Origin of the sequence: Streptomyces sp. NPDC003035, assembly GCF_042888285.1 — a bacterium.
Classification (GTDB): domain Bacteria; phylum Actinomycetota; class Actinomycetes; order Streptomycetales; family Streptomycetaceae; genus Streptomyces.
Window position 1 is genome coordinate 340,126 of sequence record NZ_JBIAPJ010000003.1, and the last position, 57,530, is coordinate 397,655.

Here is a 57,530-nt window from a genome sequence, read left to right on the forward strand (position 1 = left end):
GCCGTGCGACAAGGCGGGCATCCCCGACTCGGGCGACGCCTGTTGGGCGGGGTTCAACGCATCGTTGTCGCTGGGCTCGCGCTCCGGCGCCCTGGTACGTGACGACAAGGCCGGTTCGGCGACGGCCACCACAGACGCCGCTACGGGGGTGTGGCGTCTGAAGGACGACGACGGTACGAAGATCGAGTTCGGCTCCGGTGCCGCCAACGGCGTCCGGGACGGCTCGTACGCGAAGGTCACCGACTCCTCGGGCACCACGTACTACTTCGGCGTCAACCACCTGCCCGGTGGTGACAAGACCGACCGGGCCACGAACGCCGTGTCCTCGGTGCCGGTGTACACGCCCAAGAGCGGCCAGCCGTGTTACGACGCCGCCAAGGGTGCCGGGTCCTGGTGCCAGATGTGGCAGCGCCTCTACCTCGACCACGTGGTCGACGCGCACGGGAACCTCACCACGTACTCGTGGGCTCCGGAGACCAACTGGTACAAGCGTGGCGCCGGCCAGAACAACGGCACCGGCACGATGACCCAGTACACCCGGGCCACCACCCTGGCAAGCATCGCCTACGGGCAGAAGCTCTCCGACCAGGTCGCGGCCAAGGGCACGCTCCAGCCCGCCGCCAAGGTCAACTTCACCGTCGTCGAGCGCTGCGTCGCGGCCGGCACGGCCTGCGAGCCCGCCAACCGGACCGTCGCCAACAAGGCCAACTGGCCCGACGTTCCCGTGGACAACGAGTGCAAGAGCACCGGCACGTGCGTCTATTACGCCGCCACGTACTTCTCCACCAAGCGCCTGACGGAGATCACCACCCAGATACGCCTCGGAAACGTGTGGAAGGACGTGGACCACTATCGGCTGGCCCACTCCTTCCCCGACCCGAAGGACGCGGGCAGCCAGCGCGCCCTGTGGCTGGACTCCATCCAGCGCACCGGAAGGGCCGGCACGCCGAACCTGGACCTTCCGGCGGTATCGTTCACGCCCGTCATGCTGCCGAACCGGGTGGACGGCACGAATCTGGTTCCCGCGCCACCGATCATGAACCGTGCGCGGATCCAGCAGATCCGCAACGAGACCGGCGGCGTCCTGAACGTCGACTACAACCTCGCCGACTGTTCGCGGATCAACAACGTGATGCCGGCCGCCGAGGACGACAACAAGCGGGCCTGCTACCCCGTGCGCTGGTCCCCGCCTGGTTCGGTCGCCGACTCCGACCCGGTGCTCGACTGGTTCCACCGCTACACGGTCAAGTCCCTGACCGAGAACGACATCGCCACCGACACCCCGCAGAAGATCACCGCGTATACGTACAGCTCCCCCGCCTGGCACCGTGACGACAGCGAGCTGACCGAGACCAAGGCGCGCACCTGGGGTGACTTCAGAGGCTTCGCGAAGGTGACGACCACGGTCGGTTCGGGCAACGACGGCCCCAAGTCGCAGACCGTCACCACCTACCGCCAGGGCATGGACGGTGACATCCGCAAGGACGGCACCGCCCGCTCCGCGCACCTGACGGACGCACTGGGCCGGGACGTCACGGACGTGGACTGGCTCAACGGCCAGGTGCTGCAGACCGAGGCCTTCGACCAGGCGGGCGGCGCCGCCGTCACCCAGACCGTGCACGCTTCCAGCGACGAGGTCGTCACCGCCACCCGCACGCGCACCGGCCTGCCCGCCCTGGTCGCCCGATACACCGGAACCAAGCTCACCGCCACGACCCGGGTGAAGCTGGCCGACGGTAGCTGGCGGACGAGCACCAGCAGTCAGGTCACCGACCCCGCGCGGAACAACCGGACGGTGACCTCTCTGGAGCAGGCGGACGGTGTCCCGGACGAGTGCACCCGCACCACCTACGCGACCGGACCGGACGCCCAGCGCACCGGTCTGGTGTCCGAAGTGCTGAAGGTCTCGGGCGCCGACGCCTGTACCGCGGACGCCACCGCCACGAATACGGTCTCCCGGGCCCGTACGTTCTACGACGGGCTCCCGTTCGGCCAGGCGGGCGCCACGGCCGACGCGACCAAGAGCGAGATCCTGGACCGGTACACCGCCGACGGCACCCCGGTCTTCGTCACCGCTTCCACCAGCACGTACGACGGCTACGGCCGCACCACCTCCACGACCGACCCGAACAGCAAGGACGCGCAGCACCCGAACGGCGCCACCACCAGCACCCTCTACACCGCGGCCGCCGCCGGCGAACTGCCCGGCACGGTGACCGTCTCCACGCCTGTCCCCGGCCAGCCTGCGGGCACCTGGGACACGGTCACCACCTACGACACCCGTCGGGGACTGGCCCTGAAGGTGACCGACCCCAACCAGAAGACGACGACCAGCACCTACGACGCGCTGGGCCGGCTCACCGCGGTGTGGGCGCCGGGGCGCACCTCGGAGGCCAACCCGAGCGCGAACGTGGTGTTCGGCTACCGGGTCTCCAACCAGGCGGGCGCACCCTCCACGATCACGACCGGCAAGCTGACCGTGGACGGCACCACGCCGGTCCGAACCACATCGATCCAGCTGATGGACGGCTTCGGTCACGTCCGCCAGCAGCAGTCCAACCCGGCGAACCCGACCTACACCGGTCGCCTGGTGACGGACACCCGCTTCGACTCGCACCACCGGACGATGACGACCAACGCGGCCTGGTACAACGACGCTTCGGGGCCGAAGGACGTCCTCGTCACCGCCGTGGACAGCTCCATCCCCTCGCAGACGCGTACCAGCTACGACGGCCTCGACAGGGCGACCGTCGTCTCGACGTGGTCGCTGGGCACGGAGCAGCACCGTACGACGACCGGCTATCCGGGTGCTGACCGCACCGATGTCCTGCCGCCGAAGGGCAGCGCGCCGACATCGGTGTTCACGAACGCCCTGGGCCACACCACCGAGTTGTGGCAATACTCCACGCCCGCTCCCACCGGGCAGGCCTCGGACGCGGCCGTCACCCGCCTCACCTCGACCCTCGACGGCCAGCCCCTGACCCGCAAGGACGCGGTCGGCAACGTCTGGTCGTACACCTATGACCAGCGGGGCCGCCAGGTCAGCGCAAGTGACCCGGACACGGGCACGACCACGCAGACGTACGACGGTGCTTCGCGTCTCTCCACCATCACCAACGCCAAGAACCAGACGCTCGTCTACACGTACGACCTTCTCGGGCGGAAGACCGGCGTGTACGACGGCACCGTGAGCGCCGCCAAGCAGTTGGCCGGCTGGACGTTCGACACGGCCGCCGGCGGAAACGGCAAGCCCGCCACCTCCACGCGCTACGTCGGCGGCACCGCCGGCAAGGCATACACAAGCGCCGTGACCGGCTACGACGACGGGGCCCGGATCACGGGCACGACGATAACCATGCCCGGTACGGACGCAGGGCTGACCTCCGGCACCTTCACGTACAGCGTCAGCACCACCTATGACCCACTCACCGGCAACCCCAAGGGCACGGTCCTGCCGGCGCTCGCCGGTCTGCCGCTGGACGACATCTCCTACTCGTACAACGACTACGGCCAGATGTACAAGTACGCCGGTGCCACAACCTACGACACGCAGACCGAGTACGACGCCTTCGGTCGCGTGATCCGGTCCACCGTCAACCCGTGGGCCTCCCAGGTCGTCTCCACCACGGTGTACGACCAGGCCACCGGGCGGCTCCGGGACCAGTTCATCGACAAGCAGACCTCCACGACGGGCGCGGTGCAGCAGACCGGCTACACCTACGACCAGACCGGCCGAATCACCTCGCTCACCAACATCGCGGACAACACCCCCGCGCAGACCGACCGTCAGTGCTTCGCCTACGACCACCTCGGCCGGCTGACGACGGCGTGGACGGACACCGGCGGCATCAAGAGGCCCGATCCGCTCACGCACCAGACCGCCGACCAGGGCACGTGCACGAACACCACGCCGACCAGCGGCGCCGTCGCCCCGGCGAAGACCACCGTCGGCGGACCGGCTCCCTACTGGCAGGAGTACGCCTACGACCTGACGGGCAACCGCACCAAGATGGTGCGCCACGACCCGGCGGGAGACACGACCAAGGACGCCACGACCACCCAGACGTTCGGTCTCGCCGGGCAGCAGAACGCCCCGACCTCCGCTCCCGCCACCGGCGGCGGCACGGGTGGTCCGCACGGGCTCCTGCTCTCCACGACGAAGACGGGTACGAGCACCAACAACGACAAGTTCCAGTACGACGAGAACGGCGCCACCACCTCCTACCGGGCCGGCAGGGCCGGCACGAGCAGCCTGACGTGGAACAGTGAGGGCAAGCTGGCCTCGCTGACCCTGGCCGCCCAGATCAAGGGCATCGGCGGCAAGTGCCTCGATGCGGAGGGCGGTTCGACCGGGGTCGGCAGCCCGCTGCAGATCTACACGTGCAACACAGGCGCGGGACAGAGGTACTCCACCGCGAACAGCACGCTCTCCAGCGGCAACCGGTGCGTCGAGTCCATGGGCACCGCGGCCGGATCGCCGATCACGTTCCAGGACTGCGACGGCGGCGCCGACCAGACCTGGATCGCCCGCGCCGACAGCGCTCTCCACAACCCCGCCTCCGGCCGCTGCCTCACAGTGCCGGGTGACGTCAACACCGACAGCACGAACCTGGTGCTGGGTGACTGCGGCGCCACGGTGCCCGCCGGGCAGAAGTGGACCATCCCCAACAGCACCACGACGTACCTGTACGACGCGGACGGCAAGCTGCTGATCCGCCGCAACCCCGCGACGGCCACGTTGACGCTCGGCAATGACGAGCTGACGGTGAACACGGCCACCCAGGCCCGCACCGGCACCCGCTACTACCCCATCCCCGGCGGCATGACCATCGTGCGCACCGGTGCGGGAACCGCGGCCGGGGCGTTCGCCGTCCAGATCGCCGACCACCACGGCACGAACAACCTGAGCATCGACCTGTCGACGTTGGCACCCACCCGCAGCCGTACCGACGCCTTCGGCAACGTCCGGGGCACCGCGCCCACGGCCTGGACCGGGAACAAGGGATTCGTCGGCGGCCAGAAGGACGACACGACCGGGCTCACCAGCCTCGGCGTCCGCCTGTACCAGCCGACGACGGGCCGCTTCATCAGCCCCGACCCGCTGTTGTCACCGATGGACCCGCAGCAGTGGAACGGCTACGCCTACGCGAACAACGACCCGGTCGGCAACACCGACCCCGACGGCCGCATGTGCCTGCACGGCTCGCCGGGCGGAGGTCGCGACGGCATCTGCGCCGGTGTCGAGGGCGACACCGACGGAGTGGTCGGCGACTACTCCGACAACTGCAACCGCGACTCCTGCCGCGCGGCGGCGGACGCCATGACGCAGCAGGCGCGGAAGAAGGGCACGTACAACAGGACGCCGAAGGGCCGCGAAAGCAACCCCAAGCCGGTCAGCAACTACAAATTCTCGTACTCCTACTCGTACAAGAACTACCTGGGACAGGCATCGATCCTGGGTTCGCCGGAGTCCGTCATGGCGGCGTTCAAGGCAAACCCCGGGGAGGTCTTCCCGTTCCCGGTGAAGGGTTGCGACGAATTCGTCGGCGGGGATGTCTGCACCCTGTACCCCGGGGCCAGTGCCCACGGCATCAGCCCAACCCTACTCGGAGGCCCTGGTGTGGTCCTGGTGACGACCGCGGACACCAGCTTCACCTTCGAGGTGATCGAAGAGGGATACTTCGACGACCGCGGTTCGACTATCACCTTCACGGTCGAGCAGAAGGGTGAGGACCTGTACCTGAGGCAGGACGCCATGACGACCGGAGCCAAGGCCATCCCGCGCCTGGGAGTGGCAATGGGGATGGCCAGGGAGGAATGGAGGGACCAGACGTTCAACCTCCAGAGGCTGATCATCGGCGATGATCTCATCGACCGCTTCGACCCGAGGATCATGCCCCGTGACCCCGCTCTGGAGCTTATGAATCCCCACTTCGCGAAGTACATGGACAAGGCGAGGAAGCACTGAGCCGGACAGAACGGATTCAAACCTGAACGGGGGAAGCCCCCGGCCGCATCTGAGGCCGGGGGCTTCCCCCGCCCGGCTACTGGGCGCCGCCCTGTCCACCACCCACCCCGACTCCCTCAGCCGCAGCCCCCGCGTCATCCACCTCACGGCCCCGATACACCAGTGAGGGGCAGCCAAACGAGACCGCCGCCGCGGTCGCCGTCGGTTATGTCACCGAGGCGATCGACAAGCCACCGCTCCTGGACCCCGAACGCCTCCAAAACGTGCTGAACAGTGCAACTCGGGCACCCCTCCATCGCCCTTCAAAATGGCCCGCGAACCAGCGCGATAAGCCTCGCATGGTGGCCCCGCGCACACCCGACCCCAGAACTATGGTGTCCCGCCACATACGCCCCTGACCTGCGCGTTCCTACGGTATGGCGACACGCAAACGTCCCCGTCACACGCCAGGAAGTGGTGCCGATGTCCACCCCCGCGACCGCTCCGCCAGCCCCCTCCAGCCTCAAGCGCATCGTCGCCGCCAGCCTCATCGGCACCACCATCGAGTGGTACGACTTTTTCCTCTACGGCTCCGCCGCCGCGCTCGTCTTCAACAAGCTGTTCTTTCCCGAGTCCGACCCTCTGGTCGGGACGCTGCTGTCCTTCCTGACCTACGCGGTCGGGTTCGCCGCCCGGCCGCTGGGCGCGCTCGTCTTCGGGCATTACGGTGACCGACTCGGGCGCAAGAAGCTGCTGGTCCTGAGCCTTCTGTTGATGGGTGGCGCGACCTTCGCGATCGGGTTGCTGCCCACCCACGCGACCGTCGGGTCCGCCGCTCCCCTGCTGCTCACCGCGTTGCGCCTGGTGCAGGGCTTCGCGCTCGGCGGGGAGTGGGGCGGGGCCGTGCTGCTCGTCTCCGAGCACGGGGATGCCAAGCGGCGCGGGTTCTGGGCCTCTTGGCCGCAGACGGGCGCGCCCGCCGGGCAGCTGCTCGCGACCGGTGTGCTCTCCGCGCTGACCGCGCTCCTCTCCGACTCCGCGTTCCTGTCATGGGGTTGGCGCATACCGTTCCTGCTCTCCGGTGTGCTGGTGATCGTGGGTCTGTGGATCCGGCTCTCGGTCGACGAGTCGCCCGTCTTCAAGGCCGCGCTGGCCGCCGCCGAGGAGCGCAAGGCCGCCGCCGGGCAGGTCGAGAAGATGCCGCTGATCGCCGTGCTCAAGCACCATTGGCGCGATGTGCTGATCGCGATGGGTGCCCGCATGGCGGAGAACATCTCCTACTACGTGATCACCGCGTTCATCCTCGTCTACGCGACGACCCAGGTCGGGTTGTCCAAGCAGACCGCGCTGAACGCCGTCCTCATCGCCTCCGCCGTCCACTTCGCCGTCATCCCGGCCTGGGGCGCGCTGTCGGACCGGATCGGCCGCCGCCCCGTCTACCTGATCGGCGCGGTCGGCGTCGGCGCGTGGATGTTCCCGTTCTTCATGCTGATCGACTCGGGCACCTTCGGTTCCCTGCTGCTCGCCGTGACCGTCGGCCTCATCCTTCACGGCGCGATGTACGCACCGCAGGCCGCGTTCTTCTCCGAGATGTTCGCGACCCGGATGCGCTACTCGGGTGCCTCCATCGGCGCGCAGTTCTCCTCGGTCGCCGCCGGCGCCCCCGCCCCGCTGATCGCGACCGCGCTGCTCGCCGACTACGGTTCCTCGACGCCGATCTCCCTGTACGTGATCGCCGCCGCGCTCCTCACGATCGTCGCCATCGCCTGCGCCCGCGAGACCCGCAACCGCGACCTGTCCGAGGTCGCCGAGGACGCCCCGCACGACGCGGCCCCGGTCCGCGCCGACGCCTGACCGCGCCGTTCACGGGGACCGAGTGGCCCCCTCAGCCGAACCGGCTGAGGGGGCCACTCGCTGATGTCGGTGGCTGGCTGCCCGACTTGAGGTGCTGCAGGACGCCCATGCCGACGGTGAAGCTCGCGGCGAGGCTGGTTCCGCCCGCGCCGAGAATGGCGAGCGGTCCGCCGTTCAGCGGGTGACGGCGGACGACATCGCGTGCAGGCGCAGGGCCAGCTGGATCTCGAGAGCCCGGGCGGGTGACTGCCAGTCCGGGCCCAGGAGGCGGCCGATCCGGTCGATGCGCTGGGCGACGGTATTCACATGGACGTGCAGATCGTCCTTCGTACGGGCGGGGCTCATCCCGCTCGCGAAATAGGCGTCCATCGTGCGGACGAGATCCGTGCCGCGTCGCTGGTCGTACGCGACGACCTGGCCGATCGTGCGGTCGACGAAGCCCTCGATGTCCCGCGTGTCGGCGAGCAGGAGGCCCAGGAAGCCCAGGTCCTCAGCGGCGGCGCCCTCGCCCGAGCGGTGCAACAGGCGCAGCGCGTCCATGCAGCGCCGGGCCTCCTCGTAGGCGGTGGCGACCCGACCGGGCGTGGCGAGGGGCGAGTCGACGAGGGCGGAGGCTCCCACGGTGACGGGCTCGCGCAACGCGCCGCCGAGGTGCTTGGCCGTCTGCCGGGCCAGTTCGGCCGCGTTCTCCCCCGGGCCCAGCGGCAGCAGGAGCACCGTTCCGCCGTCGCGCGCCGAGGCCAGTCCGTGCCGGGTGGCGGCGAGGTGCGAGGCGGCCGACCACAGTCGCTGGCGGTCCGCGCTCTCCCGTACCCCGCTGTCGGACTCCGCACCGGACCCGGCACGGTCGATGCGTGCGGCGAGCACGACGTGGGGCGCGTCGACATCGGTCCGCAGACGGGCGGCCCGCTCGCGGAGCAGCCGGCGGTCGCGGTCGGGGGCGTCGAGGAGGTCGTCCAGCAGTTCGCCCCGTACTCGCTGTTCGGCCTCGCCCGCCGAGCGGCGGGCGAGCAGCAGCAGGGAGGTCACGAGGGCGGCGCGCTCCAGGGTGCGCTGGTCGACGGGGTCGAGATCGGGCTGGCCGTGCAGGACGAGGGCTCCGAAGGTCTCGCCGCCTGCCGAGACCGCCGCCACCCAGCGGTCGCCCTCCCGCAGGGCGTGCCCGTCCGCGAGCCGGCCCGCGTCCCGAACGGGGTCGCGGACGGGGTCACGCGCGGCGTCGATGAACTCGACTCTTCCGCCGAGGACTTCGGAGACGGCCGCGGCGACGTCGTGGACCCCGCCGCCGTGCAGCACGAGTTCGGTGAGCCGGTCATGGACCTCCGAGGCCCGTTCGATGACGCCGCTGTGCTCGCGGATGATCTCGTTGGCCCGCTCCAGCTCGGCCAGCGCGGAGCGGGTCTCGGCGAGCAGGTTGGCGGTGTCGATGGCGACGGCGGCGTGCGCGGCGAAGGAACCGAGCAGGGCGACCTGCTCCCGCTCGAAGACCCGGGCGCGCCGGTCGGCGGCGAAGAGCACGCCGATCACCTGGCTGCCCAGGGTCAGCGGCACGCCGAGGATGGCGACGAGGCCCTCGTCGCCGACGGCGGAGTCGATGGTGCGGGTGTGCTGGAAGCGGGCGTCGTCGAAGTAGTTGTCGGTGACGTACGGGCGGGCGGTCTGGGCGACGAGTCCGCCGAGGCCCTCCCCCATGCCGAGTCGGAGCTGCTGGAAGCGTGCCGAGACCGAGCCCTCGGTGACCCGCATGTACGTGTCTCCGGCGGCGGGGTCGTTGAGGCTGAGATAGGCGACCTCGGTGCCGAGCAGGGAGCGGGCACGCTGGACGATGGCGCGGAGCACGGCGTCGAGGTCGCGCAGTCCCGCGAGGTCGTGGGCGGTCTCGAAGAGGGCGGAGAGCTCGGCCTCGCGGCGCCGCCTGCCCTCCAGCTCGGCCCGCACCCGCAGGGCGAGCTGCTTGGCCTGTTCGAGCTCGGCCAGCTCCTCGGGGCCCGCGCCGCTCGCACGGGCGAGCAGCACGGGCCGGTCGAAGCCTTCCGTGGCGGCTCCTCGTGCGAGGAGCTCCAGGTAGGAGACCTGTTCTTGGGACATGGACACAGGGATACCTGCCGTAGGGGTGATCGCACCAGCCCTGTGGAAAACCGCCGTCGGTGCGCGGACCGGCCACTGTTCGTGCGCGGACCGGCCTCTCTCAGTGCGCGATCCGCCCGCGGTCAGTGCGCGGTCCAGCCGCCGTCGAGGGCGAGGGAGGTTCCGGTGATGAAGGACGCCTGCGGCGTGCAGAGGTAGAGCACGGCCTCGGCGACCTCCTCCGGCTCGATGAGCCGCTTGAGCGCCGAGTCCTTCAGGAGGACCTCGGTCAGGACGCGGTCGGCCGGGATGGAGTGCGCCGCCGCCTGGTCGGCGATCTGGCGCTCGACCAGAGGCGTGCGGACATAGCCGGGGTTGACGCAGTTCGAGGTGACCCCGTGCGGGGCTCCTTCGAGCGCGGCGGTCTTGGAGAGTCCTTCGAGACCATGTTTGGCGGCCACATAGGCGGACTTGAACGGGGATGCGCGCAGACCGTGCACGGAGGAGAGGTTCACGATCCGGCCCCAGCCCTGCGCGTACATGTGCGGCAGGGCACCCCTGATCAGCCGGAAGGGTGCCTCCAGCATCACGGTGAGGACGGTGTGGAAGACCTCCGGCGGGAACTCCTCGATGGGCCGGACCAGTTGGAGCCCGGCGTTGTTCACGAGGATGTCGGTGCCGACGGCCGCCGCCTCGGCGGCGTCGAGATCGGTGAGGTCCAGGAGCTGCGGCTCGACCGCGCCGGCGAGACCACCGGCCTCCTCGGTGAGCGCCTCAAGACCCTCGGCCGCCCGGTCCACAGCTCTGACGCGGGCCCCCGCGGCGGCGAGGCGGAGCGCGCAGGCCCGGCCGATGCCGCCTGCCGCGCCGGTGACGAGTGCCGTGCGGCCCGCGAGGTCGAGCTGGACGGAACCGGGCGACGGAGTGGCGGCCGGGGCAGGGCCCTGTGCGGAGGGGGCCAGGACCTGTGCCGAGGGGCACGAGACCTGTGCCGGTGCGGGACGTGCGGGGGTGGGGGCGCTCATGCTCCGCACCTTATGAAGCGCCTCAGCACCGACCGATGTGCGCCGAGCCCATACTTCAGCTCTGGGGCATGGGGTCGAACCATGTGGGTTCGTCGGCGAGCGCCTGCTCGATCCGGAAGTGCGCGTACCTCTTCATCTCCGGCAGGTCGTCCACCTCGAACCAGCCGACGTCCGTCGATTCCTCGTCGTTCACGCGGGCCTCACCGCCGATGGCGCGGCAGCAGAAGGTGACGTCCATGAACTGGCACTGGTCGCCGTTCGGATAGACGATCGGCTTGCGCAGGGTCTGGACGAGCACGACCCGCTCGGCCTCGCAGCGCACGGCGGTCTCCTCGTACACCTCGCGGACGGCGCAGGCGGCGGGCTGCTCACCCGGCTCGACGATGCCGCCGATGATCGACCACAGCCCGTTGTCGGCCCGGCGACCCAGCAGCACGCGGCCCTGGTCGTCGAAGACGACGGCGCTGACGCCCGGAAGGAAGAGCAACTGGTGGCCGGCGCTGGCACGCAGGTCGCGGATGAAATCAGGAGTACCCATGCCTCGACCCTAGCGTTGATCGATCAAAAACCCTCACGCTCAAACAAAATCCCTCAGACCGTGCGACTGCGGCGCGCCCGCACGGCCCGCAGCCCCGACCAGCCGAGCCCGGCGACCGCGACACCGGCCAGGAGCGCCTCGGGCAGCGTCCCCATCCGCGTGGCGGGCGTGAGCGAGGAGCGCAGCGGCACCTCCTCGACGAGCACGTCCGGGGTGAACATCCGCGACCGCGCCACGATCTCGCCGTCCGGCTCGATGATCGCGCTGACTCCGCTGGTGACGGGGACGACGACGGAACGGCTGTGTTCGACCGCCCGCACCCGCGACATGGCGAGCTGCTGGTAGGTCATCTCGCTGCGGCCGAAGGTGGCGTTGTTGCTCGGTACGGAGATCAGCTGGGCGCCGTGGGTGACGGTGTCCCGCACGGCCCAGTCGAACGCCGCTTCGTAGCAGGTCGCGAGGCCGACCTTGGTCCCGGCGAGGTCGAAGACACCGATCTTGTCGCCCGGGCCGAAGTCGCGACTGACGCGGTCCACGTTGCTGTTGAAGATCCGCACGAAGGAACGCATCGGGATGTACTCGCCGAAGGGCTGGACGTGCCGCTTGTCGTACGTCGCGACGGGGCCCTGCTTCGGGTCCCACTCGATCAGGGTGTTGCGCAGTTTGCCCGTCTCCGGGGCGACGACGGCGCCGATCACCGTCGGTACGCCGATCTTCCGCACCGCTCCGTCGATGGCGGCGGCCGCGTCGGGGTTGGCGTAGGGGTCGATGTCGGAGGAGTTCTCCGGCCACAGGACGAAGTCGGGCTGGGGCTTGCGCTTCTGCTCGACGTCCTCGGCCAGCTCCTTGGTGCGGGCGACATGGTTGTCGAGGACGGCCCTGCGCTGCGCGTTGAAGTCGAGGCCGAGGCGCGGCACGTTGCCCTGGACGGCGGCGACGGTCGCGGTGCCGTCCTCGGCGGAGTCGTCGACGAGCGGCAGCGCGGCGAGGGCTCCGGTGACCGGGACGAGAACGGTGAGCGCGGCCGCGGCGAGCGGGGCGCGCGGGACGACGCCGGTGGCGCGACGGACGCGGCGGGCGCGGACCTGGCGCACCACCTCGCACAGCCCGAAGCCGCAGAGTGCGACGGCGAAGCCGAGCACCGGGGTGCCGCCGACGGCCGCCAGGGGCAGGAAGACCCCGTCGGCCTGACCGAAGGCGATCTTGCCCCAGGGGAAGCCGCCGAAGGGGACACGCGCGCGTGCCGCCTCCGCGAGGATCCACACCGCGGCGGCGAACACCGGCCAGCCGGGGAGCCGCGAGACCGCGGCGATCCCGAGACCGGCGGCGGCGACGAACAGCGCCTCCACGGCGGAGAGCGCGATCCACGGGAAGCGGCCGACCTCGGAGCCGGTCCAGATCAGCAGGGGCAGCAGGAAGCCGAGGCCGGCGAGGTAGCCGAGACCGAAACCGGCACGCGGCCGGCGACCGCGCAGCGTCCAGCCGAGCAGGCCGAAAGCGGGCAGCGCGAGCCACCACAGTGGGCGAGGCGGGAAGCTCAGGAAGAGCAGCACCCCCGACATCACGGCCACCCCTGGCCGTACGAGGCGCCACAGGCCGGTCGGACCGGGCTCGGGGGCGGCGGCGGGGCCTGGGGCGTCGACGGGGGTGATCGTGGTGCTCACCTTGCGGAGTCTACGGCGCGTACCCGGGCCCGGAGGAGCCCGGTCCGCACGGCCCTCGGGCGAGCCGCGGCAGGCGCCGCGTCACGGGCTCCCTCACGCGCCCCTGCCCGCGCCCGCGCGTCGTGCCGCGACCCGCGCCGGGCGGGAGGGGCACGCTGTCCTCACCATTCCCTCACTTCTGCTGCAACGTTCCTGCGCTTTCGCTCCCCAAACGTCCGCCGCCCCGTTACGGTGTCGGCCAGACCGAGCGGGGGGACGACGGGGATGGCTGCACCTGCGGCTGAGCGGGCCGCCGTGCGTGAGCGTGGGCGGGGACCGGATGTCGCCGGGGTGCTGATCCTCGGTGCGTGCGTGCTGTGGGCGCTCGTCACGTCCACCGGACGGGACGCCCGCCCGGAGGGAGTCCTCCTCGCCGTCCTCGCGCTCGCCGCCGGCTATGCCTGCGGCCGGATCTCCGGCACGCTGCTCCCCGTCGCCGCGGCGGCGGCCGCCTCCCTCGCAGCGCTCGGACTCGCGCTGGCCTCCGGGCCGGGCATCCCGGGCGCCACCCCCGCCGGTTCCGTACCACCGGGTCATACGGGTGCGGCCGCGGCGCTGCTCGTGCTGGCCGCGGGGGCGGCCTGCTGCGCGGCCTCGGCCTCCGGTTCGCCGCGGGGCCGGCTCCTGCTGCGGGTCCTCGCCCTGGCGGTGGCGGGCGTGGCTCTGGTCCTGGGGTCCGTGGTGGGTTTCGTCGCGGCGCTCGGCGTCCTGCTCTGTTCCCTGGCGGCGGTACGGATGCGGCGCCGGCTCCTCGGGCTCGCGGGGCTCGCGCTGGCGACGGGGCTGGTCGTGGGCGCGTCCTGGGCCGTGGCGGAGGATCGGCTTCCCGAGGGGCTCACGACCTCCCTGGAGGGCCAGCTGACCCGGCACCGGGTGCTGCTCTGGCAGGACGCGATCTCCTTGACCAGGGAGAACCCACTGCTCGGGGTCGGCCCGGAGCGCTTCGGCGCGCTGAGCCCCACCGCCCGGGAGACGCTGTACGCCGACGGCAAGCCGCATTCGGCCCCGCTGCAGCAGGCGGCGGAGCAGGGGGTGCCGGGGGTCGTGCTGTTGGGCGCGGCCTACGGCTGGCTGCTGTGCGGACTGTGGGCCTCGCCCCGGCGGACCGCGGTGGTCCTGACGGCGGGGGCCACCCTGACGGCCCTGGCGGCGCTCGCGGCGGTCGGCAACGCGCTGAGCTTCACCCCGGTGACCGCGGGCGCGGGTCTGCTGGCGGGCCTGGCGACGGCCCGCGCCGCCCCGGCGGCGACCGACGACTGACGACTGAGGACTGATAACTGATGACTGACTGGCGACCGCCGACTCCCGAATCGTCGACGCGTCCGGCGCCGTGGAGCGGCAGTGTCGCCGTTCCGCCCGAAAGGCGCGGCTCCGGGACACGACCTAAACGCTCGTCGGACCCGTCGGTGTCGTGGGGCGCAGCCGGTCGCGGATGACGCGGACGCCGTACTCGGCGTCGTCGACCGTGACCGTGAACGTGCGCCCGTCGTCCAGTGTCAGGACCAGGGCCTCACCGCGGCGGACGATGACGCCCTTGCCCTTCTCGGGGCGCCAGCGGTAGCCCCAGCCGCCCCACTCGTGAGGGGTGACCTTGGGAACGTAGTCGGCGCCGACGATGTGGGCGAGCAGGATGCGCCGGCGCGGTACGCCGATGTGGCCGCAGCGCACCTCCATGGCCCGGTCGTCGACGCGGACCTCGACATGGACGAAGGCGAGCGTCCCGAACAGCACGAGCAGACCCGCCGCGACACAGCCGATCACCGCCATCAGCAGGGCCGCGATCCCGGAGGTCCACGGCGCCTCGACCGCGAGGGTGATGCCCAGCGCCATACAGGCGGCACCGGCGACCGCCGCCACCCACTGCATACGGTTCGTGGCGCGCCCGATCCAGACCTGGGGCAGGGGCGCGTCCGTGTCCAAGGGCCGGGGGTGTCGGGGATGGTCCCTCATGTCTGGCAGCCTACTCAGGTTCCGCTCATGCGGCGCCCTTCGGCGCCGGGCGGGGCCCGTCAGCGGGCCGGGGCCGCAGCCCCCAGCAAGCGGCCTTCCGCATAGCTCAGGGCGGCGGCCGGCAGGTCCGAGGTCCGGCCGCTCAGCAGCACGGTCAGGCTTCCGGACGGAGTCGCGGTGGGCGCGGGCTCGGCGCCGATCCGACGGAGCGCCTGTGCCGCGACTGCCCCCGCGGAGCCGTGCAAAACCACGGGCGGCAGGTCGGCCGACTGCACCGCCGAGCGGATCTGCTCGGCGACCAGTTCGTAGTGCGTGCAGCCGAGGACCAGAGCCCGTACATCGCGCGGGGTGAGGGCGGCGGCGGCCGCCACGGCCCGCTCGACGGCGTCCGCGTCCGCCTGCTCCACCGCGTCGGCGAGTCCGGGGCAGGGCACCTCGGTGACCTCGGCGCCGTCCGCGAAGTCGCGGATCAGGCCGCGCTGGTACGGGCTGCCGGTGGTGGCCGGGGTCGCCCAGATGGCGACCTTTCCGCCCTCCGAGGCGGCGGGCTTGATCGCGGGAACCGTGCCGATCACCGGGATACGGGGCTCCAGCGCCGCCCGCAGCGCGGGCAGGGCGTGCACGGTGGCGGTGTTGCAGCCGACGATCAGCGCGTCGGGCCCGAGCGCCGCGGCGGCCCGGGCGACCGTCAGGGCGCGGTCGGTGAGGTCCTCCGGTGTCCGCGGGCCCCAGGGCATCCCGTCGGGGTCGGAGGAGAGGACCAGATCCGCGTCGGGCCGCAGTCGGCGAACCGCGACCGCTGCCGGGAGCAGGCCGATTCCGGAGTCCATGAGCGCGATCTTCACCCGGTCACCCTAGCCGACCACCCTTGCGTCGCCGCCGATCTGGGGCAGACTGCGGCGAATGAGCGCCATTGCCTGGATCGCCATGGGTTCGCTGGCCGCCTGGGGGTGGCTGCTGCTGGGTCAGGGGTTCTTCTGGCGTACCGATCAACGCCTGCCGGCCTCGCACGCGCGCGTGGAGCCCGGCAGCTGGCCCAGGGTCGCGATCGTCGTGCCGGCACGGGACGAGGCGGAGGTGCTTCCGCTGAGCCTGCCGTCGCTGCTGTCGCAGGACTACCCGGGCGACGCGGAGGTCGTGCTCGTCGACGACGGCAGTACGGATGGGACCGGAAAGCTCGCCGGTGAGCTGGCCGCGCGGTACGGGGGGCTGCCGCTGACCGTCGCCTCGCCGGGCGAGCCCGAGCACGGCTGGACGGGGAAGCTGTGGGCGCTGCGCCACGGCATCGGCCTGGCACGCGCGCGTGACCCCGAGTTCCTGCTCCTGACGGACGCCGACATCGCCCATGAGCCGGACAGTCTGCGCCGTCTCGTGGCCGCGGCCGTCGGATCCGACCTGGATCTGGTGTCGCAGATGGCCCGGCTGCGGGTGGCGAGTCTCTGGGAGCGGCTGGTCGTGCCCGCGTTCGTGTACTTCTTCGCCCAGCTGTATCCGTTCCGCTGGATCAACCGTCGTCGCCGCCCTCTGGCGACGGCGGCGGCGGGGGGCTGTGTGCTGCTGCGGACGGAGACGGCCGAGCGGGCGCGGGTCCCCGAGTCGATCCGGCAGGCGGTGATCGACGACGTCTCGCTGGCCCGGGCGGTGCGGCGGGCCGGGGGGCGGATCTGGCTGGGTCTGGCCGAGCGGGTGGACAGTGTCCGTCCGTATCCGCGCCTCGCCGACCTGTGGCGCATGGTGTCGCGCAGCGCGTACGCCCAGCTCCGGCACAACCCGCTCGTGCTGGCGGGCACGGTCGCCGGACTCGCCGTCGTCTACCTCGCTCCCCCGGTGGCACTGCTGGTCGGGCTGGCCGACGGCGACGGAGTGGCCGCTTGGGCGGGCGGGCTCGCGTGGGCGGTGATGGCGGGCACGTACCTCCCGATGCTCCGCTACTACCGTCAGCCGCTCTGGCTCGCTCTCACGCTCCCCTTCACCGCGCTGCTCTATCTCCTGATGACGGTGGACTCGGCGGTGCAGCACTACCGCGGCAGGGGCGCCGCGTGGAAGGGGCGTACCTACAGCCGTCCGGAGGCGGCGCCCGACCGCTGAGCGACGGGTGCGAGCCGTCCCGTCGGGCGAAGGGCTGAAGGGCTGACGGGCTGACGGGCAGAGGGGCTGGGGGCGCTGAGGGGCTACTTGCGGCCGGGAGTCCAGTTCATGCCCCAGCCGTACGCCTGGTCGACGGTCCGCTGCGGGCTGACTCCGCCCTGCGGTACGAGATAGCGGGCCTCGCGCCGGACGACCAGGTCGCCGTTCTCCCGGGTGAGGAGGGCGAGGGCGCAGACGGTGGAGGGAACGGTGCAGTCGTCGAGGGAGAAGTCGACGGCGGCGCCGAACTGCGGCTGGAGGGTGACGGTGGCGTGCAGATCGGCGAAGCTGCGGGCGCCTTCGTAGATGGTGACGAACACGAGGACGCGACGGAGCTTGTCCTTGTGGTCCAGATTGATGGTCAGATTCTCGCCGGAGGCGAGGGCTCCGGTGCGGTCGTCACCGTCCAGGTGGATGTACGGGGCCTGGTGGAGCGAGCCGAAGGCGTTGCCGAGGGACTGGACCACGCCCTTGCTGCCGTCGGTCAGTTCGTACAGGGCGCACAGGTCGAGGTCGAGGTCGGCGTGCTGGGCGACGGCGCGGCCGAGCTTGGCGGCCCAGCCGGTGAACTGCTTGTGCATCTGCCAGTTGAGGTTCACCCGCATGGCTCCGGAGGTGCCGCCCTGCTTGGCGAGGGAGACCGTCGGGGAGTCCTTGGTGAGGGTGACTTTCGTGAGCCGCACCGGCTGCGGGGCGGGAGCCGTAGGGGGAGCGGGAGGGGCGGCGACCGGAGCGGGGGCCTCCGGGGCCGTCACGGGCGCCGCCGGTCCTTGCGGCGCGTCCACGGTGATGCCGAAGTCCGTGGCCAGACCCGCCAGGCCGGAGCGGTAACCCTGCCCCACCGCCCGGAACTTCCAGGCGCCCTGGCGCCGGTACAGCTCCCCGAGGACGAACGCCGTCTCGACGCTCGCGTCCGCGCTGTCGTAGCGCGCGAGCTCCGCCCCGCCGGCCGCGTCCGTCACGCGCACGTGGAGACCGGGCACCCGGCCGAAGTCCCCGCCGTCGGCCGAGGCTGCCAGGACGATCCGTTCGACGGCGGGTTCCACCCGCTCCAGGTCCACCACCAGGGTGTCCGTCACGGCGCCGTCGGGTCCGCCGGGACGGGTCTTGCCCTCGTGCCGTACCGCCCCCGAGGCGTGCGCCGGCTGGTTGAAGAAGACGAAGTCCGCGTCGGAGCGCACCTTCCCTGACACAAGGAGGAGCGCCGAGGCGTCCACATCCGGCACTCCCGCGCCTGAACGCCAGCCAAGTTCCACGCGCACACCGCGCGCCGGCACCGGAACGTTCGCTCCTTTAAGCATGGACATGCTCGCCCCCATCACGGCTACCGGCGCATCAGGACTCTTCACGTCAACCTAGTGCGGGACATGCGGACACGCCCGGGGCGACCCGTGGGTAACTCCTCATGGGCGGCAGCGTGCCTCGATCAGGAACCGCGTGGTGTGGGCGACGAACGGGCCCTCGCTCCGCAGCGACTCCGAGCGCAGGTCGACGATCTCCAGCCCCGCCGCCTCGGCCGCCCGGCGGGCTTCGTCGGGGTGGCGCTTGCGGCGCACCTCCTCCGGCTGCGGGCCGAGGAAGTACTCGACCAGTTCGAAGACGCTGGCCGGGCCGACCTGCTGCGAGAAGTACGTGCCGCCCGGGCGGAGCACCCGGGCGATGTCCTCCCACCACACGGTCACCGGGTGCCGGCTGACCACCAGGTCGAACGCCTCATCGGCGAAAGGGAGGGGCGGCTCGTCTTGGTCCGCGACGACCACCACTCCGCGCGGGTGCAGCAGCCGGGTGGCCTTGGCCACGTTCGGCGGCCAGGACTCCGTCGCCGCCACCAGTCGCGGCAGCTTCGGCACCCGGGCCAGGACCTCCCCGCCACCGGTCTGGATGTCCAACGCGGCCGAGGCCCGTGCCATCCGCTCACCCATCATGCGCTGGTAGCCCCAGGACGGGCGCTGCTCGGTGGCCCGTCCGTCCAGCCAGGAGAAGTCCCATCCCTCCACCGAGACCGACTCGGCCTCCGCCGCCAGTTCCTCAAACGTTCGCGCCATACCTCGATAGACCGGGGGCTCAGCGCAGCCGGCGCGCGCGCAGTACCAGGTCGTCGGTATGGTGCGCGCCGGCGCCGCCGTCGGGTGCCACGCGTGGACGCTGCTCATCCACCTCCACCACCCAGTCGTCGTCGAGGAGAGCCGCGACCATCGAGGGCCAGACGTAGTCAGCCGGGTCGAAGCCGCTGTCGTTCGCATGCTGGGTGTCCATCCCCGCATGGTGGACGAGCAGCAGCACACCGCCGACCGCGACGGCCGAGAGCAGCGCACGCTCGGCCTCGGCGTCGGGAGTGCGCAGCAGCGCCGGGTACTGCGCGGAGACCAGGTCGAAGGATGCCGGCGGGAGCGCCGCCTCCGTCAGCGTGGCATGGACCCAGCGAACGTCGACGTCGGCGTCCCGTGCGTGCCCGGCCGCCCGCTCCAGTGCCACGCCCGAGACTTCGAGCGCGGTCACGTCCCAACCGCCGCGCGCGAGCCAGACGGCGTCCGCGCCCTCGCCGCAGCCCACGTCGAGCACCCGCCCGGGGGTCAGCCCGGCGACCTCGGCCACGAGCGCACCGTTGGGCCGGCCGCTCCACAGCTGCTGCCGGTCGGCATAGCGACTGTCCCACTCCGCCCGTACGGCGGGATCTCCGACGTATCCGTCGGCGGACGAGGGGGTGTCGGACGCGGGCGATCCCGCTGCGATGTTGTCGGTCACGGACCCACCGTCGCCCACCGCGTCGCGGTCACGCCACTCCTGTTGCCGGTCCGGCAACAGGGTGGGCGACGCCGAGCGCGCGGCCCTCGCCCTCGCCCTCGCCGAGCAGCAGTGGGACTGACCCGACCCGGCTACGGAACGGCGGGGCCGCCCGGGCGCGCCATTCTCGACAGGGTCTCGGCCACGTCGGAGTGACCGTGCCGCCGCGCCCACCGTTCCCACTCGGCGAGGACACTCACGTAGTGCCGCCGCAGTTCGTCCAAGGGCACCGTGCAGCGGGCTTCGACGACGCCTTCCCCCGTTCCCGAGATCAAGCCCTCGCGTTCGCTGATCCCGATGACGTCGACATGGCCCTGGGTCCCGGCCGGGGCCGGAATCAACCGCACGTTGTAGGGCCCGTCGAAGAAGTATGCCTCTCCGGTCTCCCCCGCCGAGGAGCTCCGGATGGCCTCGCCCAGCGAACCGAGAACGGACAGAGGTGAGTCGGTCCAGTGAGCCACCGGGAAGTCCGTCTCCCCGAGGGTGAACCAGATCTCGCCCGAGACCTGCGGCGGTGTTCCCCGGCGCACTTCCAGGTCCGCCACGGAGATCCTCACCTGGCCGGGCTGTCCACCCACGTCACTCACCACACATTCATTCATTCACTCACTCACTTACTCACTCCAGACGCCGATCGGGTAGATCGACCTGATGGGGCCGCCGCCCCGGGGGAACTGGAACTGGACCAACTTGCCCTCCACCATGGCGACCGCCCGGCCCATCCCGGTTTCCGGGTCGAATCCGTTGACCTTCGGATTGTTCCTCAGCGCCTGCCGGGCGATGTCCTCGAGCCTTGCATCGGTCATCTTCGAGGGCCACAAGTCCTTGCCCGGCCTCACTCCCGACCCGCCGGCGAAGTGGTTCTGCCGCACATGCGCGATGTCCAGACCCTCGTACTGCCTGGGCGGTTTGACGCCCTTCAGGGTCTTGGCGTCCTTCTTCATCGCGCAGTTGTGCACCAGGACCGGAATGTCGGCCGCGAGCACGTAGTACGTGTGGATGCCGTCGACGCTGAGGTTGTAGGTGCGCGCGGTGGCACGGTACGGACGCACGGCCTCGACCGTCGCCACGCCCGCCCCCGTCGTCTGGACGCGATCGCCGGGACGGAGGCCGGCTGCCCGAGTCCAGGTGGCGGTCGTGACGTTGTAGAACAGGTGGTGCGCGGTCGGGTCGAGCGTTCCCCTGCTGCCGCGGGATCCGGAGATGGTCAGCTCGACGAAGTCGCGATCGGTGTCGGTGGCCACGACCCCGGTGACCGTGTGCTTCCGGAGGTCGCGACCGCCCGGCGCCGCGTTGCCGATCGCGTCCCCGACCCTGATGTCCTCGATCGGTACGGAGCCGGCGTCGGCCGTGAGGACCGGGGTCCCGGCGACGAAACTGTCCTGGGAGCAGTCCGGGTTCGGACCCGCGTTCTGCTTCGCGGTCTCGACCGCCCTGCCCCGGTCGGCCTGCTGAGCACCGACCTTCTGCTCGATCTCGGCCTGGGCGAACGCCATGGCCGTGATCTGGACCTGAGCCCGGAAGTTGAGCGTGTACGGGATGCGGACGGAGCGGCCCGTCGCCCGGGCCCGGGCCTGCGCCTCCTGCTGCTTCTGCGCCTTGATCCTTTGGACGACCGGCGCGGTTCCCGTGGCGACGCAACTCATCGTGCCGCTGCCGTTGATGGGGAGGGTCGCACTCCGCGTACAACCCCCGCCGGACTGTCCGTTGACGGTCACCTGCGCCGTCATGGAGGCATTGACGGTCCCGGAGAGCTTCGCGCCGGGAGCGGCCGTGGTGGAGGTGACGACCCGCTCGGTGACGGTGCAGGTCTGCGAGCAGCTCAGGTTTCCGCTCTGGTTGAAGTCGAAGCGGACTCCGAGGTCGACGGCGCCCCGGAGGCTCCTGGTCTGCGCGATGAGGTCGTCGTACGCCTTGCCGACGCCCTCAGGAGACATCGGCGTGACGCCGATGTTCCCGAGACCGGCCCGGACGGCCCGGTCGGCCTGTGCGATCTGTGCGGTCCACGTCGCCGGAGCGGCCCGGCCCGGCGTGTCCGCGGCCGCGAGGGCCAGGCTCGTGCGCGTCGCACCGCCGGCGGACGTCTGGCCTCCGGTGGGACCCTGGGAGTCCAGTTTCAGCACCCGGTACGGCGCGTCGGCCGAGACGTACAGCACCCCGTCCGGCGTCGCCACGGACAGCGCCTCGACCCCGCCGATCCGCACCTCGGCCGCGTCGGCCCGCGGGAAGTCCCTGGTCCGGTCAAGACCGGTCCACAGGGTCGACGCGAGGGCCGCGGGAGATCGCGGTACGTCCGAAAGCATGCGGCTCAGGAGCGGGTGACCGGTGATCCATTTGCCCTGGAGCGCCTATGCCGAGGGCCCGTTCGGCACGTTGGTCAGCATGTCCCGCGGAGGCTTCACATACGTCTTCCCGCCGACCATCAGGACGGGTATCCGGCTCCCGGAGGCGGTGATCCAGCCGTGCCCCTCGTCGGCGTCGGTGACCGTCAGGTCCCGTGCCGTGCCGTCAGGAGCGGAGCCGGTGTAGTGCGCCACGGGTTCGCGCGCCAGGTTGTACACCGCGAGGTAGAACGGGGCCCGGTTCGCGTCCAGGTCCTCCGACCCCTCGTCAGACCCCATGGACCGCCACAGCAGCGTGCCGGCGACGACCGCGAGAACCAGCCCGCCCACTCCTGTGGTCAGTAACCAGGTGCGCTTCCCCCGGGACCTGCGCGGCGGCGGGGGTCAACGCGACCCACGGCGAGGGGGCGCTGCCCGCGCCCGGACCGGGGGTTGGGACCCCGTCAGCTGCGCCGACAGACGGTGGTACGCGGCGGGGGCAGGGAGCCGTACGCTTCGCCACCTGACAGCCGGCGAGCGCAGAGCCTGTCGGGCGAGGTTTCCGCCTGGGGCTGCTGCCCGCTCACGCGATCGTCACCTGTTCGGGTCATCCCTCGCGGCGCATGAGGTCGAGCCGGCGAACCACGACGACCTCGGCTACGGCCTCCGGTCGGGACCGCGACCGGTGGTATCCGCCATGCCTGGGGCCCGGTACGGCCGGCACGGCGAGTCTCGCCCCGCCTACCGGCTTCGTACGGGGCTTCGTCCCTCCCCCGGCGCACGCCGGGACGCCCCGTTACAGGCCGCAGGGGCCGGGGTACCTCTGCGCGGACAAAAGTGGTGTCTCCGTAACGAGGAGAGGTACGACTCATGCAGATCGGATACAAGCTCGCCGCCGAGGCCTTCGGCCCGGCGGAACTGGTACGCCAAGCGGTCCTCGCGGAACAGGCGGGGTTCGACTTCGTCGAGATCAGCGACCATTACCATCCCTGGCTGGACAACCAGGGGCATTCGCCGTTCGCCTGGACGGTCCTGGGCGGCATCGCGGCCAAGACCTCACGGATCGGTCTGGCCACAGGCGTCACCTGCCCGACCGTGCGCTATCACCCCGCCATCATCGCGCAGGCCGCCGCCACCCTCGCCCTCCTGTCCGACGGGCGCTTCGTCCTGGGGGTCGGCTCCGGCGAGCGGCTCAACGAGCACGTCGTCGGCCGCGGCTTCCCTGACACGGTCCGCACCCGGCACGAGATGCTCAGGGAGGCCCTGGAGATCATTCGGTTGCTGTGGCGTGGCGGATACCAGTCGTACGAGGGCAGGCATCTGCGGTTGGAGGACGCCCGGGTCTTCGATCTTCCGGAGGAGCTTCCCCTGATCGCGGTGGCCGCGAGCGGCGAACCGTCAGCGCGGATCGCCGCCGAACTGGGCGACGGTCTGTTCGCCACCGAGGACAAGCCGGAGATCGTCCAGCACTACCGTCAGGCCGGCGGGAACGGGCCGGGCTACGTCGAGGTCCCCATGGCGTGGGCGCCCGACGAGCGGACTGCGGCGAAAGCCGTACGGGAGACGTCCCGCTGGGCGGTCACCGGGTGGAAGGTCATGAGCGAGCTGCCCAACCCGGTCAACTTCGAGGCGGCGACCACGACCGTGCGCGAGGAGGACATTCTCGAGAAGTTCGCCTGCGGCAACGACCCCGCGCGGTACACCGAGGTGGCGCAGAGTTTCGTCGACGCGGGCTTCGACCGGCTGGTCATGCAGAACGCCGGCCCTGACCCGGACGGCTTCATCGACTTCTTCCAGCGCGAGCTCAACGAGCCCATGAGACGACTGCGGCCGCAGGGCAAGGAGGGCTGAGCCCGCCTTGACGCCCTCGCGGCCGAGGCCGGTGACTCCGCCGGGCAGTGACGCCTCGGGCCCCGTCCTCCACGGGCGGGGCCCCGTCGGCCTGTCGGGCGGACCGTCAGTTGTCCGGGCTGTTCGGCCTCGTCGATGTTCTGGCGCAGAGGTACGGACGCGCGAGCAGCAGGCCGGTGCCGGTCGTCACGATGCCGAAGTAGACCGGCGCGAGGTGGATGAAGTCGGTGTAATGGATCGCTCCGTGCACCACGACGGCCGGCAGGAAGCCGGCGGCCGCCGCCGCGGCCAGGCTCCAGAACACCCAGGCTTCGCCCCGCCGCCAGCCCCACGCGCTGAGCAGCGTGATGGCCACCGCGGCGGCCATCAGGGCACCGCCGAACCCCGCGCGGTCGTGGGCGACGAACGGCACGAGCCGCGGATTCACGGCTTCCAGCGTCTGTGTGCTGGTGCCCAGGAAGACCAGGTCGGTCGGTACGAAGACACCGGTCAGACCGACCACCGAGATCACCGCTCCGCCGACGAAGAGCCCGGCTCCCGTGACGATCAGCAGCAGCTGGCCGACCAGCGCCCGTCGGCGCTCCGGCTCCGGCCCCTCGGGGGTCAGGCGCCACCGGGGTGCGTGCGGGGTCCGGCGGACCCCGGCCACGAACATCGGGAACAGCACGAGGGCGGTGGCCGTGTGCAGGGGCTCCACGAAGCCGGTGGCGAGGAAGTAGAACAGGGTGGGGAAGCCGATCGCCCCCGAGAGCAGGTACACCTCGCGGGCCCAGGGCCGGCCGCGTCTGATTCCGCCCACGGCGAGGCCGGTGTAGAGGGCGCCGATCGCCACCATGGTGCCGGCCATGGTGATCCGGTCGTGCTGGAGGAAGTGCACGAGGTGGTGGTTGGCGGCGTGCAGTTCGTGCAGCGTCATGCCGAGGTAGTCGCGGTCGTACCAGAGCAGCACCGGCCCGAGCGTGATCGCCGCGGCGCCGAGGCCGGCGCCCGTCATCCCGAGCCCGACGAGCAGCGCCCACCACCAGGCCGGCCAGCGGCGGGGATCGCGGCCGACGTCCCGTAGCGCCGGAGCGGGCGCGGTGGGCGTGGCCGCCTCGGTGACCCGTGCGAACCAGCCGGGGCCGGCGGCGACGAGGACCTCGGGCCGGGCGAGGACGACGGCGCCCGGCTCCTCCAGCCGGCCGGCCGCCGCGGTGACCGACGGGTCGGACACACGGATCAGGTTCGGGTCGTCGTCGCTCGTGAATCCGTCGACATGGGCCGCGAGAGCGGCCTCCGTCTCCGCGTCGCGGGCGCGGACGACCATCGGGATCGAGCGGCCGGCGGCAGCCTCGCGTACGGTCTCCACGTCGGCCGCCGAGACGGGCGCCACCTCGACGACGCCGGCTCCGAGCGGGGGCATGGCACGTACCGCTTCACGGGCGAGCGAGGGCGGGACGGATATGCCGAGGCGGACGGAGACGGGTGCGCCGGCGACCTCCCCGGCGAGCACCTTCGGCGGATGACGGTGGCCGAACCCCCGGGCGATCAGCCGCGCGCCGGCCGGCCGGGATCCGACCGAGGCCAGCAGCCGCAGCGCGGTGCGCTGCGAACGGCGCAGGCCGAGGACGGCGGCGGCCGCGCCGCGCAGAGGGTGGTACGTCCAGTCCGGCATCAGTGACTCTCGTTCTCCGTCGTTCCCGTCGTTCCCGTCGTTCCCGTCGTTCCCGTCGTGCCCGTCGTTCCCGTCGTGCCCATCCGCCGGTCGTCGGGCGCGGTCCACCCGAGCACCGGCGTCATGGAACGCAGCGTCACCCATGGCGGCGTCAGTCGGGCCGCCGTGTCGCGCAGCAGCACCGCCGGCGGCCACGACAGCTGGCCGACCGCGCCGAGGCGGGCGGAGCGGCGGGTGACGGCCTGGGTTCGCGGGCGGCGCAGCAGGTCGTACGAGCGGAGCGCGGCGGCCACGTCCGGGGTGCCGTCGAGGCAGTGGGCGAGCGTGACCGCGTCCTCCAGGGCCTGGCAGGCGCCCTGGCCGAGATTGGGGGTCATGGCGTGGGCCGCGTCGCCCAGCAGGGCGACCCGGCCGTGGACGAAGGAGGGCAGCGGCGGCAGGTCGTACAGGTCGTGCCGGAGCACCGCGTCCGGGGGGACGGCGGCCAGCAGTGCGGGGATGGGGTCCGGCCAGGACCCGAAGCGGCGCAGTAGTTCGGCGTACTCGGCGGGGCCGGAGGCCGCTCCCGATGCCGGCAGCGACGCGGTCGCGAAGCAGTACATCCGCCCGCCCGGCAGCGCCGTACAGCCGAACCTCTCCCCGCGGCCCCAGGTCGCCGCGCCCTCGGAGGGCGGCTCGGCGAGGGGCTCGGTGACCATGCGCCAGGCGGTGTAACCGGCGTAGCGGGGGCCGGCCGCGTCGGGCCACAGGGCGCGGCGGACCGCACTGCGCAGGCCGTCGGCGCCGACCACGAGGTCCGGCCGGGACTCGCCGCCGCGGTGCTCGACGACCAGGTGGTGCCCGTCGTCGCGGACCGCGGACACCTCGCTGCCCGGGCGCAGGCTGTCGGCGGGCAGCGCATCGGTGAGCGCCCGCAACAGGTCCGCGCGGTGCAGAACCACCAGGGGATGGCCGAAGCGGCGCGTCAGCTCCGCGTTGTCCACGCGGGAGAGCCAACGGCCCCGCCGGTCGCGTACGCCGCCCCCCGTCTCGACGGCGCCACGTGCGCGAACGGTGTCGGCGAGGCCGAGCGCTTCGAGCGCGTGCAGCGCGTTCGGCCACAGGGAGATGCCGGCGCCGACCTCGGTGAACTCCGGGGCTCTTTCCAGCACCTCGACGCGCCAGCCGCGGCGGTGCAGGGCGATGGCCGTCGTGAGTCCGCCGATCCCGCCGCCGACGATGGTCGCGGCGCGCTGCGGCATGGGTCCTCGCTCTGGTCTCGGGGGGGCCGCCCCGGTCGATCGGCAGCCGATCCGGTGCCCGAGCGGCAGGCGATACGGCGCAGGTCAGGCTGAGCGGCGCCTTATAGCAACATGTCGACAGACGCCTGTCAACGTACTGGGGCAGCGGACCGCCCGGTCCCGGCAGGGCCTGCTCGGCAGGGCTCGGGTCGGCAAGGCCCGGGTCGGCAAGGTGGGGGCAGGCGCGCCCTATGCGGGCCCTCCGGGAACCGGGGCCGGTGCGGCCTCCCAGGGGGCGGGGCCGGTGCCCTCCGTCCAGGCGACGAGGGCTTCATGGTCGAAGCACTGGATGCCGCACTGTTCCGCGTACTCCGTCGCCGGCTGGGTGAACTCGCCCGTGGTGACGACGGCGGCGACGGACGCGTCGTGCACGGCGAAGCAGGTGCCGCCGAATCTCTGGACGTCCTGGGAACCGACCTTGTTGACCGGCCCGTAGCGCTTGCACTGGATGACCAGGTGCCGCCCGTCGGGCGTCGTGGCTGTCACGTCGGCTCCGAGATCACCTGCGCCACCGACGACTTCGACGTCCAGACAACCGTCGCGTGCGCACAGTGCGGCGACGGCCTGCTCAAAAGCGTCGGCGTCCATGGCCATGTAGTCGTCCGCCTCGAAACAGGGCAGCTCGGTTTCGACCTCTGCCTCCGCCGTCAACTCGCTTTCGTGTACGCCCTCCTGGGCTGTCATCCCCTCGCCCTGCCGGAGGGAGCCTGCCCGTGTCCCACGCCTGCGGCTCGCTGTTCGGCGGCCGCGGACACTTCTCAGCATCACCCCCACCAGGACAACCGCCACCACCGCGATCACGATCTGATCCGGGTGCCGATCGGCCGTCCTGACCATCACCTTCACGAGAAGCCCTGCGGCACACAGGGTTATGGCTATCAGGCCGAAGAAGAGGAGAAGCTGCCGGATGCTGAACGCCGACCTCTGGTGTGCGCGGCCGGCGCGTTCGCGGGGGTCGGTCATGGGCGGAGTCCTCCGGCGACGGCAAGGATGTCAAGATCATTCATACGATCCCTCTGCCCGGGCATCCGGGGTTCAACAGCTCTGCGGGGTGTGTGCGGGACCGTCGTACGGTCCGGCCGCCGTCCGGGCGAGGTGGCGCCCGGTAAGGTCCCCTCGACGTCACAGCAGTTACCGCAGTCACCGCCCTGGGGGGTACCCGTATGTCCACGCCGAAGTCTTCCTTGAGCCGCAGATCGGCACTCGCCGCGCTGACCGGGGCGGCGGTCGGCGGCTCGCTGCCGCTCGCGCCGTCCGTCTTCGCCGCCACGCCGACGACGGCCGCAGAGACCCCGGCGACCGTGGCGACCGAGGCGGCGGCCGCCGGACCCGCGGCGCCGAGTGGCCGGCTCCCCATGGCTGCCGACCCGTGCGACCCGTGGCACTTCACCGCACACCCGGCCGGGGCGCTCACCACCCGTACGATCGCCGGCACTCCCGCGCTGCTGGAGGTGTCGGACGACCAGGGGATCCTCGCCACCCTCACCACCGGCGCCACGACGGTCACTCTGCGCGGACCGAAGCGCTGGTTCACCGAGCAGAAGAAACCGTTCGCCGACGCCTTCACCCGCACCCTGCCCGCCGGCCAGAACGGCTGGGGCTCCTCCCCCGGCGGCGGCAAGTGGTCCACGTACAACGGCCCCGACACGAACTACTTCCTGGAAAGCGGCCGCGCGGCCATCCGGCTCGACCTCGCCGAGGCGGGGAGCAGCCGCCACGCCCTGCTCCCCGACAAGGGTGTCGGTGACGTCAGCGCCGCCGCGCGGTTCTCCTTCGACAGGATTCCGACGGGGGCACCCGCCTCCCTCGCCCTCACCTTCGCGGTCACGGACGTGAGCAACCACTACCGGGCACGGCTGGTCGTCACCCCCGCCGGTGAGGTCCAACTCCTCCTCGAGAAGGCGCTGGCCAACACCGTGACCGTCCTCGGTGCGGCCGTCACGGTCGGCACCGGTTTCGCGGCGTACGACCACTGGTGGGTACGAGTCGAGAAGACCGGAACCCTCCTGCGCGCCCGCGCCTGGCAGCACGGCACCGACGAGCCCCAGGAGACGTGGCACCACAGCCTGAGCGATCCCGAGAAGGACCCGGCGAAGGTCTTCGCCACGGGCACCTTCGGGGTCCGCGCGTACGCCTCCCCCGGCAGCACCACGACCCTGGAGGCCCGGGTCTATGACTTCGACGTGACCTCGGCGTCCTGGGCCGATCCGCCGGTGGTCTGCCACGACACCTGGGTGCGGGCGCTGCCGGCGCCCTTCGACGGCGTGTGGACGCCCGCCCTGGAGCAGCGGATCCGCGCGTGGGCGGGCGACACCTCCCCCGACGCGCTCGCGTACGCCTCCATGTACCGGCCCTTCGCCCCCGCGGTCACCGACCCCGCCCTCCAGGGGGCGACCGTGCTCGGCGAGTCCGAGTACAGCGAGCCGGACGCGGCCGGGCTGCGGTACATCGGCGCCGACTTCCACGAGTACATGGGGCTCGACTGGACCTTCACGGCGAGCGGCGAGAGCAAGGACGCCGAGTCGGCCTTCAAGGGGTGTCTCGACTGCTCCGGCTTCGTGCGGATGGTCTACGGGCACCACTTGGGCATCCCGATGGTCGCCTACAAGAACTTCGACGGCCGCAACCTGCCGCGCACGTCCAGGCACCAGTCGGCCAGTGGTCCTGGCGTGGTGGTGGCCAAGGGCACGAGCGCGGCGCCCTCGCTCACCGGGCTGCGGATCGGCGACGTCGTCTACTTCGACGCCACCGCCTCCGACCCCGCCGACCCCGAGACCGACGAAGGCGTCATCGACCACACCGGGATCTACGTCGGGCAGGACCAGCACGGTGGCCTGCGTTTCGTCTCCAGCCGCAAGACGCCGAACGGCCCGACCATGGCGGACCTCGGAGGCAAGTCGATCCTCAACGGCAGGAAGTCGACCGCGGACCAGAAGGGTGACCTGTACACGGACTCCCTCCGCGTGATCCGCAGGTTCTGAACGGAGGCCGCCCGTCCGGCCACGGACGAGGAGCGGCAGGCGTGGTGGGAGCGGGCCGTCGGGGCGGGGCGGTCTCCCGGATACCCGTACGCGTCGGCAGTTCCCGACCCGACACCCCGTCCGCCACCGGAACGGATTCCGTCGACCGCCCGCTGCGGTGACTCTCCCAACACCCTTCCCCACACGGGACTTCGGCAGTTACGGATGCTCCGGCGGAGCCCACTCCGCATACCTCGGATTTCCCACCCCAGGACCACACCGACGAACCGAAGAGAAGGCCGTCGCGAGAGCGTGCTGTCGGCCGTGGCGACCGGCAAGCCGTGCTGACCAGCGACGATCCCCTGGTGGTCGTCGCGTGCCAGGCACGGGAGCATCCCCCGAATGTCGCCCTTTGTAGCCTCTCCACCACTTCTCGTTAACCATGGGCCCTCCCGCGGAAAAGCCCTCCGTTAACGGCGTCTTTAACGATGTTTTGGCAGCTCAGCCGGACAAAACCAGCGTAAAACGGATGACCCCGAGATTGGGGCTCCCCAACCAGCACATCGTGGGCTTAACTTATGTGCCATGACCTCCCCCCGCTCCACCTACGGAGGCGGTTACTACACCGCGCCGTCGTTCCCCGACACCCCGATCTACGACTCCCTGGTCGCGGAGCGGGGCACGCCTCAGATCGCCCCGATCCGAGTGCCTTCCGCGTACGACACCGGCAACAGCTACCTGCCGGCGTTGCCCGCGGCCCTGCCCGCCCTCCCGGCGGCACCCAGCCAGCCCGCCCCCGCCTACAGCGGTGGCGGTTCGTACGGCTACCCCCAGCCGATGCAGCAGCAGATGGCCCCCGTGCCGCTGCAGCACGCCCCGGCGCCGTACATCCCGCAGCAGCCCGTCGGCCCGCGCGGTTACCCGGGCGGCCAGCAGCAGTACCAGCAGCCGCAGCGACCGGCGGCCACCGGATACGAGGCGATGCGCCCGGCGGCCGCACGGCCCGCCCCGGCGCCCGCGCCGTACCAGGACCCCTACAACCGCCCGTACCAGGGTCAGGGGTACTGACCGTCTCTCCGGACGGAGCGGCTGGCAGGATGACGACATGTCGATTGCTCATCTGCGCTCCGTCCATGTCCACCCGGTCAAGGCGATGCGTGGGTACGCGCCCGCCGAGGCGGAGGTCCAGCCATGGGGACTGGCTGGGGACCGTCGCTGGACCGTCGTGGACACGTCGGGCAAGGTCGTGACCCAACGCCGTCATCCGCAGATGGCGTTGGCCTCGGCCGAACCACTGCCGGACGGCGGCATCAGGGTGTCCGCGTCCGGCCGCCCGGCACTGTCGGTCGAGGTGCCGCGGCCGTCGTCCACGATCCGGGTGGAGGTCTTCGAGACTCCGGTGGAGGCGGTCCCGGCCGATCCCGCGGCCGACACGTGGTTCAGCGAGTATCTGGAGACGGAGGTGCGGCTCGTCCACATGGACGAGCCGGCGCGTCGGCGTCCGGTCGCCCCCGCGTACGCGCTGCCGGGCGAGACGGTGAGCTTCGCCGACGGCTTTCCGCTCCTGGTCACCACCACCGCCTCCCTCGACGCCCTCAACTCGCTGATCGCCCAGGGGGATCACGCCGACGAGGGCCCGCTGCCGATGAACCGTTTCCGCCCGAACGTGGTCGTCGACGGAACCGCGCCCTGGGCCGAGGACGGCTGGACCCGGCTCTCCATCGGCGAGGTCACCTTCCGCGTCGCCCGGTCCTGCGGCCGCTGCGTCGTGACCACCACCGACCAGGCGACCGCCGAGCGCGGCAAGGAGCCGCTGCGCACGCTCGCCCGCCACCGCAAGGACGGCAGCCGGCTGATCTTCGGCCAGAACCTGGTTCCCGAGCACACCGGCACCATCCGGGTGGGCGACGAGGTCACCATCCTCGGCTGAGAACGGCTGAGAACGGCTGAGGTCGCGATCCCGCCCCCCGCGCGCCACGACGGGCGGGGAACCCTCCCCCGGGGCAGACTCGTTGAGAGAGCCACGGACAACGAGGGGGTGTGAGGCGTGCGAGCAGCCACCGGAGTCTGGCGCTGGCGGCACAGTCCCCTGTGCCGGACCACGGACCTGGTCGAGGCCTGGGTCGCGCTCGCCGCCCTGGTGCTGCTCGTCCTCGCCGCGCCGACGGCCGGCTGGATCTCCGGCGCGCGCACCGACGCCTCCCTCCAGCGCGCGGTCGAGGCCCAGCACCGGTCGCGGCAGCCCACGACGGCCCGGGTCGTCCGGCTCGCCGACACCCCGGCGCCGGGACTGACGAGCCCCGAGTCCCCGGGCGAACAGCCGCTCCGCCGCTCGGTCGTGGCCCGCTGGACGGCACCGGACGGCACGGCGCGCACGGGCACGGTGTCCACCCGGCGCGAACGGGCCGATCCGGGCGACACCTTCCGGATCTGGACGGACCGCGGCGGGCGCCCGGTCCCCGCTCCCATGCGGCCGGAAACGGCGCACGCCCACGCGCTCGTCGTCGGGTTGCTCACCGCCGCCCTGGCCGGTGTCTTCGTCGAGGCGGTCAGACGGCTGGTCGTACGACGGCTGGTCCACCGGCGGTACGAGCACCTCGACCGCGCATGGGCCAAGGCCGGTCCCGACTGGGGGCGTACGGGCGCGGGCAGCTGACCCGTCAACCCCGCCCCGCCGCGCGCGCTACGGTGGGGCATCGGACGAGCAGCGACGCATGAGGCGGGGGCAGAGCACACCCATGGCACAGGGCACGGTCCAGGTGACGCACACCGGCACATCGCGGTGGCGGCGCCGCACGGGTGAGTACGCCTCCCTCGCCGCAGCCCTGGAGGCGGCGGGGGACGGCGACGTCCTCACCGTCGCGCCCGGCACCTACCGGGAGAACCTCGTCATCCAGCGGGCCGTCACCCTGCGCGGCCCCGAGGGCGGGGTCGGCTCGGTCCGGATCGCCCCCGTGGACGGCGTACCGCTGACGGTACGGGCCTCCGCGACCGTCCAGGACCTGCACGTGGAGGGGCAGGACACCGCCGCTCCCGCGCTGCTCGTCGAGGACGGCACGCCGGAGCTGCTCGATCTGCGGATCGTGACCCGTTCGGCCGCCGGGCTCGAGGTCCGCGGAGCCGCCCGTCCCACCGTCCGGCGCTGCACGGTCGACAACCCGGCGGGCGTCGGCATCGCCGTACTCGACGGCGCGGGCGGGGTGTTCGAGGAGTGCGAGATCGTCTCGGCGGGGCAGTCGGGGATCTCCGTGCGCGGCGGCGCCCATCCGCGCCTGGAACGGTGCCGGGTCCATCACGCCTCCGGGGCCGGGATCGCCGTCAACGGCGAGGGAAGCGGCCTGGAGGGCATCGGCTGCGAGATCTACGAGATCAAGGGCGCCGGTCTGCAGATCGCGGCCCGCGCGACCGCGCATCTGACCGACTCCTCCGTGCACCGCACCTCGGCCGACGGCATCACGCTCGACACGGACGCGGTCCTCACGCTCTCCGACTGCGACATCCACGACATCCCCGAGAACGCGATCGACCTGCGCTCGCGCTCCGTGCTGACTCTGACCCGCTCCACCGTGCGCCGCTTCGGACGCAACGGGCTCTCGGTGTGGGACCCGGGCACCCGGGTCGACGCCAACCAGTGCGAGATCCACGACAGTACGGGTGACTACCCGGCGGTCTGGATCAGCGACGGGGCGACCGCCGTCCTCGACGCGTGCCGGGTGCACGACGTGCCGGACGCGCTGTTCGTCCTCGACCGCGGTTCGCGCGCGGACGTCGTCGACAGCGATCTGTCGCAGGTGCGGAACACGGCGGTGTCGGTGAGCGACGGGGCGACCGCTCAGCTCGACGACTGCCGGATCCGGGAGGCGTCCACGGGCGCCTGGTTCCGGGACCACGGCAGCGGCGGAACGCTCGCCGGCTGCACCATCGACGCCGTGCAGACCGGCGTGATCGTGACCAAGGGCGCGGACCCGACGATCGAGCGGTGCACGGTCACGTCGCCCGCCGAGGCCGGGTTCTACGTCTCCGCCGAAGGGCGGGGCTCCTTCCACGGCTGCCGGGTGACCGGGAGCGGCGGCTACGGCTTCCATGTGATGGACGGCTGCCGGACGACCCTGCGCACGTGCCGTACGGAGCGCTGCGCGCGCGGGGGTTACGAGTTCCCCGACGAGGGCCCGGTGGCGGAGGGCTGCACGAGCGACGAGAGCGGGGTGCGTACGTCTCCGGCCCCCGAGGGCGGGACGGTGTTGACGGCGACCCGGACGGCGGGGCTGCTCGGTACGGTTCCCGGGCCGCGCGCCACCGTGGCGCCGACGGCCGCGCCCGTCCCCGAGCCGGCGCCCGAGGCGCGCTCCTCGCACGACGTGCTCGGTGAACTGGACGCGCTGGTGGGCCTGGAGAGCGTGAAGCACGAGGTGCGCACGCTCACCAACATGATCGAGGTCGGGCGCAGGCGGCAGGAGGCCGGTCTGAAGGCCGCCTCCGTGCGCCGCCATCTGGTCTTCACCGGCAACCCGGGCACGGGCAAGACGACCGTCGCCCGGCTCTACGGTGAGATCCTCGCCTCGCTGGGCGTCCTGGAGCGCGGGCACCTGGTCGAGGTCTCCCGGGTCGACCTGGTCGGCGAGCACATCGGTTCGACGGCGATCCGGACGCAGGAGGCCTTCGACCGGGCACGCGGCGGAGTGCTGTTCGTCGACGAGGCGTACGCGCTGTCGCCGGAGGACTCCGGCCGGGACTTCGGGCGGGAGGCGATCGACACGCTGGTGAAGCTGATGGAGGACCACCGGGACGCGGTCGTGGTGATCGTCGCGGGCTACACCGCGGAGATGCAACGCTTCCTGACGGTCAATCCCGGTGTGGCGTCCCGGTTCTCACGGACGATCAGCTTCAGCGACTACGTACCGGACGAGCTGCTGCGGATCGTGGAGCAGCAGGCGGACGAGCACGAGTACCGGCTCGCGCCCGGCACGGACGAGGCGCTGCGGAAGTACTTCACCGAGCTGCCGAAGGGTCCGGCGTTCGGCAACGGCCGGACCGCGCGGCAGACGTTCGAGTCGATGGTGGAGCGGCACGCCGGGCGGGTCGCCGGGCTCACCGAGGCGAGCACGGACGACCTGACGCTGCTCTATCCGGAGGACCTGCCCGAGCTCCCCTGATCCGTCCGATCTGCCTGCTCGTCGGCATCGGCATCGGCGTCGGCGTCGCCGCCGCGCTGGCGGGGCAGGGCCGGCGGCAGCCGGTCGAGGAGGACGGACCGTTCGGCGGCGAACACGGGGTCGGCCTGGTAGTCGGAGTGGCCCAGGATCGGTTCCGGCAGCGGGTGCTCGTGGGTGCGGCCGTAGACGAGCGGATCGAGCAGCACGGCACGGTCGACGGCCGGCTTGGCGCCCTCGGCGGGCACCCGTACGGGTCCGCCTATCGGGTCGGTGGCCCGGTAGAGGTTGCTCCAGCAGTGGACCGTACGGTGCAGCGCGCGCAGCGACCCCGGGCCGAAGTAGGCGGGGAACCAGCGCCCGTAGAGCCGCTCCAGCGGGGAACCGTAGGTCAGCAGCGCCACCCGCCCGCGGGTCACCGGCGGCAGCTGCCAGACGGCCGCCGCGGCCAGCACGCTGCCCTGGGAGTGGCCGGAGAGGACGAGCCGGCCGCCGGTGCGCCGGGTCCAGGAGCACATCCGCCAGGTGAGGTCGGGGACGGCCCGTTCGGCGTAGCACGGCGGGGCGAAGGGGTGCGCCGCGCGGGGCCAGAAGGTGCCCACGTCCCAGAGGATGCCGATGGTGCGGCGGGCCGAGCGGTCCTTGTAGGCGCGGCGGCCCCAGGTGACGAAGAGCAGGAAGCCGAAGCCGATCATCCAGGAGCCGAGGGACTGGGCCGTGTCGGCGGCGGACTCGACAGCGGGGTGGGCGCCGTCGAAGGCCCGGCCGGGCACGCTCCCGCTGATCCAGGCACCGGCGACGGAACCGGCACCGAGCAGCAGGGTGGCGCCGGAGACGATCCCCACGAAGCCCGGCGCGGAGTCGGTGAGTCCGGCCGTGGCCCGGCCGGCGGCGATCCGCCCGGTACGGACCGGGTCGGGGACCTCGGCCTCGTACTCGGCCTCGACCACGGGCCCGAGACGACGGACGGCGCGCGCGGTCCGCAGGGCGAGGAAGAGGACCGGGGCGAGCAGCATCAGGAGCAGGACGGGGATGACGGACGCCTGCCAGCTCAGCAGCACCGGCGGCGCGACGGGAGAGCCCGCCCCCATGCCCGGGGTGCCGGGCCCGTCCAGCCAGTCGGCGACGCGCTGGGCGACACCGCCGGACATCACGCCGCCCAGCGCGCAGGCGAGCATCGCGACGGCGGGACCGCCGAGGCCGAAGAGGGCGGTGCGCTGCTCGCGGTGGGGGCGGTGCAGGAGGTGGGCGACCAGTCCGAGGGCGACGACGAGTCCGCCCTGCGCCAGGGTCAGTACGCCGAAGGTGGCGTCGCCGGGCAGGGTGCCGGCGGAGCGCCAGTCGGGGCGGGACCAGCCGGCGTGGCCGACGGCGAGGGCCAGCACGACGAGGGAGGCGCCCGGCAGCCAGGTGACCAGGGTCCGTTCGAGCCGCAGGTCGAGGCACTTCTCGCTGCGCCCGCGCCGGCAGACGACCCAGAGGACGACGGCGCCGAGGACGACCAAGGCGGTCTGAAGGGTCCAGGCGAAGACTTCGAGCAGGACGTCGGGTGCGTGCCGGTCGTGGCGGGCGGCGGCTCCGGTGACGGCGGCCGCGACGGTGAGGAAGCCCGCGGCGGTGTGGGCGGCGCGCAGCCGGGCGACGAGGCGGCGGCCGTACCAGAAGCCGGGGCGGCCGAGGGCGGGGCGCAGATCCGAGGGGCCGGCCGGGTCGGCGCTCCCGGTCCCCGTCATCTGCGCGGGCTCGGACCCGGACGGCTCGCACTGGGCCGGCCCGCACACGACGAGGTCGCTCTCCTCCGAGTCGCTATCGTCCTGGTCTCTTTCGGCCTGGCCGGACCCGAAACCGAATCCGGTGGGCTCCGCTCCCGCCGGTTCGGCGTGCGCCTCGTCGTACCCCGTGGGCGGGCGCTGGGCTTCGTACGCGCTCCACGTCCGGTTGGAGAGGTACCAGAGCAGCCCCACGAGGGCGGCCGGGACCGTGGCGGCGAGCGCGAAACGGCGGCCCGGCTGGGACCACCAGCCGCCCCGCTCGGCCGAGACGAAGCCGAGCCAGGCACGGTCCTCGGCGCAGACGGCCGATCCGGCGCACTGCCAGGCCGTCAGATCGAGCGCGACCTCGCAGGCGGCGGCGGTGAGCAGCACGGTCAGGGTGAGGGCGACGAGCCGCACCAGCACCCCGTACAGCCGGACGAGCCGGGGGTGCCCCTTGCCCGGCGGGCGCATCCAGTGGGCGAGGTTGACGACCATGAAGGGCAGGAGCAGCAGCCACAGGGCGCGGGCGCCGTTGCCGGAGGTGAGGTTGGACCAGCAGTACGCCTCGGGGACCGGCCGTTCGGCGTAGCGCTCGGGGTGATCCTCCGCGTCGAGGTCGTCGGCGCGCCGGTGCATGGCGGCGGTCGTGTCGCCGGTGACCCGGACCGTGCGGGGGTCACCCAGCATGTCCTGCGGCGTGGCTCCGCCGACACCGTGGACGAGGAGCTCGAGGGCCGCGCCTCCGCTCTTCGGGGCAGGTGTGGCAGGGGGCACTTCGGTGTCTCGCTCTCTGGGTGGGAGGATTCGACGACAGGCAACAGGATCGCGGAAGGCCGTGCGCGCGTGCACGGTCTCTCACCGAATCCGACGGCAATCCCCCTGTCCCCTTCGGAAGGAACGGCCCCCGGTGGTGAGCGACCATCAGAATCTCCTCGCGGAGCAGCGGCGCGCCCTCATTCTGGACGAGGTACGGCGACGTGGCGGTGTACGGGTCAACGAGCTGACACGTCGGCTGAACGTCTCGGACATGACGGTCCGCCGGGACCTCGACGCACTGGCCCGCCAGGGCGTCGTCGAGAAGGTGCACGGCGGCGCGGTACCGGTGGAGGAGACGAGTTCGCACGAGCCGGGGTTCGAGGCCAAGTCCGCGCTCGAACTGGGCGCGAAGGAGGACATCGCCCGGACGGCGGCGCGGATGGTCGTGCCCGGCTCGGCGATCGCGCTGTCGGGCGGTACGACGACCTTCGCCCTCGCGGGCCGTCTCCTCGACGTGCCGGACCTGACGGTCGTGACCAATTCGGTGCGGGTCGCCGACGTCTTCCACACGGCGCACCACGCCGGCTCAGCGAGCGGCGAGACGCGGCCCGGTGCGGCGACCGTGGTGCTCACGGGCGGGGTGCGGACCCTGTCGGACGCGCTGGTGGGTCCGGTGGCCGACCAGGCGATCCGCTCGCTCCACTTCGACGTGCTGTTCCTGGGGGTGCACGGGATCTCGGTGGAGGCCGGGCTCTCGACACCCAACCTCGCGGAGGCGGAGACGAACCGGCGTCTGATGCGTTCGGCCCGCCGCGTGGTGGTGCTCGCCGACCACACCAAGTGGGGGACGGTGGGTCTGAGTTCCTTCGCCCGGCTCGACGAGGTGGACACGCTGGTGACGGACGCGGGTCTGTCGCCACAGACGCGCGCGGAGATGGCGGAGGCGCTGCCGGGCCTCGTGGTCGCGGGCGAGGGCGAGGACGAGAGCGAAGGCGAGGACGAGGTCGAGGTCGAGGTCGAGGGCGACGAGGTGTGAGCGTCTTCCGCGTCGAGCGCTCCTCGGCTCTCGCGGCCGAGGAGGTGTGGCGGCGGCTCACCGACTTCCGTGCGCACGGCCGTCTGGTGCCGCTGACCAGGACCCGGCTGCTCTCCCCCGGACCGACGGGCGTGGGATCCCGGTTCGTGGCCCGTACCGGCATCGGGCGGCTCGCCTTCGACGACCTCATGGAGATCGTCCGCTGGGAGCCGCCGTCGCCCGGCCGGCCCGGCACGTGCCGGCTGGAGAAGCGGGGCCGCGTGGTGCTCGGCCGGGCCGTGATCCAGGTGTACGGGACGCCGGACGGCGGCTCCCGTGCGGTGTGGGTCGAGGAGCTGCGGGTACGCGGTGTTCCCGGCGCGCTCGATCCCGTACTCGCCCTGGCCGGGCGCAGGTTGTTCGGGCGGGCGATGGACGGACTCCTGGGCAGCTGACGTGACGTCAGCTATCGTGTGCGCACCCCAGCCCCGGCCCCGGGAGGTACGGTCCATGGCACGCCGACTCAGGCTCGTGGAGCTCGACTTCGCGACGTCCGCGCCCGTCCGCCCGGTGTTCTCGGCCGACCTGGCGGCGCCGCCCGCCGCGGTCCACCGCTCGCTGGCGGTGGAGCTGGGTTCCCTGCCCGCCTGGTTCCCGGCGGTGACCTCCGCGACCCCGACCGGGGACGGCGCCGGCCGGACGGTGCGGCTCCGGGGCGGGATCGTGTTCCGGGAGACGATCGTGGCGGACGAGCCGGACACCCGCTACGCCTACCGGATCGACGAGACCAACGCACCGGGCGTGAGCGCCATGCTGGAGGTGTGGGAGCTCTCCCCCGCCGGTCCGGGCACCCGGGTCCGCTGGACGATGGCGGTCGACGGCTCCGCGCCCTGCCTCCTCGCCATGCGCCTGGCCCGCCCGGGCGTCGGGAGGTCCTTCCGCGACGCGATGCGCCGCCTGGACCGGCGGCTCACTCCGGCCAGACACCCGTCTCCAGGAACCGGTCGATAGCGGCCGCGTAGGGCGCGATGTCCAGGCCCTGCTCGGCGAGCCAGGCGTCGGAGTAGTACTTGTCGAGGTAGCGCTCGCCCGGGTCGCAGATCAGGGTCACGACGCTGCCGGTACGGCCCTGCTCGACCATCTCGGCGACGATCTTCAGCGCGCTCCACAGTCCCGTGCCGGTGGACCCGCCCGCCTTGCGGCCGATCGCGGCCTCCAGGGCGCGGACGGCGGCGATGCTGGCGGCGTCCGGGACCTTCATCATCCGGTCGATGGCGCCGGGCACGAAGCTCGGCTCCATTCGCGGCCGGCCGATGCCCTCGATGCGCGAGCCGCAGTCCGAGGTGGCGAGCGGGTCGTTGTGCGTCCAGCCGTCGAAGAAGCAGGAGTTCTCGGGGTCGGCGACACAGAGGCGGGTGTCGTGCTGCATGTAGTGCACGTAGCGCGCGATGGTCGCGGAGGTGCCGCCGGTGCCGGCGGTGGCGACGATCCAGGCGGGTTCGGGGTAGCGCTCCAACCTGAGCTGCTGGTACATCGATTCGGCGATGTTGTTGTTGCCCCGCCAGTCGGTGGCCCGCTCCGCGTAGGTGAACTGGTCCATGTAGTGCCCACCGGTCCGCTCGGCGAGGGCCGCGGACTCCTCGTACATCGTGCGCGAGTCGTCGACGAAGTGGCACTGCCCGCCGTGGAACTCGATCAGGCGGCACTTCTCCGGGCTCGTCGTGCGGGGCATCACGGCGATGAAGGGCACGCCGATCAGCTTGGCGAAGTACGCCTCGGAGACCGCCGTCGAACCGCTGGACGCCTCGATGACGGGCTTGCCCGGCCGGATCCAGCCGTTGCAGAGACCGTAGAGGAAGAGGGAGCGGGCGAGCCGGTGCTTCAGGCTGCCGGTGGGATGGGTGGACTCGTCCTTGAGGTAGAGGTCGATGCCCCACTTCTCCGGGAGGGGGAAGCGCAGCAGGTGGGTGTCGGCGGAGCGATTGGCGTCGGCCTGGACCTTGCGGACGGCCTCTTTGAGCCAGGCGCGGTACGCCGGGTCGCTGCGGTCGACGTCGATGGTGGCCGCGGGCTGTGGCGCGGTGCTCGACACCGTGTTCTCCGTGGTGCTCATGCGTCCCTCTCCTCGTCCTTCCCCCGATGGTCCCACTGGTGACGATAACTCCCTCACCTGCGCAAACGTTCACTTTGGGGGTCCATAGGAGTCCCTTGCAGGGGGCCTCTGGTGTGGCTGCCGCCCTGCCGGGCACACTGGTGTGAGCAACCGGCGCGAAGGGGGCGGAGCGATATGGCGGATCCCGAGTTCACGGCCACGGGCGTACGGATCGAGCGGTGGCCCCGCTCGCTGACCCGGGCGGGCGAGGTCCGGATCGAGGACGGCAGGCTGTCGCTGCTGACCAGTTACGGCAGCGAGATCGACAGCGCGCCGGTGACCTCCGTCCGGGCGGGGCGGCCCTGGTTCGCCAAGCCGGAGGAGACGGTGGCGACGGTGAACGGGACGCGCTACCGCCTGACCATGGACGGGCGGCACGACCGCGCGGCCGGGCCCGGGCGGTTCCTCGACGCGCTGAAGAAGGCGGCCGAGGCGCGCTGGACACCGGAGCGGTGATCCTCCGGCCGGCGCCCCGGTTGACGCGCCGGTGACCTGCGGCCGGTCGCGGCGAGTTGCGGGTCGGTCACGACTGGTTCACTCTGGAACCACCTCACCGAGGGTTCACCGGCGGTGACGCTGTGATCCAGCTCCCCGCCGTGCTGTACGCATGACAGATCCGAATCTTCGTCTTCTTCCGGACTACTTCGGGGAGTCGCAGCCGTGATCAGCGAGCCAAGCAGGCACTGCACGGTGGAGCTCCAGGCCCTGCCGTCGCGGATCGGTCAGGTCCGCAGAATCGTATCGGCGCATCTGCGCTACTGGCATCTCGATGCGTTGATCGACCATGCGGCGCTCGGCGTCACCGAGTTGCTGACCAATGTTCACCGGCACGCACAGCCGGACAAGATGTGCACCGTCGAGATCGAGCTGACGCTCGACCGCCTGACGGTCTCGGTCCGGGACAACGACCCCCGGATACCGGGCTTCGGCGGCGGGACGGGGACCGGGAGGTCCCTGGACTCCCTGGACATCGACGGGTTGGCCACCTCGGGCCGCGGTCTGGCCATCATCGAGGCGGTCAGCGAGAGCTGGGGCATCCGCCCGCACGGCGAGACCGGGAAGGTCGTGTGGTTCACCCTCCCGGCGCCGACACCCGCGGTGGCCGTCCCTTCCCGCTCCCATGCCGTCTACGGCGCGACCACCGACGGACCCTTCGCCGGCCAGACCCGCTTCCGCGGCGCGCACGGCACCAGCCTGGAGGGCGTTCCCTTCGGCGCCCCGACGGAGCCGGCCCGCGCCCCGGCGGTCGCCCGCTCGGCCCTGGCGGGCTGAGCGCGGCGGACGGGGGCGCGGGGGGGGCGGGGCGTGCCGGGCGTGGGGTCATGCCGTACGGCGCTTCGTGCCTGTGGGGCGACCGAACCGCTCCTCCAGGACCGTCAGCCGGCGCCAGTATTCGTCCTCGTCGATCTCACCGGCCGCGAAACGATGGCCGAGGAGCGCGATCGGGGACTGCTCGTCGTGGGCGGGTCGTGGCCCGGGGCCGCTCCTGCCGCGCCATCCGGTGCGCCGCAGGACGGTGATCACGGTGACGATCACGGCCGCCCAGACGAGGGGGAAGAACAGGACCCAGGGGCCGGGGCCGGCGGGGGCGAGTGTGTTCATGGTGGCTCAGCTCCTCGTGCGTGTGTCGGTGCTTCGAGACTCGCCCGTTGTGGGGGCCCGGGTCGTCGTACGGCAGGCGGCTTCGTCCGTACGGCGTGGGAAGTACGGGCCGTATCACGAGCTGCTTGCGAAAACCCGAGCCTCTGTACCTACTGGTATGTACACTGCTGCCATGACGACGTCCGAGCGACTGATCGAGGCGACCCGCGAGCTGCTCTGGGAGCGGGGGTACGTGGGCACCAGCCCCAAGGCGATCCAGCAGGCCGCGGGGGCCGGGCAGGGCAGCATGTACCACCACTTCGCCGGGAAGCCGGACCTGGCGCTGGCGGCGATCCGCCGCACGGCGGAGCAGATGCGGGCGACGGCGGAAGCCGTCCTGGGCGGCGGAGGCACGGCGTACGCCCGGCTGGAGGCGTATCTGCTGCGCGAGCGCGACGTGCTGCGCGGCTGCCCCGTCGGACGGCTGACGATGGATCCGGACGTCCTCGCGAGCGAGGAGCTGCGCGCCCCGGTCGAGGAGACGCTCGACTGGCTGCGCGGCCGGCTCGCCGGGGTCGTCCAGGAGGGCCTGGACAGCGGGGAGTTCGCCGGGCGTCTGGATGCGGCCGAGATCGCGGCCACGGTCGTGGCGACCGTGCAGGGCGGCTATGTACTGGCCCGCGCGTCCGGCTCCCCCGCCGCTTTCGACGACGCCGTCCGCGGCCTGCGCGCCCTGCTCGCTTCACTGTCGACCCGTACCGCCTGAGCGCACACCAGAGATTCGGAGACCGCCCGATGCACGCCATGCAGTACGAGCTCACCCTGCCCGCCGACTACGACATGGGGATCATCCGCGAGCGGGTCGCGACAAGGGGGCATCTCCTCGACGACTTCCCGGGCCTCGGGCTCAAGGCGTACCTGATGAGGGAACGCGCGGACGGCTCGCCGGTGAACCAGTACGCGCCGTTCTACCTCTGGACGGCGCCGGAAGGGATGAACTCCTTCCTCTGGGGTCCCGGCTTCCAGGGGATCGTGAACGACTTCGGGCGGCCGGTGGTGCAGCACTGGACGGGTCTCGCCTACGAGGAGGGGCCGGCGGCCGCGGCGACGCCACGGACCGCGACGCGGCGCAGGCTTCCCGTGCCGATGGACATCGCCCCGGCGGAGGCGGTGGAGCGGGCGCGCGCCCGCCACGCACGCGAGGCCCGTGAGGACGGCGTGGTGGCGAGCGCGCTCGCGATCGATCCCCGGAGCTGGGAGCTGCTGCACTTCACTCTCCGGGCGGAGGCGGAGGGCGTCGAGGCACCGGCGGACGCCGACTCAAGGTCCGGCTCGGGGTCCGGCTCGGGCGCGGGCTCCGGCTCGGGGTCCGACTCGGGCTCCGGCTCCGGCTCCGGCTCTTGGGAGCGGTTCCAGGTGTTGCACCTGTCCGCGCCGGAACGGGCCGGTCTGCGCGCTCAGTTCACCGGGACGAGCGTCAGATAGGCGATGCCGAGAGCGTTCCGGTAGCCGTTCAGCCAGGAGGAGCGCTGGCGGTCGACCCGTTCACGGGTCTCGGCGGCGAGCGGGTGGTCGGGGTGGGCGGCCAGCCAGACCTCGGTGTCGTGACGGTAGCCGGACTCGAACTCCTCCCACTCCTCGCGACTCGCCGTCTCGATCCACGCGGGCCGGAAGCCCGCCTCGATCGCCAGGTCCACGAGCGGCCCGAGCAGGAGGTGGTCGCCGGTGTTCGCACCGGGCCACATCCCGGCGAGCTCCTCGTCCGACGGCGTGCGCTGCCAGAAGCCCTCACCCAGGACGACACGGCCGCCGGGCCGTACCAGACGCCGCAGTTCCCGCAGGGCGACGGCCGGGTCGTGGGGCTGGTCGGGGTCGCAGAGGGCCTGACTGGAGCCGAGACAGAGGATGGCGTCGACGGGCCCGCGGGTGGTGCCGAGCGCCGACTCCTCCACGAACTCGACACGGTCGGCGAGCCCGCGCTCCTTGGCGACGAGCCGCCCACGCGCCAGGTCCTCCGCGTTGATGTCGATGCCGACACCGGTCGAACCGGGCGCGGCCTCCAGGACACGCAGCAGCAACTCGCCCCAGCCGCACCCGATATCGAGCACGGTGGAGGGAGAGGCCGCGGCGAGCCGCTCGATCATGCGGTTGGCGCGGGCCTCGGAGAGCGGGCCGTGGAAGGTGAGGCTGCCGAGGCGCGGGGGGAGGTTTTCGTCGGTGTCGGTCATGATCCGGACGCTAGTTCGTCCGGAGCCGACTCACCAGCGTTTTAGGAGACGAACCGGCCTGCCGGGCGCCCGTATACCGCGGCGCCGGGCTCCTGGTCAGGCCGCCGGCCTGCCGAGCGCGGCCAGGGGATCGTCGAGCACCGGCTGCCAGGCCAACTCGGCAGCTCCCACGAGGCTGTTGTGGTCGAGGGTGCAGGCGAGGATCGGCACTCCGCCGCTGCGACCCCACAGGCTGCGGTCCGCGACGACCGCGCGCAGTCGGTCGGGGTCGGCGTCCAGCAGTTCGCGGTGCAGACCGCCGAGGATGATCCGGTCCGGGTTCAGGATGTTCACCAGACCCGCGAGGCCGAGCCCCAGACGGTCGATCAGCTCCGCCGTCGCGGCCCGCACACCCGGGTCGTCCGGGCTGGTGCGCAGCAGGTCACGGGCCTGCTGGAGCAGCGAGACCTCCGGTCCCGGGGCGCGTCCGGCGACGGTGAGGAAGGCGAGCGGGTCGGTCTCCACGTCGAGGCAGCCGCGGCTGCCGCAGTGGCACGGGCGGCCCTCGGGGTTGACCGTGAGGTGCCCGACTTCGAGGGCGAGGCCCGAACTCCCGGTGTGCAGGCGGCCGTCGAGGACGAGGGCGCCGCCGACGCCCCGGTGACCGGTGGCGACGCACAGGAGGTCCTTCGCGCCGCGCCCGGCGCCGTGGCGGTGTTCGGCGAGGGCGGCGAGGTTCACGTCGTTGCCGGTGAAGGCCGGGCCCTCGATGCCGGCGGCGCGGACGCGTTCCGCGAAGATCTCCCGTACCGGCGCGCCGGCCGGCCAGGCGAGGTGGAGCGGGTTGAGGGCGGTGCCCTCGGGCTCGGCGACGGCGGACGGCGCGGCGAGGCCCGCGCCGACGCAGCGGCGCCCGCTCTCCTCCAGGAGGGCGACACCGGCGTCGACGACGGCGCCGAGGACCTGGGCGGGGTCGGCGGAGACGGTGACGCAGCCGGGCGCGGTGGCCACGATGGTGCCGCCGAGGCCGACGAGCGCGGCGCGGAAGCCGTCGGCGTGGACCTGCGCGGCGAGGGCCACGGGGCCCTTTTCGTCGACGGCGAGGCGGTGCGAGGGGCGCCCCTGGGACCCGGCGGCTGCGCCGGGGTTGGAGTCGACGCGGATGAGACCGAGGGCCTCCAGCTCGGCGGCGACGGCACCGGCGGTGGCGCGGGTGACGCCGAGTTCGGCGGTGAGCACGGCGCGGGTCGGCGCGCGGCCCGTGTGCACCAGCTCCAGCGCGGGCCCGAGCGCGCCCCGCCCTCTGTCCAGCCGTGTCCTGGTCGTCGTCGCCTTGCCGTTCATGGAGGCGAGTCTCCCATGATCAGGGGGTGGCGCGGTCTGCGCGGTACGGGGCGGGGGTGGGGGTGAGGGTGGAAGCCCGGCGGGGTGCCGGAGGTGTCGCGGGTTGAAATCCGCGACCGTCCACCCCTATCCTGAGTTTGTGCCGCTACTAAACAAAGTAAGGACGGCCGTTCCGGGGGGCCCTGGCGGAGACACCGCTCGCTCCCTGTCCCGCCTCCGCACCGCCCTGACCCTCTTCTTCGCCCTCGACGGCTTCCTCTTCGCCGGCTGGGTGGTCCGCATCCCCGCCATCAAGCAGCAGACCGGTGCCACCGCGAGCGACCTCGGGCTCGCGCTGCTCGGTGTGTCCGCGGGCGCCGTCGTGACCATGACCCTGACCGGCCGCCTCTGCCGGCGCCACGGCAGCCACGCCGTCACCGTCGTCACCGCCGTGCTGCTCTCCCTCTCCATCGCACTGCCCGCCCTCACCCACTCCCCCCTCTCCCTCGGCCTCGTCCTGCTGGTCTTCGGCGCTGCATACGGCGGCATCAACGTGGCCATGAACAGCGCCGCCGTCGACCTCGTCGCCGCGCTGCGCCGCCCCGTGATGCCGAGCTTCCACGCCGCGTTCAGCCTCGGCGGGATGCTCGGCGCCGGGCTGGGAGGGCTCGTCGCCGGGAGCCTGTCCCCGGCGACCCACCTCCTGGGCCTGGCGGTCGCCGGGCTGCTCCTGACGGCCGCCGCCGGTCCCGTACTGCTCCGGCAGCCCTCCCCCGCCCCGCCGGAAGCGGTCACCACCGCCGACCGGCCCCGGGGCAGGGCCGGTTCTCGCGGACCGGTCCTCGTCTTCGGGGTGATCGCGCTCTGCACGGCGTACGGCGAAGGCGCGCTGGCCGACTGGGGCGCGCTCCACCTGGAGCAGGACCTGCACGCGCATCCGGGCGTCGCCGCCGCCGGCTACTCCCTCTTCGCGCTGACCATGACCGTCGGCCGGCTGTCCGGCACCGCGCTCCTCGAACGCCTCGGCCAGACCCGCACGCTCGTGGCGGGCGGGGCGACGGCAGCCGCCGGCATGGTGCTCGGCGCGCTCGCCCCGAGCGTCTGGGCCGCGCTGCTCGGCTTCGCCGTCACCGGTCTCGGTCTGGCCAACATCTTCCCGGTCGCCGTGGCCCGCGCGGGCGCGCTCGCCGGCCCGAGCGGGGTCGCCACCGCCTCCACCCTCGGCTACGGCGGCATGCTGCTCGGTCCGCCCTCGATCGGGTTCCTCGCCGACTGGTTCTCCCTGCCGCTCGCCCTGACCACGGTCGCACTCCTCGCGGCGGGCGCGGCGGCGATCGGCTACGCGGCCCGGAACGCGCGAGTGCCGGCGGGAGCCGAGTAGAGCCGTACCCGAACGCCTGTCCCGCCGCGCGAGGGAGCCGCCCTCTGCGCTGCGTGGCCTCCCGCCCCACGAGGCAGGGCGGGGGCGGGCAGGGCCCCGCCGGTGCCGTCCGACGGATGATTCCGGCCCGCCGCGCGCCTCGTCCTGGCAGAATCCGCCGCATGGGGATCATGAAGATCGACGAACACATAGAGGCCCTCGACGCGGCGGGCAGGGCTCTCGCCGACGCCGCCGCCGAGGCCGGTACGGACGCCGCCGTGGCAACGTGCCCCGGCTGGCGGGTGCGGGATCTCCTGCGCCACACGACGATGGTGCACCGCTGGGCCACGGGCTTCGTCGCCGAGGGCCACACCTCCTACCACCCCGACGGCGGCGAGCCGGACCTCGACGGCGAGGAGCTCCTCGCCCACTTCCGTGAGGGCCACGCCCTGCTGGTCGCCGCCCTGCGCGCGGCGCCCGACTCCCTGGAGTGCTGGACGTTCCTGCCCGCCCCCTCGCCCCGCGCCTTCTGGGCGCGGCGGCAGGCCCACGAGACGACCGTGCACCGCGCGGACGCCGAGTCCGCACTGCCGGCGGGGAGTCCCGGCCCGGTGGCCCCCGCGCTCGCCGCGGACGGGATCGAGGAGCTGCTGCGCGCCCTCCACGCCCGCGACCGCAGCCGGGTCCGCACACCGGAGCCGAAGACCCTGCGGATACGGGCGACGGACACCGGGGACGTATGGACCGTCCGGCTGTCGCAGGAGGCACCGCGCACGGAGCGGGATGCAGCGGGCCCGGCCGACTGCGAGCTGAGCGGTCCCGCCGACCGGCTCTATCTGACGCTCTGGAACCGACTGCCGGACGGCGCGGTGACCATAACGGGCGACCCGTCGCTCGCCGGGCTGTGGCGGGAGACGTCGGGCATCACCTGGTCGTGAGAGCGCGGACGGTGTCCTTCCGCGGAGGTCAGCCCAGCCAGCCCGGGCGCACCAGACCCGACTCGTAGGCCATGACGACGAGTTGGGCGCGGTCCCGCGCGCCCAGCTTCACCATCGTGCGGCTCACATGGGTCTTGGCCGTCAGCGGGCTGACGACCAGACGCCGGGCGATCTCCTCGTTCGACAGGCCGATGCCGACCAGGGCCATCACCTCCCGTTCCCGCTCGGTGAGTCCGTCGAGAGAGGACGCGCCGGCCGGGGCCTTCGAGCGGGCGGCGAACTCCTCGATGAGCCGGCGCGTAACCCCCGGCGAGAGCAGCGCGTCGCCGTGCACGACCGCGCGCACGGCCCGCAGCAGTTCCTCGGGTTCGGTGTCCTTGACGAGGAAGCCGGAGGCGCCGGAGCGGATGGCCTCGAAGACGTACTCGTCGAGTTCGAACGTGGTCAGCATGACCACCTTCACGGCGCCGAGCTCCGGGTCGCCGGTGATCCTCCGGGTGGCGGCCAGGCCGTCGACCCGCGGCATCCGGATGTCCATCAGGACGACGTCCGGGCGCAGTTCGCGCGCCCCGGCCGCGGCCTCCTCGCCGTCGGCGGCCTCCCCCGCCACCTCGATGTCGGGCTGGGCGTCGAGGAGCGCGCGGAAGCCGGCCCGTACCAGCGCCTGGTCGTCGGCGAGCAGGACACGGATCACGGGGTCTCCTTCGGACGGGCGGGGAGGACGGCGCGCACCCGGAAACCGCCGTCGGGGCGGGTGCCCGCCTCGATGGTGCCACCGAGCGCGGCGGCCCGCTCCCGCATGCCGACGAGTCCGTTGCCGCTGCCGCCCGCGTCGCCGCCGCCCGTGTCGCCGCCGGTCGCCGGTCCGTCGTCGTCGACCCGGAGTTCCACGCTGCCGGGCCGGTACCCGATCACGAGCCGCGCCGTGCGGGAGCCCGAGTGGCGGACCACGTTGGTCAGCGCCTCCTGGACGATCCGGAAGGCCGCGAGGTCGGTGCCGGGCGGCAGCGCCACCGGCTCCCCCTCGGTCGAGGTGCGCACGGTCAGACCGGCGGACGCGGCCTGCTCGACCAGTTCCGGGAGCCTGTCGAGGCCCGGCGCCGGGGTACGGGGCGCCTCGCCCGGCGCTCGGAGGGTGTCGAGGACCTGACGTACCTCTCCCAGCGCCTCCTTGCTCGCCGCCTTGATGGTGGTGAGCGCGGTGCGGGCCTGCTCGGGGTCGGTGTCGAGCAGCGCGAGGCCGACCCCGGCCTGGACGTTGATGACGGAGATCGAGTGGGCGAGGACGTCGTGCAGTTCCCGGGCGATCCGCAGGCGCTCCTCGTCGGCGCGGCGCCGCTCCGCCGCGGCGCGTTCGGCGCGCTGCTGGGCCCACTGCTCGCGGCGGACGCGGACGAGTTCGGAGGCGGCGAGGATCGCGACGACGAAGCAGGCGACGGGGATCTCCTGGCCCCAGGGCGCGGCGGAGTCGCCGTCCGGGGGCAGGTGGGGGTAGAGCCAGTGGACGATGATCAGATGTCCCGCCCAGAGCAGGCCGAGCGCCCACCAGGCCGACCGCCGGTGGCCGTGGACGATCGCCGCGTAGCAGGCGACGGCGAGGGTGAGGAAGACCGGGCCGTACGGATAGCCGGCGGCGAGGTAGCCGAGGGTGGCCGCCGCGGTGCCGAAGACGACGGGGACCGGGTGGCGGTGGCGCAGCAGGAGCAGCGCGGAGCCGACGAGCAGCAGCGAGCGGCCGAGCGCGTCCAGCGACTCCCGGTCCGTCTGGTTCTTCGCCGCGAATCCGGAGCCCACCATCACGAAGAGGGCGAGGAGGAGGGTGGATCGCCAGGGCAGCCCGGTGCCGGTCTCACGGTCGACCCACCGCCAGAGCCGGGGCGGACCGCCATGGCCCTCAAGCGGCCGGGAGGGACCGCCACGACCCTCGCGGGGCCAGGAGGGCCCGCCGTGGCGCTCGCGCGCCGGTGGGCGACCGTCACGGCGCCCGCCCGCTCCGGCTGGGCCGTCGTGGCGCCCGCCAACCGGCGGCGGGCCGTCACAGCCCTCGCCCGTCCGAGGCGGACCGCCATGGCCGTCGCCCGCCGGAGGCGGACCGTCACGGCCCTCACCTGCCGGAGGCGGGCCGCCGTCCCCCTCACCCGCCCGGGGCGGGCCGTCGAAGGCGGGTCCGCGCTGTTCGTCCATGACCGCCACGCTAGACGCGCACCGTGCCGGCGGGCGTCAGCCGGGCGTGGTGGTCACGCGTACTCCCGCTGGAGTACGCCGTCCGGCGCCTCCGCGAGCCGGGGCTCCTCGCTCAGCCCGAAGCGGCGGTGGAGGCGGCGCAGCGGGCCCGGGGCCCACCAGTTGGCGCGACCCGCGAGGCGCATGGTGACCGGGAGCAGCACGAGCCGGATGAGGGTGGCGTCGACGAGGACGGTGAGCGCCGTGCCGACGCCCAGCTCCTTCAGGAAGACGACGCCACCGGTCGCGTACGCGGCGAAGCTGAGGGCGAGGATCCCGGCGGCGGCCGTGATCAGCGGCGCGGTGCGCCGGATGCCCGCGACGACGGCCCGCTCGGTGTCGCCGGTCCGCTCGTACTCCTCCTTGATGCGAGCCAGCATGAACACCTCGTAGTCCATGGAGAGGCCGTAGACGACGCAGAACATCAGGACCGGGATGCTCGGCTCGATCGAGCCGGTCGGGGTGAAGCCCAGCACGGACGCGAAGTGGCCGTCCTGGAAGACGTACACCAGGCAGCCGAACATCACCGACAGGCTGAGCAGGTTGAGGACGGTCGCCTTGGCGGGCAGGAGCAGGCTGCCGGTGAGGAGGAAGAGGATGACGAAGGTGGCGGTCAGGACGAGTCCGACGACGAGCGGCAGCCGGTCGAGGAGCGTGGCGCGGAAGTCGGTGGTCTCGGCGGGGTAGCCGCCGACCAGGACTCCCGGCGGCCCGTCGGCGGTACGGATCCGTTCGACGAACGCGGGCACGTCCCCGTACATCGCCCGCTGGGTGGGGACGACGGCGAGCAGGGCCGCGCCGCTCTTCCCGTACGCCGGCGGCTCGACGCCGAAGACGCCGGGCAGACGGGCCAGTTCGGCGGCGTACGCGGTGAGTGCGGAGCGGTCGACGGGTGCGGGGACGACGACCTGCACGGTGTCGGTCGGTTCGGCGGCGAAGTCCCGGTGGACGATCTCGGACGTCGTCCGTGACGACGTTCCGGCGGGCAGGGTCCGCTCGTCCGGCAGACCGAAGCGCAGGCCGAGGAGGGGTGAGCCGGCGAGCAGGAGGACCCCGAGGACGGTGGCGCCGCTGAGGACGGGGCGGCGCAGGGCACGCAGGGCGGTCCGGTGCCACAGGCCGCTCGCGGCGGGTGGGGTGGCGCGTTCCATGCGGTGGCCCCAGCGGGCGAGGGCGGCGGGCAGGACGAGGACGGCGCCGCCGATCGCCGTGAGGACGACGAGGATGCCCGCGTAGGCGAAGGAGCTGAGGAAGAAGAAGGGGAAGGCCAGCAGCGCGGAGAGGGAGACGGCGACGGTGACGCCGCTGAAGACGACCGTGCGGCCGGCGGCCCCCGTGGCCCGGACGACGGCCTGGGGCTGGGGGTGCCCCGCGGCGCGCTCCTCGCGGTAGCGGGTGATGAGGAAGAGGCTGTAGTCGATGCCGAGCCCGAGCCCGAGCACGAGCGCGATGTTCGCGGCGAAGGTGGAGACGGGGGTGATCTGGGCGAGGAGACGCAGCCCGGCGAGCGTGGCGACGACGGAGAGCAGTCCGGTGCCGACCGTGATCAGGGCAGCCGCGGTACGGCGGTAGACCAGGATCAGGAGGAGGACCACCGCGGGCAGGACGAGCGCCTCGGCCGTGAGGAAGTCGGCGCGGGCCTGCTCGCCGACCTGCCGCGAGATCTCCTCCTGACCGCCCACCTGGACGACGAGTTCGGGCGTGGTGCGGGTCAATCGGGGGGATAGCTCGGCGAGTTGGGCACGGGTCTCGGTGGCCGTGCCTTCGAGGCGGGCGAGGATCAGGCCGCGGCTTCCGTCCTTCGAGCGGAGGGCGGGGCTCTGGCCGCTCCAGTACGTGCGGGTGTCGGTGACGTGCGGCAGCGCGGCGACCTCGGCGGCGAGGGCACGCGCGGCGCGTGCGGTGGCCGCGTCGTCGATGTCACCGCCGCGGGCGGTGACGAGGAGGGCGAGGTTGGGGTTGCCGGTGGAGAAGTCCTCGCGCAGGGCGCGGGCGGCCTCGACGGATTCGGAGCCGGGGGCGTCCCAGCGGGCGAGATCGAGGTCGGCCTGGGCGCCCGCGGCGTAGACGCCCAGACCGAGGAAGAGGAAGAGAGCGGTCAGGAGCACCGCCCCGCTACGGCGGACGGCGAGCGCGCCGAGACGGGCGAGAGGGGTGAGGGCCATGGGTGGCGTGGGGAGCGTGGGCTTCGGTCGTGGTTCGTGCTGCATGAGGCCACGCTCGGACGCGACGCTGACCGGCGGCTGGAACGGCCGCTGGAAGGCCGGCTGGAACTTCCGCTGGAAGGCCGGCTGGAACTTCCGCTGAAAGGCTCACCGGACGGCCTACTGGAAGGTTCGCCGGAAGGTTTGCTGGAAGGTCGCCGGTAGGTCTTCCGGCAGGCGGACGGCCGGTGGGGCCCCGAACCGTTCGGGATACGCTCGGCGCATGGCCGACACGATCCGCTTTGAACTCCTCGGCCCTCTGCGGGCCTTGTGCGCCGGGGCGGAGCTCCCGCTGGGGCCGCCGAAGCAGCGCGCCGTGCTCGCCGTGCTCCTGCACCTCGACGGACGGTCGATGGCGTTCGGGAGCCTCGTCGACGCCCTGTGGGGCGCCGAACCCCCCGTACACGCGAGGAATCTCGTCCAGAAGTACGTCTCCGGGCTGCGCCGTGCCCTCGGCGAGGCCGGGCCGGAGCTGGTGTGGACGGGCAGCGGCTACCGGCTGACCGGGGCCCGGATCGACGATCTCTGCGAGCGGCGGGAGCTGCTGCGGAGTGCGATCACGGCCCGTGAGGCCGGGGATCTGCGCCGGGCCGGTCACGTGGCGGGCGAGGCAGAGGCGTTGTGGCGCGGTGAGTACGCCGAGGGGCTGCCCGGACCGTACCTGGAGGCCGAGCGGCGGCGCTGGGCGGAGAAGCGGATGCTGGTCCTGGAGGCGCGCCTGGAGGGCGGGATCGCGCTGGGCCGGTACGAGGAGTGCGTGCACGAGCTGGTACGGCTCGTGGCGGCGCATCCGCTGCGGGAGCGGCCGGTCGCGCTCCTGATGCTGGCCCTGTACCGGAACGGGCGTTCGTCCGACGCGCTGCTCGCGTACGAGGAGGCGAGGCGGCGGATCGCGGAGGCGATGGGGGCTGACCCGGGCCCGGCGTTGCGCGATCTGCACGCGCGGATGCTGCGGCAGGACCCGGCGCTCCTGGGTGGCGGCGCGGAGATGGTGGGGCGGGCCCCGGCTGCCTGAGGGGTGCGGTCGAGGTGGCGGCCCCCTGTCAGGCGCGGCTCAGCAGGCCGATGTCCCGGCCCAGGCGGGCGGCGGCCGCGGAGAAGAACTCCTCCCGTTCCTCCACGATCCGGTGGAACTGGCCGAACACCTCGAAGGATACGAGCCCGAAGAGCTGCGACCAGGCGGCGACCAGGGCGACGACGAGAGCGGGCGGCAGATCGGCGGCGAAGTCGGCGGCCATGCTGCTGCGCGCCTACCTCAAGCGCTGGAAGGCCGAGGTCGGCGTCTTCTTCGGCGGGGTCGGCCCCGACTCCTCCGACGAGGAGCTGCGCGCGATCGCCCCGAAGCATCCCGTCTTCCGGATCAGCCCGGCCTCATGAGACCGGGCCGCCCCGCCTGCCGCCCCGCCCGCCGTCACGACGCCTCGGCGTCCCCCGCCCGCGCGGAGCCCTCGGCACCGGCGGAGCCCTCGGCACCCGCAGCACCCGCCACATCCGCGGCACCGTCGACATCCTCGACGGCCTCGGCACCCTTCGCCTCGCCCTCGACCGCACCCGCACCTGTCGCCACGCTCTGCCGCTCGGCGGGCCCGGCCGTGGTGGCCGGCTCCGTCACGCCCCGGCCCTCCGGGCCGTCGGTCGTCCCGAGGCGGCGGTCCAGCAGATCGAGGGCCCGTCGGGCCACCCCGTTCGAGCGGACCAGGCCGGCCAGCGAGCTCGAGCCCCGGGTGATGTCCGTGAAGGCGTTCCAGGCCGGACGCAGACCGGTGATCGTCGCGTGCAGCAGCCCGGGGCGCCGCTCGAAGAGCGCAAGCATCCGCCGCCCGACCGCCATCTCCACGCCCAGGCCCGCCTTGATCGCGAAGGCGTAGTTCAGCGCCTGACGGCGTGCGTCGACCGCGTCGTTCGCCTCCGCGATCCGTACCGCCCACTCCCCCGCGAGCCGGCCCGAGCGCAGCGCGAAGGAGATGCCCTCCCGCGTCCACGGCTCGAGAAGCCCCGCCGCGTCGCCGCACACGAGCACCCGGCCGCGCGACAGCGGCGAGTCGTCACTGCGGCAGCGCGTCAGATGACCGGAGGAGATCGCCGGCTCGAAGCCCGCGAGCCCGAGGCGGGCGATGAAGTCCTCCAGATAGCGCTTGGTGGCCGCGCCCTCGCCGCGCGCCGAGATGACGCCGACCGTGAGCGTGTCGCCCTTGGGGAAGACCCAGCCGTAGCTGCCGGGCATCGGGCCCCAGTCGATCAGGACGCGGCCCTTCCAGTCCTCGGCCACCGACGGCGGAACGGGGATCTCCGCCTCAAGACCCAGGTCCACCTGGTCGAGCTTGACCCCGACATGGGCTCCTATGCGTCCGGCGCTGCCGTCCGCCCCGACCACCGCCCGCGCCAGGACCGTCTCGCCGTCGGCCAGGACCACGGCGACGGTCCGGCGGTCGGGCACGGCCGGGCCGTGCTGCTCGACGCGGGACACGGTGACGCCCGTACGGAGATCGGCGCCCGCCTTCTGCGCCTGCTCGACGAGACCGGCGTCGAACTCGGGCCGGTTGATGAGCCCGAAGAGCATCCGACGCGAGCGGCGCGTCCGGGCGAAGCGGCCGTTCATGGAGAAGGTGACGGCGTGCACCCGGTCCTGGAGCGGCAGTTCGAAACCGGGCGGCAGCGCGTCCCGCGACGGCCCGATGATGCCGCCGCCGCAGGTCTTGTAACGCGGCAGCTCGGCCTTCTCCAGGAGCAGCACACGGCGACCGGCGACCGCGGCCGCGTACGCCGCCGACGCGCCGGCCGGGCCGGCCCCGACGACGACCACGTCCCAGACGGTCGCGTCCTGAGACTCTCCCGCGCGTACCTCTTCGGCGTCTGCGTTCTCGCTGCTCACGATGTGCTTCTGCTCCTGATCCGACCGACGGTCCATGCTCTTCGGGCATCCTACGGCGCGGCCTGCGAGACCTCGCGCCGTAGGATCGGCAATGCGTTCGCCGTACCACCGACATACGGCATCGTCCTTACAACGTCGCACCCATCAGGAGCGTGCCCATGACCGCCAATCCGATAGCCGAGACCGTCGCCGGCCTGATGCCGCGCGCCAAGGCGGAGCTCGCGGAGCTCGTGGCCTTCGAGTCGGTGGCGGACGAGGCGGTTGCCCCGCGGAGCGAGTGCGAGGCCGCCGCGAACTGGGTGGCCGACGCGCTGCGCGCCGAGGCTTTCCAGGACGTGGCGCTGCTCGACACCCCGGACGGTTCACAGTCGGTGTACGGCGTGCTGCCCGGCCCCGCCGGTGCCCCGACCGTCCTCCTCTACGCGCACTACGACGTGCAGCCGAAGCTGGACGAGTCGGCGTGGATCTCCCCGCCGTTCGAGCTGACGGAGCGCGACGGGCGCTGGTACGGGCGCGGCGCGGCCGACTGCAAGGGCGGCTTCATCATGCACCTGCTGGCGCTGCGCGCCCTCAAGGCCAACGGCGGGATGCCCGTCACGGTCAAGGTCATCGTGGAGGGTTCGGAGGAGCAGGGCACGGGCGGCCTGGAGCGGTTCGCCGAGGCGCACCCCGAGCTGCTCGCCGCCGATGCGATCGTGATCGGCGACACCGGAAACTTCCGCCTCGGACTGCCCACCGTCACGGCCACCCTGCGCGGCATGACGATGATCCGCGTCCAGATCGACACCCTGGAGGGCAATCTGCACTCCGGCATGTTCGGCGGTGCCGCGCCGGACGCGCTGGCCGCGCTAATCCGCGTCCTGGACTCGCTGCGCGCGGAGGACGGCTCGACCGTCATCGACGGCCTGCCGGCGGACGCGGCGTGGGAGGGCCTGCAGTACCCGGAGGAGGACTTCCGCCAGGACGCGAAGGTCCTGGACGGTGTCGGTCTGCCCGGCAACGGCACGGTGGCCGACCGCCTCTGGGCCCGCCCGGCCGTGACCGTCATCGGTATCGACTGCCACCCGGTGGCCGGCGCGACCCCGTCGATCCCGTCGACGGCCCGCGCGCAGATCAGCCTGCGGGTGCCGCCGGGCCAGGACGCGGCCGAGGCGACGCAGCTGCTGTACGCGCACATCGAGAAGCACACCCCGTGGAACGCGCGGGTCTCCTTCGAGCAGGTCGGCCAGGGGCAGGCGTTCAGCGTGGACGTCTCCAGCCCGGCGTACACCTCGATGGCCGAGGCGATGCGGATCGCGTACCCGGGCCAGGAGATGCAGAGCTCGGGCATGGGCGGCTCGATCCCGCTGTGCAACACCCTCGCGGCGCTCTACCCGGAGGCGGAGATCCTGCTGATCGGTCTGAGCGAGCCGGAGGCGCAGATCCACGCGGTGAACGAGTCGGTGTCGCCGGAGGAGCTGGAGCGCCTGTCGGTGGCGGAGGCGCACTTCCTGCTCAATTACGCCCGCTCGAAGCAGAACTGACGCGGAGTGTGTTCAGCGCTCGGCGAAGCTCGCCGAGAGCGTAGAACCACGCGGCGGACCTGCGCGGACGCGTAGGTTCGCCGCATGGACCTCATCGAGATCACGCCGCGCCTGTACCTCCTGCACTTCTCCATCGGCCAGGCCTATCTGTGGCGGGACGAGGAGGAGTTGACGCTGATCGACGCCGGCTGGGTGGACTCGGCGCGGGAGATCGAGACGGCGATCCGGGGAGCGGGGCTCGACCCCGCCGCCCTGCGCCGGATCGTGCTCACCCACTGCCACCGCGACCATGTCGGCTCGGCGCAGGAGCTCGCCGACCGGTTCGGCGCCGAGATCCTGGCGCACCGCCTCGACGCCCCCGTGATCCGCGGCGAGGCCCCGGTCCCCGAGCCCGTCCTGCTCGACTGGGAG

At 72.5% G+C, this 57,530-nt stretch carries 46 protein-coding genes and 2 pseudogenes (2 of these 48 only partly in view); 23 read left to right on the forward strand and 25 right to left on the reverse strand.

The features are described from left to right. Together ACFYV5_RS11225 and ACFYV5_RS11230 are read left to right on the forward strand one after the other, a co-directional pair. Positions 1–5,968, forward strand: the 3' portion of a protein-coding gene (locus tag ACFYV5_RS11225) for a ricin-type beta-trefoil lectin domain protein (protein ID WP_389167085.1). 1,094 nt of this gene lie to the left of the window's left edge; the window shows 5,968 of its 7,062 coding nt (coding positions 1,095–7,062); its start codon lies off the left edge, out of view; its stop codon occupies positions 5,966–5,968. Between the two features lie 462 nt (positions 5,969–6,430). Beyond that, on the forward strand, positions 6,431–7,801 hold the full coding sequence (locus tag ACFYV5_RS11230; protein ID WP_389167087.1) for an MFS transporter: 1,371 nt from the start codon (positions 6,431–6,433) through the stop codon (positions 7,799–7,801). Positions 7,802–7,975: 174 nt separating this feature from the next. Here the strand turns inward: ACFYV5_RS11230 and ACFYV5_RS11235 are convergent, their stop codons facing one another. The 4 genes from ACFYV5_RS11235 to lnt form a co-directional block, all read right to left on the reverse strand. Continuing rightward, on the reverse strand, positions 7,976–9,889 hold the full coding sequence (locus ACFYV5_RS11235) for a helix-turn-helix domain-containing protein (protein WP_389167090.1): 1,914 nt from the start codon (positions 9,887–9,889) through the stop codon (positions 7,976–7,978). Positions 9,890–10,011: 122 nt separating this feature from the next. Beyond that, positions 10,012–10,893: a 3-hydroxybutyrate dehydrogenase gene (locus ACFYV5_RS11240; protein WP_389167093.1), complete on the reverse strand. Its 882-nt coding sequence runs from the start codon at positions 10,891–10,893 to the stop codon at positions 10,012–10,014. A 55-nt stretch (positions 10,894–10,948) separates the two neighbouring features. Then, complete coding sequence (locus ACFYV5_RS11245) at positions 10,949–11,431, reverse strand: NUDIX domain-containing protein (protein WP_389167095.1); 483 nt, start codon at positions 11,429–11,431, stop codon at positions 10,949–10,951. A 53-nt stretch (positions 11,432–11,484) separates the two neighbouring features. Beyond that, complete coding sequence (gene lnt / locus ACFYV5_RS11250) at positions 11,485–13,095, reverse strand: apolipoprotein N-acyltransferase (RefSeq protein ID WP_389167098.1); 1,611 nt, start codon at positions 13,093–13,095, stop codon at positions 11,485–11,487. A gap of 264 nt (positions 13,096–13,359) precedes the next feature. On the opposite strand from lnt, the gene ACFYV5_RS11255 reads away from it, so the two are divergent. Continuing rightward, positions 13,360–14,394: an O-antigen ligase family protein gene (locus tag ACFYV5_RS11255; protein ID WP_355110491.1), complete on the forward strand. Its 1,035-nt coding sequence runs from the start codon at positions 13,360–13,362 to the stop codon at positions 14,392–14,394. Between the two features lie 123 nt (positions 14,395–14,517). On the opposite strand, the gene ACFYV5_RS11260 is transcribed toward ACFYV5_RS11255, so the two are convergent. After that, positions 14,518–15,084, reverse strand: coding sequence for a hypothetical protein (locus ACFYV5_RS11260; protein WP_355110492.1), 567 nt, complete (start codon positions 15,082–15,084; stop codon positions 14,518–14,520). 59 nt (positions 15,085–15,143) lie between these two features. Then, positions 15,144–15,929 (reverse strand): aspartate/glutamate racemase family protein, encoded by a 786-nt coding sequence (locus ACFYV5_RS11265; protein ID WP_355110493.1) that lies wholly within the window; start codon positions 15,927–15,929, stop codon positions 15,144–15,146. Positions 15,930–15,987: 58 nt separating this feature from the next. On the opposite strand from ACFYV5_RS11265, the gene ACFYV5_RS11270 reads away from it, so the two are divergent. Further along, positions 15,988–17,172: a glycosyltransferase gene (locus tag ACFYV5_RS11270; protein ID WP_389167103.1), complete on the forward strand. Its 1,185-nt coding sequence runs from the start codon at positions 15,988–15,990 to the stop codon at positions 17,170–17,172. Positions 17,173–17,255: 83 nt separating this feature from the next. Here ACFYV5_RS11270 and ACFYV5_RS11275 read toward each other — a convergent pair whose 3' ends face one another. The 6 genes from ACFYV5_RS11275 to ACFYV5_RS11300 all read right to left on the reverse strand — a co-directional run bounded on the left by ACFYV5_RS11275 (position 17,256) and on the right by ACFYV5_RS11300 (position 22,667). Then, positions 17,256–18,530, reverse strand: a complete 1,275-nt coding sequence (locus ACFYV5_RS11275; RefSeq protein ID WP_389167835.1) for a TerD family protein — start codon at positions 18,528–18,530, stop codon at positions 17,256–17,258. Positions 18,531–18,614: 84 nt separating this feature from the next. Further along, a complete protein-coding gene (locus tag ACFYV5_RS11280; protein WP_389167105.1) occupies positions 18,615–19,256 on the reverse strand; it encodes a class I SAM-dependent methyltransferase in 642 nt (213 codons plus the stop codon). A 19-nt stretch (positions 19,257–19,275) separates the two neighbouring features. Beyond that, positions 19,276–19,956 (reverse strand): class I SAM-dependent methyltransferase, encoded by a 681-nt coding sequence (locus tag ACFYV5_RS11285; protein WP_389167108.1) that lies wholly within the window; start codon positions 19,954–19,956, stop codon positions 19,276–19,278. A gap of 131 nt (positions 19,957–20,087) precedes the next feature. Next, positions 20,088–20,573 (reverse strand): hypothetical protein, encoded by a 486-nt coding sequence (locus ACFYV5_RS11290; RefSeq protein WP_389167110.1) that lies wholly within the window; start codon positions 20,571–20,573, stop codon positions 20,088–20,090. 36 nt (positions 20,574–20,609) lie between these two features. Next, on the reverse strand, positions 20,610–22,298 hold the full coding sequence (locus ACFYV5_RS11295; RefSeq protein WP_389167113.1) for a Hint domain-containing protein: 1,689 nt from the start codon (positions 22,296–22,298) through the stop codon (positions 20,610–20,612). 45 nt (positions 22,299–22,343) lie between these two features. Then, entirely contained in the window at positions 22,344–22,667 is a 324-nt protein-coding gene (locus tag ACFYV5_RS11300) for a hypothetical protein (RefSeq protein ID WP_389167116.1), read from the reverse strand. Positions 22,668–23,186: 519 nt separating this feature from the next. Here ACFYV5_RS11300 and ACFYV5_RS11305 point away from each other — a divergent pair. Continuing rightward, positions 23,187–24,167, forward strand: a complete 981-nt coding sequence (locus ACFYV5_RS11305) for a TIGR03557 family F420-dependent LLM class oxidoreductase (RefSeq protein WP_389167118.1) — start codon at positions 23,187–23,189, stop codon at positions 24,165–24,167. Between the two features lie 106 nt (positions 24,168–24,273). Here the strand turns inward: ACFYV5_RS11305 and ACFYV5_RS11310 are convergent, their stop codons facing one another. The 3 genes from ACFYV5_RS11310 to ACFYV5_RS11320 form a co-directional block, all read right to left on the reverse strand. Beyond that, the gene (locus ACFYV5_RS11310; protein WP_389167121.1) at positions 24,274–25,821 is read right to left on the reverse strand and encodes a hypothetical protein; all 1,548 of its coding nucleotides are present in this window, start codon (positions 25,819–25,821) and stop codon (positions 24,274–24,276) included. Then, positions 25,821–27,062 (reverse strand): FAD-dependent monooxygenase, encoded by a 1,242-nt coding sequence (locus ACFYV5_RS11315; RefSeq protein ID WP_389167124.1) that lies wholly within the window; start codon positions 27,060–27,062, stop codon positions 25,821–25,823. Before ACFYV5_RS11315 ends, ACFYV5_RS11310 begins: the two co-directional genes overlap by 1 nt. Positions 27,063–27,290: 228 nt before the next feature. Further along, positions 27,291–27,785, reverse strand: coding sequence for a restriction endonuclease (locus ACFYV5_RS11320; RefSeq protein WP_389167127.1), 495 nt, complete (start codon positions 27,783–27,785; stop codon positions 27,291–27,293). Positions 27,786–28,285: 500 nt separating this feature from the next. Between ACFYV5_RS11320 and ACFYV5_RS11325 the strand changes: the two genes are divergently transcribed. The 5 genes from ACFYV5_RS11325 (at position 28,286) to ACFYV5_RS11345 (ending at position 35,214) form a co-directional block, all read left to right on the forward strand. After that, the gene (locus ACFYV5_RS11325) at positions 28,286–30,082 is read left to right on the forward strand and encodes an NlpC/P60 family protein (protein WP_389167130.1); all 1,797 of its coding nucleotides are present in this window, start codon (positions 28,286–28,288) and stop codon (positions 30,080–30,082) included. A 564-nt stretch (positions 30,083–30,646) separates the two neighbouring features. Then, positions 30,647–31,129, forward strand: a complete 483-nt coding sequence (locus ACFYV5_RS11330; protein ID WP_355110476.1) for a DUF6643 family protein — start codon at positions 30,647–30,649, stop codon at positions 31,127–31,129. A gap of 37 nt (positions 31,130–31,166) precedes the next feature. Further along, positions 31,167–31,991: an MOSC domain-containing protein gene (locus ACFYV5_RS11335; protein WP_389167134.1), complete on the forward strand. Its 825-nt coding sequence runs from the start codon at positions 31,167–31,169 to the stop codon at positions 31,989–31,991. A gap of 117 nt (positions 31,992–32,108) precedes the next feature. After that, on the forward strand, positions 32,109–32,717 hold the full coding sequence (locus ACFYV5_RS11340) for a hypothetical protein (protein ID WP_389167136.1): 609 nt from the start codon (positions 32,109–32,111) through the stop codon (positions 32,715–32,717). 82 nt (positions 32,718–32,799) lie between these two features. Next, on the forward strand, positions 32,800–35,214 hold the full coding sequence (locus ACFYV5_RS11345) for a right-handed parallel beta-helix repeat-containing protein (RefSeq protein ID WP_389167139.1): 2,415 nt from the start codon (positions 32,800–32,802) through the stop codon (positions 35,212–35,214). Here the strand turns inward: ACFYV5_RS11345 and ACFYV5_RS11350 are convergent. Next, a complete protein-coding gene (locus ACFYV5_RS11350; RefSeq protein WP_389167142.1) occupies positions 35,184–37,739 on the reverse strand; it encodes a hypothetical protein in 2,556 nt (851 codons plus the stop codon). The two genes, ACFYV5_RS11345 and ACFYV5_RS11350, sit on opposite strands and share 31 nt — an antisense overlap. Before the next feature lie 136 nt (positions 37,740–37,875). Between ACFYV5_RS11350 and ACFYV5_RS11355 the strand changes: the two genes are divergently transcribed. Genes ACFYV5_RS11355 through ACFYV5_RS11365 form a run of 3 tightly spaced genes read left to right on the forward strand, consistent with a single transcriptional unit; the run spans position 37,876 to position 39,747 of the window. After that, positions 37,876–38,757, forward strand: a complete 882-nt coding sequence (locus tag ACFYV5_RS11355; RefSeq protein ID WP_389167144.1) for a DeoR/GlpR family DNA-binding transcription regulator — start codon at positions 37,876–37,878, stop codon at positions 38,755–38,757. Further along, entirely contained in the window at positions 38,754–39,191 is a 438-nt protein-coding gene (locus ACFYV5_RS11360; protein WP_389167147.1) for an SRPBCC family protein, read from the forward strand. Before ACFYV5_RS11355 ends, ACFYV5_RS11360 begins: the two co-directional genes overlap by 4 nt. Positions 39,192–39,246: 55 nt before the next feature. After that, positions 39,247–39,747 (forward strand): SRPBCC family protein, encoded by a 501-nt coding sequence (locus tag ACFYV5_RS11365; protein ID WP_355110469.1) that lies wholly within the window; start codon positions 39,247–39,249, stop codon positions 39,745–39,747. On the opposite strand, the gene ACFYV5_RS11370 is transcribed toward ACFYV5_RS11365, so the two are convergent. Further along, on the reverse strand, positions 39,707–40,849 hold the full coding sequence (locus ACFYV5_RS11370) for a PLP-dependent cysteine synthase family protein (protein ID WP_389167151.1): 1,143 nt from the start codon (positions 40,847–40,849) through the stop codon (positions 39,707–39,709). The genes ACFYV5_RS11365 and ACFYV5_RS11370 overlap by 41 nt on opposite strands. Before the next feature lie 174 nt (positions 40,850–41,023). Here ACFYV5_RS11370 and ACFYV5_RS11375 point away from each other — a divergent pair, with 174 nt between their 5' ends. Together ACFYV5_RS11375 and ACFYV5_RS11380 are read left to right on the forward strand one after the other, a co-directional pair. Then, the gene (locus ACFYV5_RS11375; RefSeq protein ID WP_355110467.1) at positions 41,024–41,344 is read left to right on the forward strand and encodes a hypothetical protein; all 321 of its coding nucleotides are present in this window, start codon (positions 41,024–41,026) and stop codon (positions 41,342–41,344) included. Between the two features lie 204 nt (positions 41,345–41,548). Next, positions 41,549–42,160, forward strand: coding sequence for an ATP-binding protein (locus ACFYV5_RS11380; protein ID WP_389167155.1), 612 nt, complete (start codon positions 41,549–41,551; stop codon positions 42,158–42,160). A gap of 48 nt (positions 42,161–42,208) precedes the next feature. Here the strand turns inward: ACFYV5_RS11380 and ACFYV5_RS11385 are convergent, their stop codons facing one another. Then, positions 42,209–42,490 carry an SHOCT domain-containing protein gene (locus tag ACFYV5_RS11385; protein ID WP_389167158.1) on the reverse strand — a complete coding sequence of 94 codons (282 nt, stop codon included), beginning with the start codon at positions 42,488–42,490 and terminating at the stop codon, positions 42,209–42,211. A 157-nt stretch (positions 42,491–42,647) separates the two neighbouring features. Between ACFYV5_RS11385 and ACFYV5_RS11390 the strand changes: the two genes are divergently transcribed. Both ACFYV5_RS11390 and ACFYV5_RS11395 read left to right on the forward strand, forming a co-directional pair. Beyond that, positions 42,648–43,235, forward strand: coding sequence for a TetR/AcrR family transcriptional regulator (locus ACFYV5_RS11390; protein WP_389167161.1), 588 nt, complete (start codon positions 42,648–42,650; stop codon positions 43,233–43,235). A gap of 29 nt (positions 43,236–43,264) precedes the next feature. Further along, entirely contained in the window at positions 43,265–43,954 is a 690-nt protein-coding gene (locus tag ACFYV5_RS11395) for a DUF4865 family protein (RefSeq protein WP_389167163.1), read from the forward strand. On the opposite strand, the gene ACFYV5_RS11400 is transcribed toward ACFYV5_RS11395, so the two are convergent. Then, positions 43,927–44,697, reverse strand: a complete 771-nt coding sequence (locus ACFYV5_RS11400) for an SAM-dependent methyltransferase (RefSeq protein WP_389167165.1) — start codon at positions 44,695–44,697, stop codon at positions 43,927–43,929. The genes ACFYV5_RS11395 and ACFYV5_RS11400 overlap by 28 nt on opposite strands. A gap of 96 nt (positions 44,698–44,793) precedes the next feature. Beyond that, positions 44,794–46,020: an ROK family protein gene (locus tag ACFYV5_RS11405; protein ID WP_355110461.1), complete on the reverse strand. Its 1,227-nt coding sequence runs from the start codon at positions 46,018–46,020 to the stop codon at positions 44,794–44,796. Positions 46,021–46,159: 139 nt separating this feature from the next. On the opposite strand from ACFYV5_RS11405, the gene ACFYV5_RS11410 reads away from it, so the two are divergent. Next, positions 46,160–47,380 carry an MFS transporter gene (locus ACFYV5_RS11410; protein ID WP_355110460.1) on the forward strand — a complete coding sequence of 407 codons (1,221 nt, stop codon included), beginning with the start codon at positions 46,160–46,162 and terminating at the stop codon, positions 47,378–47,380. 170 nt (positions 47,381–47,550) lie between these two features. Next, positions 47,551–48,297 carry a maleylpyruvate isomerase family mycothiol-dependent enzyme gene (locus ACFYV5_RS11415; RefSeq protein ID WP_389167839.1) on the forward strand — a complete coding sequence of 249 codons (747 nt, stop codon included), beginning with the start codon at positions 47,551–47,553 and terminating at the stop codon, positions 48,295–48,297. Between the two features lie 28 nt (positions 48,298–48,325). Here ACFYV5_RS11415 and ACFYV5_RS11420 read toward each other — a convergent pair whose 3' ends face one another. From ACFYV5_RS11420 to ACFYV5_RS11430, 3 genes are read right to left on the reverse strand one after another with little or no spacing between them, the layout of a single operon-like run. After that, positions 48,326–48,991 carry a response regulator transcription factor gene (locus ACFYV5_RS11420; protein WP_355110459.1) on the reverse strand — a complete coding sequence of 222 codons (666 nt, stop codon included), beginning with the start codon at positions 48,989–48,991 and terminating at the stop codon, positions 48,326–48,328. Further along, entirely contained in the window at positions 48,988–50,481 is a 1,494-nt protein-coding gene (locus tag ACFYV5_RS11425; RefSeq protein ID WP_389167168.1) for a histidine kinase, read from the reverse strand. The genes ACFYV5_RS11420 and ACFYV5_RS11425 overlap by 4 nt, the downstream gene beginning before the upstream one ends. Positions 50,482–50,534: 53 nt before the next feature. Continuing rightward, on the reverse strand, positions 50,535–52,730 hold the full coding sequence (locus ACFYV5_RS11430) for an MMPL family transporter (RefSeq protein ID WP_389167171.1): 2,196 nt from the start codon (positions 52,728–52,730) through the stop codon (positions 50,535–50,537). Between the two features lie 217 nt (positions 52,731–52,947). Here ACFYV5_RS11430 and ACFYV5_RS11435 point away from each other — a divergent pair, with 217 nt between their 5' ends. Beyond that, positions 52,948–53,739 (forward strand): BTAD domain-containing putative transcriptional regulator, encoded by a 792-nt coding sequence (locus ACFYV5_RS11435; RefSeq protein WP_389167174.1) that lies wholly within the window; start codon positions 52,948–52,950, stop codon positions 53,737–53,739. A 28-nt stretch (positions 53,740–53,767) separates the two neighbouring features. Here the strand turns inward: ACFYV5_RS11435 and ACFYV5_RS11440 are convergent. After that, a pseudogene (locus ACFYV5_RS11440) lies at positions 53,768–53,962 on the reverse strand (TetR-like C-terminal domain-containing protein); the annotation flags it as partial. A 1-nt stretch (position 53,963) separates the two neighbouring features. Between ACFYV5_RS11440 and ACFYV5_RS11445 the strand changes: the two are divergent. Then, positions 53,964–54,101, forward strand: a pseudogene (locus ACFYV5_RS11445) (deazaflavin-dependent nitroreductase); the annotation flags it as partial. A gap of 34 nt (positions 54,102–54,135) precedes the next feature. Here ACFYV5_RS11445 and ACFYV5_RS11450 read toward each other — a convergent pair. Then, a complete protein-coding gene (locus tag ACFYV5_RS11450) occupies positions 54,136–55,632 on the reverse strand; it encodes a geranylgeranyl reductase family protein (protein WP_389167177.1) in 1,497 nt (498 codons plus the stop codon). Positions 55,633–55,754: 122 nt separating this feature from the next. Here ACFYV5_RS11450 and ACFYV5_RS11455 point away from each other — a divergent pair, with 122 nt between their 5' ends. Continuing rightward, positions 55,755–57,119: a dipeptidase gene (locus ACFYV5_RS11455; protein WP_389167179.1), complete on the forward strand. Its 1,365-nt coding sequence runs from the start codon at positions 55,755–55,757 to the stop codon at positions 57,117–57,119. A gap of 84 nt (positions 57,120–57,203) precedes the next feature. Then, a protein-coding gene (locus ACFYV5_RS11460) for an MBL fold metallo-hydrolase (RefSeq protein ID WP_389167181.1) crosses the window boundary here: on the forward strand, positions 57,204–57,530 show its 5' end (the start). Its footprint extends 354 nt past the window's final position; the window shows 327 of its 681 coding nt (coding positions 1–327); the start codon lies at positions 57,204–57,206; its stop codon lies off the right edge, out of view.

What these genes read in the sequence shown, in the direction of transcription:
- ACFYV5_RS11230 (WP_389167087.1), top strand. Translation starts at nt 6,431, where the DNA reads ATGTCCACCCCCGCGACCGCTCCGCCAGCCCCCTCCAGCCTCAAGCGC.
- ACFYV5_RS11235 (WP_389167090.1), bottom strand. Translation starts at nt 9,889, where the DNA reads ATGTCCCAAGAACAGGTCTCCTACCTGGAGCTCCTCGCACGAGGAGCC.
- ACFYV5_RS11240 (WP_389167093.1), bottom strand. Translation starts at nt 10,893, where the DNA reads ATGAGCGCCCCCACCCCCGCACGTCCCGCACCGGCACAGGTCTCGTGC.
- ACFYV5_RS11245 (WP_389167095.1), bottom strand. Translation starts at nt 11,431, where the DNA reads ATGGGTACTCCTGATTTCATCCGCGACCTGCGTGCCAGCGCCGGCCAC.
- ACFYV5_RS11255 (WP_355110491.1), top strand. Translation starts at nt 13,360, where the DNA reads ATGGCTGCACCTGCGGCTGAGCGGGCCGCCGTGCGTGAGCGTGGGCGG.
- ACFYV5_RS11260 (WP_355110492.1), bottom strand. Translation starts at nt 15,084, where the DNA reads ATGAGGGACCATCCCCGACACCCCCGGCCCTTGGACACGGACGCGCCC.
- ACFYV5_RS11270 (WP_389167103.1), top strand. Translation starts at nt 15,988, where the DNA reads ATGAGCGCCATTGCCTGGATCGCCATGGGTTCGCTGGCCGCCTGGGGG.
- ACFYV5_RS11275 (WP_389167835.1), bottom strand. Translation starts at nt 18,530, where the DNA reads ATGGGGGCGAGCATGTCCATGCTTAAAGGAGCGAACGTTCCGGTGCCG.
- ACFYV5_RS11280 (WP_389167105.1), bottom strand. Translation starts at nt 19,256, where the DNA reads ATGGCGCGAACGTTTGAGGAACTGGCGGCGGAGGCCGAGTCGGTCTCG.
- ACFYV5_RS11295 (WP_389167113.1), bottom strand. Translation starts at nt 22,298, where the DNA reads ATGCTTTCGGACGTACCGCGATCTCCCGCGGCCCTCGCGTCGACCCTG.
- ACFYV5_RS11305 (WP_389167118.1), top strand. Translation starts at nt 23,187, where the DNA reads ATGCAGATCGGATACAAGCTCGCCGCCGAGGCCTTCGGCCCGGCGGAA.
- ACFYV5_RS11310 (WP_389167121.1), bottom strand. Translation starts at nt 25,821, where the DNA reads ATGCCGGACTGGACGTACCACCCTCTGCGCGGCGCGGCCGCCGCCGTC.
- ACFYV5_RS11315 (WP_389167124.1), bottom strand. Translation starts at nt 27,062, where the DNA reads ATGCCGCAGCGCGCCGCGACCATCGTCGGCGGCGGGATCGGCGGACTC.
- ACFYV5_RS11320 (WP_389167127.1), bottom strand. Translation starts at nt 27,785, where the DNA reads ATGACAGCCCAGGAGGGCGTACACGAAAGCGAGTTGACGGCGGAGGCA.
- ACFYV5_RS11330 (WP_355110476.1), top strand. Translation starts at nt 30,647, where the DNA reads ATGACCTCCCCCCGCTCCACCTACGGAGGCGGTTACTACACCGCGCCG.
- ACFYV5_RS11335 (WP_389167134.1), top strand. Translation starts at nt 31,167, where the DNA reads ATGTCGATTGCTCATCTGCGCTCCGTCCATGTCCACCCGGTCAAGGCG.
- ACFYV5_RS11345 (WP_389167139.1), top strand. Translation starts at nt 32,800, where the DNA reads ATGGCACAGGGCACGGTCCAGGTGACGCACACCGGCACATCGCGGTGG.
- ACFYV5_RS11365 (WP_355110469.1), top strand. Translation starts at nt 39,247, where the DNA reads ATGGCACGCCGACTCAGGCTCGTGGAGCTCGACTTCGCGACGTCCGCG.
- ACFYV5_RS11370 (WP_389167151.1), bottom strand. Translation starts at nt 40,849, where the DNA reads ATGAGCACCACGGAGAACACGGTGTCGAGCACCGCGCCACAGCCCGCG.
- ACFYV5_RS11375 (WP_355110467.1), top strand. Translation starts at nt 41,024, where the DNA reads ATGGCGGATCCCGAGTTCACGGCCACGGGCGTACGGATCGAGCGGTGG.
- ACFYV5_RS11385 (WP_389167158.1), bottom strand. Translation starts at nt 42,490, where the DNA reads ATGAACACACTCGCCCCCGCCGGCCCCGGCCCCTGGGTCCTGTTCTTC.
- ACFYV5_RS11390 (WP_389167161.1), top strand. Translation starts at nt 42,648, where the DNA reads ATGTACACTGCTGCCATGACGACGTCCGAGCGACTGATCGAGGCGACC.
- ACFYV5_RS11395 (WP_389167163.1), top strand. Translation starts at nt 43,265, where the DNA reads ATGCACGCCATGCAGTACGAGCTCACCCTGCCCGCCGACTACGACATG.
- ACFYV5_RS11400 (WP_389167165.1), bottom strand. Translation starts at nt 44,697, where the DNA reads ATGACCGACACCGACGAAAACCTCCCCCCGCGCCTCGGCAGCCTCACC.
- ACFYV5_RS11405 (WP_355110461.1), bottom strand. Translation starts at nt 46,020, where the DNA reads ATGAACGGCAAGGCGACGACGACCAGGACACGGCTGGACAGAGGGCGG.
- ACFYV5_RS11415 (WP_389167839.1), top strand. Translation starts at nt 47,551, where the DNA reads ATGAAGATCGACGAACACATAGAGGCCCTCGACGCGGCGGGCAGGGCT.
- ACFYV5_RS11425 (WP_389167168.1), bottom strand. Translation starts at nt 50,481, where the DNA reads ATGGACGAACAGCGCGGACCCGCCTTCGACGGCCCGCCCCGGGCGGGT.
- ACFYV5_RS11430 (WP_389167171.1), bottom strand. Translation starts at nt 52,730, where the DNA reads ATGCAGCACGAACCACGACCGAAGCCCACGCTCCCCACGCCACCCATG.
- ACFYV5_RS11435 (WP_389167174.1), top strand. Translation starts at nt 52,948, where the DNA reads ATGGCCGACACGATCCGCTTTGAACTCCTCGGCCCTCTGCGGGCCTTG.
- ACFYV5_RS11450 (WP_389167177.1), bottom strand. Translation starts at nt 55,632, where the DNA reads ATGGACCGTCGGTCGGATCAGGAGCAGAAGCACATCGTGAGCAGCGAG.
- ACFYV5_RS11455 (WP_389167179.1), top strand. Translation starts at nt 55,755, where the DNA reads ATGACCGCCAATCCGATAGCCGAGACCGTCGCCGGCCTGATGCCGCGC.